This window comes from Vibrio sp. 10N.247.310.17 (assembly GCF_041466605.1).
GTDB lineage: Bacteria > Pseudomonadota > Gammaproteobacteria > Enterobacterales > Vibrionaceae > Vibrio > Vibrio tasmaniensis_A.
The window spans coordinates 54850-112520 of record NZ_JBFSTC010000004.1; the positions used below are offsets into that span (position 1 = coordinate 54850).

Annotated in this window: 56 protein-coding genes and 2 pseudogenes (2 of these 58 only partly in view); 13 read left to right on the plus strand and 45 right to left on the minus strand. The window is 43.8% G+C overall.

The genetic code is table 11. The annotated features are described in order from the left end of the window. Positions 1-976, minus strand: the 5' portion of a protein-coding gene (locus tag AB6D80_RS02425) for a cobyric acid synthase (RefSeq protein ID WP_372187667.1). Its footprint begins 491 nt before the window's first position; 976 of the gene's 1467 nt are visible here — the first part of the coding sequence; its start codon is at positions 974-976; the stop codon falls past the left edge of the window. Positions 977-1238: 262 nt separating this feature from the next. Here AB6D80_RS02425 and AB6D80_RS02430 point away from each other — a divergent pair, with 262 nt between their 5' ends. The 3 genes from AB6D80_RS02430 to AB6D80_RS02440 all read left to right on the plus strand — a co-directional run bounded on the left by AB6D80_RS02430 (position 1239) and on the right by AB6D80_RS02440 (position 4460). Beyond that, complete coding sequence (locus AB6D80_RS02430; RefSeq protein ID WP_102249595.1) at positions 1239-1646, plus strand: YgiW/YdeI family stress tolerance OB fold protein; 408 nt, start codon at positions 1239-1241, stop codon at positions 1644-1646. Positions 1647-1758: 112 nt separating this feature from the next. Beyond that, positions 1759-2283 (plus strand): hypothetical protein, encoded by a 525-nt coding sequence (locus AB6D80_RS02435; RefSeq protein ID WP_009845348.1) that lies wholly within the window; start codon positions 1759-1761, stop codon positions 2281-2283. A gap of 290 nt (positions 2284-2573) precedes the next feature. Next, a complete protein-coding gene (locus tag AB6D80_RS02440) occupies positions 2574-4460 on the plus strand; it encodes a methyl-accepting chemotaxis protein (protein WP_372187668.1) in 1887 nt (628 codons plus the stop codon). Positions 4461-4700: 240 nt separating this feature from the next. On the opposite strand, the gene AB6D80_RS02445 is transcribed toward AB6D80_RS02440, so the two are convergent. From AB6D80_RS02445 to AB6D80_RS02460, 4 genes are all read right to left on the minus strand, one after another. After that, entirely contained in the window at positions 4701-6308 is a 1608-nt protein-coding gene (locus AB6D80_RS02445) for an ABC-F family ATPase (RefSeq protein ID WP_372066665.1), read from the minus strand. 292 nt (positions 6309-6600) lie between these two features. After that, positions 6601-7287 carry a RimK/LysX family protein gene (locus tag AB6D80_RS02450; RefSeq protein WP_372066662.1) on the minus strand — a complete coding sequence of 229 codons (687 nt, stop codon included), beginning with the start codon at positions 7285-7287 and terminating at the stop codon, positions 6601-6603. An 11-nt stretch (positions 7288-7298) separates the two neighbouring features. Further along, the gene (locus AB6D80_RS02455; RefSeq protein ID WP_086050927.1) at positions 7299-8483 is read right to left on the minus strand and encodes an amino acid aminotransferase; all 1185 of its coding nucleotides are present in this window, start codon (positions 8481-8483) and stop codon (positions 7299-7301) included. Between the two features lie 252 nt (positions 8484-8735). Then, positions 8736-9575 carry an AraC family transcriptional regulator gene (locus tag AB6D80_RS02460; RefSeq protein WP_372066658.1) on the minus strand — a complete coding sequence of 280 codons (840 nt, stop codon included), beginning with the start codon at positions 9573-9575 and terminating at the stop codon, positions 8736-8738. Between the two features lie 90 nt (positions 9576-9665). Between AB6D80_RS02460 and AB6D80_RS02465 the strand changes: the two genes are divergently transcribed. Further along, complete coding sequence (locus AB6D80_RS02465) at positions 9666-11093, plus strand: MATE family efflux transporter (protein ID WP_372187670.1); 1428 nt, start codon at positions 9666-9668, stop codon at positions 11091-11093. Between the two features lie 114 nt (positions 11094-11207). Here AB6D80_RS02465 and nrdG read toward each other — a convergent pair whose 3' ends face one another. Both nrdG and nrdD read right to left on the minus strand, forming a co-directional pair. Further along, complete coding sequence (nrdG, locus tag AB6D80_RS02470; protein WP_012600613.1) at positions 11208-11678, minus strand: anaerobic ribonucleoside-triphosphate reductase-activating protein; 471 nt, start codon at positions 11676-11678, stop codon at positions 11208-11210. A gap of 155 nt (positions 11679-11833) precedes the next feature. After that, entirely contained in the window at positions 11834-13954 is a 2121-nt protein-coding gene (gene nrdD / locus AB6D80_RS02475) for an anaerobic ribonucleoside-triphosphate reductase (protein WP_009845338.1), read from the minus strand. Between the two features lie 301 nt (positions 13955-14255). On the opposite strand from nrdD, the pseudogene AB6D80_RS02480 reads away from it, so the two are divergent. Beyond that, positions 14256-15131 (plus strand): annotated as a pseudogene (locus AB6D80_RS02480) (endonuclease/exonuclease/phosphatase family protein). 144 nt (positions 15132-15275) lie between these two features. Here AB6D80_RS02480 and AB6D80_RS02485 read toward each other — a convergent pair. The 5 genes from AB6D80_RS02485 to AB6D80_RS02505 all read right to left on the minus strand — a co-directional run bounded on the left by AB6D80_RS02485 (position 15276) and on the right by AB6D80_RS02505 (position 19329). Beyond that, positions 15276-15707 (minus strand): YeeE/YedE family protein, encoded by a 432-nt coding sequence (locus AB6D80_RS02485; RefSeq protein WP_017101876.1) that lies wholly within the window; start codon positions 15705-15707, stop codon positions 15276-15278. Next, positions 15707-16183, minus strand: a complete 477-nt coding sequence (locus AB6D80_RS02490; RefSeq protein ID WP_017101877.1) for a YeeE/YedE family protein — start codon at positions 16181-16183, stop codon at positions 15707-15709. The genes AB6D80_RS02485 and AB6D80_RS02490 overlap by 1 nt, the downstream gene beginning before the upstream one ends. Before the next feature lie 200 nt (positions 16184-16383). Then, positions 16384-17616, minus strand: a complete 1233-nt coding sequence (locus AB6D80_RS02495) for a glycosyltransferase (protein ID WP_017097616.1) — start codon at positions 17614-17616, stop codon at positions 16384-16386. Positions 17617-17715: 99 nt separating this feature from the next. Continuing rightward, positions 17716-18180 (minus strand): GNAT family N-acetyltransferase, encoded by a 465-nt coding sequence (locus AB6D80_RS02500; RefSeq protein WP_372187672.1) that lies wholly within the window; start codon positions 18178-18180, stop codon positions 17716-17718. A gap of 51 nt (positions 18181-18231) precedes the next feature. Further along, positions 18232-19329 (minus strand): ketoacyl-ACP synthase III, encoded by a 1098-nt coding sequence (locus AB6D80_RS02505; protein WP_372187689.1) that lies wholly within the window; start codon positions 19327-19329, stop codon positions 18232-18234. A 122-nt stretch (positions 19330-19451) separates the two neighbouring features. On the opposite strand from AB6D80_RS02505, the gene trxC reads away from it, so the two are divergent. Continuing rightward, complete coding sequence (gene trxC, locus AB6D80_RS02510) at positions 19452-19886, plus strand: thioredoxin TrxC (RefSeq protein WP_135381437.1); 435 nt, start codon at positions 19452-19454, stop codon at positions 19884-19886. Positions 19887-20031: 145 nt separating this feature from the next. Here trxC and AB6D80_RS02515 read toward each other — a convergent pair whose 3' ends face one another. Both AB6D80_RS02515 and AB6D80_RS02520 read right to left on the minus strand, forming a co-directional pair. Then, entirely contained in the window at positions 20032-21681 is a 1650-nt protein-coding gene (locus tag AB6D80_RS02515; protein ID WP_372187673.1) for a GMC family oxidoreductase, read from the minus strand. A 240-nt stretch (positions 21682-21921) separates the two neighbouring features. After that, a pseudogene (locus tag AB6D80_RS02520) lies at positions 21922-22130 on the minus strand (hypothetical protein). On the opposite strand from AB6D80_RS02520, the gene AB6D80_RS02525 reads away from it, so the two are divergent. Further along, a complete protein-coding gene (locus AB6D80_RS02525; RefSeq protein WP_012600602.1) occupies positions 22130-23281 on the plus strand; it encodes an MFS transporter in 1152 nt (383 codons plus the stop codon). The pseudogene AB6D80_RS02520 and the gene AB6D80_RS02525 sit on opposite strands and share 1 nt — an antisense overlap. 153 nt (positions 23282-23434) lie before the next feature. On the opposite strand, the gene AB6D80_RS02530 is transcribed toward AB6D80_RS02525, so the two are convergent. The 3 genes from AB6D80_RS02530 to AB6D80_RS02540 form a co-directional block, all read right to left on the minus strand. Then, complete coding sequence (locus AB6D80_RS02530; protein ID WP_012600601.1) at positions 23435-23770, minus strand: winged helix-turn-helix domain-containing protein; 336 nt, start codon at positions 23768-23770, stop codon at positions 23435-23437. A 171-nt stretch (positions 23771-23941) separates the two neighbouring features. Next, the gene (locus AB6D80_RS02535) at positions 23942-24292 is read right to left on the minus strand and encodes a transcriptional regulator (protein ID WP_371726753.1); all 351 of its coding nucleotides are present in this window, start codon (positions 24290-24292) and stop codon (positions 23942-23944) included. Positions 24293-24436: 144 nt separating this feature from the next. After that, on the minus strand, positions 24437-25330 hold the full coding sequence (locus AB6D80_RS02540; protein ID WP_135384376.1) for a helix-turn-helix domain-containing protein: 894 nt from the start codon (positions 25328-25330) through the stop codon (positions 24437-24439). Between the two features lie 50 nt (positions 25331-25380). On the opposite strand from AB6D80_RS02540, the gene AB6D80_RS02545 reads away from it, so the two are divergent. Further along, positions 25381-26778, plus strand: a complete 1398-nt coding sequence (locus AB6D80_RS02545; protein ID WP_372066637.1) for an MATE family efflux transporter — start codon at positions 25381-25383, stop codon at positions 26776-26778. 119 nt (positions 26779-26897) lie between these two features. On the opposite strand, the gene AB6D80_RS02550 is transcribed toward AB6D80_RS02545, so the two are convergent. Further along, on the minus strand, positions 26898-27293 hold the full coding sequence (locus AB6D80_RS02550) for a nitrous oxide-stimulated promoter family protein (RefSeq protein ID WP_372187675.1): 396 nt from the start codon (positions 27291-27293) through the stop codon (positions 26898-26900). Between the two features lie 93 nt (positions 27294-27386). Here AB6D80_RS02550 and AB6D80_RS02555 point away from each other — a divergent pair, with 93 nt between their 5' ends. Then, a complete protein-coding gene (locus tag AB6D80_RS02555) occupies positions 27387-27596 on the plus strand; it encodes a DUF2986 domain-containing protein (protein WP_135384378.1) in 210 nt (69 codons plus the stop codon). A 129-nt stretch (positions 27597-27725) separates the two neighbouring features. Here AB6D80_RS02555 and AB6D80_RS02560 read toward each other — a convergent pair whose 3' ends face one another. The 9 genes from AB6D80_RS02560 to AB6D80_RS02600 form a co-directional block, all read right to left on the minus strand. After that, the gene (locus AB6D80_RS02560; RefSeq protein ID WP_372045833.1) at positions 27726-28649 is read right to left on the minus strand and encodes an ABC transporter substrate-binding protein; all 924 of its coding nucleotides are present in this window, start codon (positions 28647-28649) and stop codon (positions 27726-27728) included. 2 nt (positions 28650-28651) lie between these two features. Beyond that, positions 28652-29527, minus strand: coding sequence for a metal ABC transporter permease (locus tag AB6D80_RS02565; RefSeq protein ID WP_012600593.1), 876 nt, complete (start codon positions 29525-29527; stop codon positions 28652-28654). Continuing rightward, positions 29527-30261 (minus strand): metal ABC transporter ATP-binding protein, encoded by a 735-nt coding sequence (locus AB6D80_RS02570; RefSeq protein ID WP_372045834.1) that lies wholly within the window; start codon positions 30259-30261, stop codon positions 29527-29529. Before AB6D80_RS02570 ends, AB6D80_RS02565 begins: the two co-directional genes overlap by 1 nt. Further along, positions 30261-31196 carry a metal ABC transporter solute-binding protein, Zn/Mn family gene (locus AB6D80_RS02575; protein ID WP_029222760.1) on the minus strand — a complete coding sequence of 312 codons (936 nt, stop codon included), beginning with the start codon at positions 31194-31196 and terminating at the stop codon, positions 30261-30263. Before AB6D80_RS02575 ends, AB6D80_RS02570 begins: the two co-directional genes overlap by 1 nt. A 124-nt stretch (positions 31197-31320) precedes the next feature. Further along, positions 31321-31917, minus strand: coding sequence for a DUF6162 family protein (locus tag AB6D80_RS02580; protein WP_372045835.1), 597 nt, complete (start codon positions 31915-31917; stop codon positions 31321-31323). Continuing rightward, the gene (locus tag AB6D80_RS02585) at positions 31914-32249 is read right to left on the minus strand and encodes a hypothetical protein (RefSeq protein ID WP_017102109.1); all 336 of its coding nucleotides are present in this window, start codon (positions 32247-32249) and stop codon (positions 31914-31916) included. Before AB6D80_RS02585 ends, AB6D80_RS02580 begins: the two co-directional genes overlap by 4 nt. A gap of 115 nt (positions 32250-32364) precedes the next feature. Next, positions 32365-33201, minus strand: a complete 837-nt coding sequence (locus tag AB6D80_RS02590; RefSeq protein WP_017102108.1) for a DUF4198 domain-containing protein — start codon at positions 33199-33201, stop codon at positions 32365-32367. A 113-nt stretch (positions 33202-33314) separates the two neighbouring features. Beyond that, positions 33315-33833: a DUF2271 domain-containing protein gene (locus AB6D80_RS02595; protein ID WP_372045836.1), complete on the minus strand. Its 519-nt coding sequence runs from the start codon at positions 33831-33833 to the stop codon at positions 33315-33317. Positions 33834-33917: 84 nt separating this feature from the next. After that, the gene (locus tag AB6D80_RS02600; protein WP_017099919.1) at positions 33918-34547 is read right to left on the minus strand and encodes a PepSY-associated TM helix domain-containing protein; all 630 of its coding nucleotides are present in this window, start codon (positions 34545-34547) and stop codon (positions 33918-33920) included. A gap of 368 nt (positions 34548-34915) precedes the next feature. Between AB6D80_RS02600 and AB6D80_RS02605 the strand changes: the two genes are divergently transcribed. Beyond that, a complete protein-coding gene (locus AB6D80_RS02605; protein ID WP_012600585.1) occupies positions 34916-35233 on the plus strand; it encodes a hypothetical protein in 318 nt (105 codons plus the stop codon). Between the two features lie 160 nt (positions 35234-35393). Here the strand turns inward: AB6D80_RS02605 and AB6D80_RS02610 are convergent, their stop codons facing one another. The 7 genes from AB6D80_RS02610 to AB6D80_RS02640 all read right to left on the minus strand — a co-directional run bounded on the left by AB6D80_RS02610 (position 35394) and on the right by AB6D80_RS02640 (position 42621). Continuing rightward, entirely contained in the window at positions 35394-36572 is a 1179-nt protein-coding gene (locus AB6D80_RS02610; RefSeq protein WP_372045837.1) for a tetratricopeptide repeat protein, read from the minus strand. After that, on the minus strand, positions 36569-37189 hold the full coding sequence (locus tag AB6D80_RS02615) for an energy transducer TonB (protein ID WP_009845405.1): 621 nt from the start codon (positions 37187-37189) through the stop codon (positions 36569-36571). The genes AB6D80_RS02610 and AB6D80_RS02615 overlap by 4 nt, the downstream gene beginning before the upstream one ends. A 19-nt stretch (positions 37190-37208) precedes the next feature. Next, entirely contained in the window at positions 37209-37613 is a 405-nt protein-coding gene (locus AB6D80_RS02620) for an ExbD/TolR family protein (protein ID WP_372045838.1), read from the minus strand. Further along, positions 37610-38170 (minus strand): MotA/TolQ/ExbB proton channel family protein, encoded by a 561-nt coding sequence (locus AB6D80_RS02625; protein WP_372066994.1) that lies wholly within the window; start codon positions 38168-38170, stop codon positions 37610-37612. Before AB6D80_RS02625 ends, AB6D80_RS02620 begins: the two co-directional genes overlap by 4 nt. Then, positions 38170-39546 carry a MotA/TolQ/ExbB proton channel family protein gene (locus tag AB6D80_RS02630; protein ID WP_372045840.1) on the minus strand — a complete coding sequence of 459 codons (1377 nt, stop codon included), beginning with the start codon at positions 39544-39546 and terminating at the stop codon, positions 38170-38172. Before AB6D80_RS02630 ends, AB6D80_RS02625 begins: the two co-directional genes overlap by 1 nt. After that, positions 39546-40313: a DUF3450 domain-containing protein gene (locus AB6D80_RS02635; protein ID WP_017102102.1), complete on the minus strand. Its 768-nt coding sequence runs from the start codon at positions 40311-40313 to the stop codon at positions 39546-39548. The genes AB6D80_RS02630 and AB6D80_RS02635 overlap by 1 nt, the downstream gene beginning before the upstream one ends. 178 nt (positions 40314-40491) lie before the next feature. After that, the gene (locus AB6D80_RS02640; RefSeq protein ID WP_017102101.1) at positions 40492-42621 is read right to left on the minus strand and encodes a TonB-dependent siderophore receptor; all 2130 of its coding nucleotides are present in this window, start codon (positions 42619-42621) and stop codon (positions 40492-40494) included. Between the two features lie 559 nt (positions 42622-43180). Here AB6D80_RS02640 and AB6D80_RS02645 point away from each other — a divergent pair. Next, positions 43181-44485 (plus strand): dicarboxylate/amino acid:cation symporter, encoded by a 1305-nt coding sequence (locus AB6D80_RS02645; protein ID WP_009845411.1) that lies wholly within the window; start codon positions 43181-43183, stop codon positions 44483-44485. A gap of 201 nt (positions 44486-44686) precedes the next feature. Here the strand turns inward: AB6D80_RS02645 and AB6D80_RS02650 are convergent, their stop codons facing one another. The 4 genes from AB6D80_RS02650 to AB6D80_RS02665 all read right to left on the minus strand — a co-directional run bounded on the left by AB6D80_RS02650 (position 44687) and on the right by AB6D80_RS02665 (position 47601). Next, complete coding sequence (locus AB6D80_RS02650) at positions 44687-46072, minus strand: sensor histidine kinase (protein WP_017102100.1); 1386 nt, start codon at positions 46070-46072, stop codon at positions 44687-44689. Then, on the minus strand, positions 46069-46734 hold the full coding sequence (locus AB6D80_RS02655; protein ID WP_009845413.1) for a response regulator transcription factor: 666 nt from the start codon (positions 46732-46734) through the stop codon (positions 46069-46071). Before AB6D80_RS02655 ends, AB6D80_RS02650 begins: the two co-directional genes overlap by 4 nt. Positions 46735-46814: 80 nt before the next feature. After that, positions 46815-47288 (minus strand): NYN domain-containing protein, encoded by a 474-nt coding sequence (locus AB6D80_RS02660; protein ID WP_009845414.1) that lies wholly within the window; start codon positions 47286-47288, stop codon positions 46815-46817. A gap of 151 nt (positions 47289-47439) precedes the next feature. After that, positions 47440-47601, minus strand: coding sequence for a hypothetical protein (locus tag AB6D80_RS02665; RefSeq protein WP_241810804.1), 162 nt, complete (start codon positions 47599-47601; stop codon positions 47440-47442). Between AB6D80_RS02665 and AB6D80_RS02670 the strand changes: the two genes are divergently transcribed. Continuing rightward, the gene (locus tag AB6D80_RS02670) at positions 47567-48055 is read left to right on the plus strand and encodes a DUF4174 domain-containing protein (protein ID WP_242441561.1); all 489 of its coding nucleotides are present in this window, start codon (positions 47567-47569) and stop codon (positions 48053-48055) included. The two genes, AB6D80_RS02665 and AB6D80_RS02670, sit on opposite strands and share 35 nt — an antisense overlap. A gap of 32 nt (positions 48056-48087) precedes the next feature. Here the strand turns inward: AB6D80_RS02670 and cobA are convergent, their stop codons facing one another. From cobA to nirB, 4 genes are all read right to left on the minus strand, one after another. Further along, positions 48088-48864: a uroporphyrinogen-III C-methyltransferase gene (cobA, locus tag AB6D80_RS02675; protein ID WP_017102098.1), complete on the minus strand. Its 777-nt coding sequence runs from the start codon at positions 48862-48864 to the stop codon at positions 48088-48090. Positions 48865-49180: 316 nt separating this feature from the next. Beyond that, on the minus strand, positions 49181-49996 hold the full coding sequence (locus AB6D80_RS02680; protein WP_009845417.1) for a formate/nitrite transporter family protein: 816 nt from the start codon (positions 49994-49996) through the stop codon (positions 49181-49183). Between the two features lie 158 nt (positions 49997-50154). Further along, a complete protein-coding gene (gene nirD / locus AB6D80_RS02685) occupies positions 50155-50478 on the minus strand; it encodes a nitrite reductase small subunit NirD (protein ID WP_009845418.1) in 324 nt (107 codons plus the stop codon). Between the two features lie 15 nt (positions 50479-50493). Then, a complete protein-coding gene (gene nirB / locus AB6D80_RS02690) occupies positions 50494-53052 on the minus strand; it encodes a nitrite reductase large subunit NirB (protein WP_017098594.1) in 2559 nt (852 codons plus the stop codon). 566 nt (positions 53053-53618) lie between these two features. Between nirB and AB6D80_RS02695 the strand changes: the two genes are divergently transcribed. Next, the gene (locus AB6D80_RS02695; protein WP_372187677.1) at positions 53619-54074 is read left to right on the plus strand and encodes a plastocyanin/azurin family copper-binding protein; all 456 of its coding nucleotides are present in this window, start codon (positions 53619-53621) and stop codon (positions 54072-54074) included. A 188-nt stretch (positions 54075-54262) separates the two neighbouring features. Here the strand turns inward: AB6D80_RS02695 and AB6D80_RS02700 are convergent, their stop codons facing one another. The 3 genes in view from AB6D80_RS02700 to AB6D80_RS02710 are tightly spaced (at most 9 nt apart) and all read right to left on the minus strand, a layout consistent with a single transcriptional unit that may run on beyond the window. Further along, on the minus strand, positions 54263-54706 hold the full coding sequence (locus AB6D80_RS02700) for a CopD family protein (RefSeq protein ID WP_004731117.1): 444 nt from the start codon (positions 54704-54706) through the stop codon (positions 54263-54265). Between the two features lie 9 nt (positions 54707-54715). After that, a complete protein-coding gene (locus AB6D80_RS02705) occupies positions 54716-57460 on the minus strand; it encodes a molybdopterin-dependent oxidoreductase (RefSeq protein WP_372187679.1) in 2745 nt (914 codons plus the stop codon). Next, a protein-coding gene (locus tag AB6D80_RS02710; RefSeq protein WP_372187681.1) for an arsenate reductase (azurin) small subunit crosses the window boundary here: on the minus strand, positions 57461-57671 show its end. 374 nt of this gene lie beyond the right edge of the window; 211 of the gene's 585 nt are visible here — the last part of the coding sequence; its start codon lies beyond the right edge, outside the window; it ends in the stop codon at positions 57461-57463.

Sequence of the window (57671 nt, forward strand, 5' to 3'; positions counted from 1 at the left end):
CCAAGCGAAGATGACGCTGAATATCTTTATCCCAACCTTGCTGTTTTAGGTATTCCAAATCGGCTCTTACCGATTTTGTTCCCGGCAAGACAATCAAATCAGCGTTGTCCAGGCGCTCGCCTTTGCCTACGTAACGTAAATCAATCGACGGGTTAAGTCGCAGAGCGTCAAAGTCTGTATGGTTACTGATTCGAGTTAGTACTGGCACTACAACCTTAAGTTTAGCTTCTCCATCAGACTCTTGGGCTGAGGTAATGGCATCTTCCGCTTCTAAGTTAAAACCATGCAGATAAGGCAAAACCCCTATCACAGGCTTACCTGTTTTCTCTTCTAGCCAATCTAAACCAGATTGAAGTAACGCAATATCGCCTCTAAAACGGTTTATCACAAAGCCTTTTACGCGCGCTTGTTCAGATTCAGATAATAGAGCTAATGTGCCGTAGAGGTGTGCAAAAACGCCGCCACGATCAATATCAGCAACGATGATCACTGGGATGTCTGCCTTTTCAGCAAAGCCCATGTTCGCGATATCGTTTTCTCGAAGATTTATCTCTGCGGGACTGCCCGCACCTTCAATCATCACGCTTTGGTATTCTTCGGAAAGTCGATCAAACGAATCAATAACCGAATTCATCGCAACTTTCTTGTAGTCGTGATATCCGGTCGCTTCCATATTCGTCAGTGCTCTTCCTTGTAGAATCACTTGCGCACCCGTATCTGAATTGGGTTTTAGCAATACAGGGTTCATATGAACGGTAGGCTCAATATTACAAGCTTGTGCCTGAACCGCTTGAGCGCGACCAATTTCGCCACCATCTTTTGTCACTGCGCTATTTAGCGCCATATTTTGTGGCTTAAAAGGTGCCACTTTGATGCCTTTCCTTGCCAAAACACGGCATAAACCTGCCACCAAAACACTTTTTCCGGCATCTGACGTTGTCCCTTGAACCATAAGGGCGTTTAACGGTGATCGCATCTGTACTTAAATCCTTTATTTCTTAATTTTCAATTTATAGCTGTGGACAATATTTCTCTGCCCCCATCTTAACGTCATTGTCGTGTAGATGCTCAATAAAATGAATGGAAAATGAATGTGTTACTCACTCTGGATTCAACCCCAGTGTTGTTTAATAGCTCCATCGAAACGAAGCTTACAAACAAAATAAGCACACTAACGAAAAGAAACGTTTCAAATTCAGAAAAACGTTTCTACTAAAAACAACATTAAGGGATTCACCATGAAAAAAACTGTATTAGCTATCGCATCTACTATTATCCTCGCTCCTACTTTCGCAATGGCTAGTGACCATCACAGCGACAGTAATCACAACAATAGCGACAGTAACCACAAGCATCAGAGCGCTATTGCGTACACGGGACCGATTGAAACCGTTTCAGTTGCGACTCTACTAGCAGACACCAGCATGTTCGCAGAGCAAGAAGCAATCGTAGATGGCAAGATTGTTCGTCAACTAAAGAACGATACGTTCGTATTCTCTGATGGTCAGAGTGAAATTCAGATCGAACTGGATGACGATATCCTTCTAGCGCAACCGCTCACCGCAGATACAAAAGTTCGTATATTTGGCGAATACGAAGGTGGTAAAACGCCAGAGATCGAAGTAGATCATATTCAAGTTTTGTAAGATACGAACTCCGTACCGTCGACTTCAAAGACATGATTTATAACAAATGGCCTGCATATTGCAGGCTTTTTTGCATTATAATGCCGAAAAATATAATTAATATGGAGTCACCATGCTAGGTAGCGCAAACAAGACGGTCCTTTTGGGGTTGGTTACACTGTGTTCATTCTCTGCGTATGCAAACAACTTTAACTACAATACATTTGAGCTACGCACAGGTATTAGCCCTAGTACATTTGGTGGCGAAGTCACAACAATGTTCACTCAAAACTCACACTTTGTTGCTCGAATCGATTCTGAATTTGAAGGGGATTGGGATGCGGCTGTAGGTATGGGGTTCAACGGCCCTATTAATCAGTTGGCTGATATTACTGGACAGATGTTACTGCACAACATCGAACGTAATGATGGTAACCACATTAAAACTGAAATCAATATTGGTTTAAGAGCTTGGTTGCTGGCAAACATTGAAGTTAACGCCCGCCTTGGTCAACTCGTAGACAGCGACGACACGAGTTCAATTGTCGGTGTAGGGGCTCGCTTCCACTCAACAGAACAGCTTTCAGTAGGTATTGACCTTCGAAATAACGGTACTTACGGCCACCAATTCTTAATGTCAGCTCGATTTGGCTTTTAAGTCTATTCAGCACTTATGATCCATCAGTGAGCAAATGTTAAATTCGATTGTTTAAACGGTAACTTAAAGGCTAATAGTCTCGTGACCTATTGGCCTTAATGTCTGATTTTGCAACTAAAAACTAAACATTTAGCTTAAAATCCTCGAAAATCACCCTTTCTCGTCACTTCCGTTTATAACTCATTTTTATACTATTCATTTATTGATAAAAATCAGTAATAAAATATCTTTACGGTAATACGGCGTACTGCTACTCTCTTCCAAATTTCTAATAGAATGAAGCACCGTAAATGGGTGTTAGCAATATTTCAATCAAGAACAAATTAACATTGATGTTTGTTGTCATTATTTTCGCAATGACTATGATTCAGACTTATGTAACAGGTAAGCAACTTCTTAACGAAACCTATCGTTCCATTCAGCAATATTCAAATACACTAACTGATACAACGGTATCGGGTATAGAAAAATGGATTGAAGGCCGAATTAACGTTGTAAATGCAGCGAAAAATTCATTTACTTTTACCGATGACCCAACCAGCTATTTAACTCAAAGTACAAGTGCCGGTAAGTTTCAAATTGCCTACGCAGGGCTTTCTGACGGTCGCTTTCTTCTAGGTGGTGATTTGCCAGTACCGCAAGACTACGACCCACGTACTCGAGATTGGTACAAAGCGCCTATGGCGGCAGGTCAAACAGTCGTCACTGAACCCTATGTTGATGTAGCTACGAATGACCTAGTGGTAACAATTGCAAGCCCATTCCATACCAACGGTTTCTCTGGTGTTATTGGTGCAGACCTGAACTTAAACACCCTCATTAATGATATTGTAAGTATCGAGCAACCTGGTGTTTACGCTTTTCTTGTCGATGGTAAAGGTAACATTGTTGCCCATAGAGACCGTGGCCTAACGCTAAAGCCTGTTTCTAATATTTCAAACAACCTTTCTGCTCAGAAAATCAAATCACTTGCGCAAAATCCAGAATTTGAAGAGTTAACCATTAAAGGTACCGACTCCCTTCTTTCTGCTCAGAAAGTTCCTCATACAGACTGGTACTTCACTGTTGTTATAGATAAAGATCACTCTTTTGCTTCTTACTATTCATTAGTTCGTCAGTCGGTAATATTTGGTCTAATACAACTTGCTGTAATCGCATTTGTTGCGATGTTTATCATCAAGAAAGCACTGTCGCCATTAACGACACTAAGCTCGGCAATGGAAGCATTGTCCAAAGGTGACGGCGACTTAACACAGCGTATGACTGTTCATAGTAAAGACGAGATTGGGACTCTAGCGCATCACGTCAACGCATTCATAGCAAAACTTCAAGAGATAGTGCGTGATATTGCGGGCTCTTCAAGCCAGCTTAATCAGCAATCTGAAATTAGTACCAATGTCGCTCGTCAAACAAGTGAAGGTCTATCGGTCCAACTTCACGAAATTTCTCAGATTGCTACAGCCGTGCATGAAATGTCGGCAACAGCAGAAGAAGTAGCAAACAACGCGCAAATGACGGCTGACTCAGCGATCAGTTCAACATCGAATTGTGAACAAGGTAAGCAAGTCATCATTCGTAACCAAGATTCGATCACTAGTCTTGCTCAACAAGTTGAGAACGCTTCAGGAATCATTCAAGAAGTTGAGAAAAATGCGTTAGACATCAACACTATTCTATCAACCATTTCTGATATTGCAGAACAAACTAACCTACTTGCCTTAAACGCAGCGATTGAAGCGGCACGTGCGGGTGAGCAAGGTCGCGGTTTTGCGGTTGTGGCAGATGAAGTTCGTGTGCTTTCTCAACGTACTCACAGCTCTACAGACGAGATTCGCGAAATGATCGAGACTCTTCAGAAAAACAGCGTCAGTGCGGTTGAATCAATGCAACGTAGCCAAGACTTGGCGCAATCAAGTGTCGATGATGCAAACAATGCGACTATTGCACTGGAAGAGATCGCGACATCGATTCAACAGATCTCAGAGATGGCTTCACATATCTCGAATGCTGCTTCTGAGCAAAGATCGGTTACCGGTGAAGTCAGTAAGAATATTCAGTTGGTTAATGATGTATCAGAAAACATGTCTACTGAGGCTGATAACTCTCGTCACTTGTCTGAAGAGTTGCGCGGTATTGCTCAACAGTTGAATACTCAAGTTCAATTGTTTAAATACTAGACGTACGGATAATTCGTTCTAGCTCTTGAGCGCGGTTAAACAATGTTGTTTAACCGCGTTTAAAATTAGAACCAACATCAGAACGACAAAAAGCCCCCGACCACTATTGTGTTCGGGGGCTTTCTTATTTTCATTACTTTCTTATTATAGTTAGCAAATAAACAGTTAGCTGCTAGCCGTTTACCTAATTACTAATGCAACTATAGGTCAACCAATACGGTTATAGACCAACTAAGACTGTTATAAGCTAACCATCAGCATCTTTTTCTGATGATCCAAGTACTCTTCATAAGTACCTTGGAAGCTCACTAATTGTTGGTCTTTTACATCAATGATGTGTGTTGCTAGCGAAGAAACGAACTCACGGTCATGGCTTACAAAGATAAGCGTCCCCGTGTAAACCTTCAATGCGTCGTTCAGGGCTTGGATTGCTTCCATGTCCATGTGGTTCGTTGGTTCGTCCATCACAAGCACGTTGATATCTTGCATCATTAGCTTGCCGAATAACAGACGGTTCTTCTCTCCACCAGAACAGTTACGCGCTTTCTTGTTCGCATCATCAGCAGTAAACAATAGACGACCTAGAATACCACGTACCATAAGGTCATCGTGCTTCACTGTACGCCATTGTGAGATCCAATCGAAGATACTCAGATCGTTATCAAAGTCAGACGTGCTATCTTGTGGGCAGTAGCCTACTGATGCGTTTTCAGACCATTTAACGATACCTTCGTTTTGTTCTAGCTCTTGAACTAGGCATTTCAATAGTGTTGTTTTACCCACACCGTTCTCACCGATAACAGCAAGACGAGTACCCGCTTCAAGTAGCAAGTTACCACCAGCAAACAGTGTTTCGCCATCGAAGCCGTGACCAAGCTCTTGAAGTTCAAGCGCTTGACGGTGTAGTTTCTTGCCTTCACCAAAATCAATGGATGGGCTCATACGGCTCGATGACTTCACTTCATCAAGCGTGATTTTGTCCATTTTCTTAGCACGTGAACTTGCTTGCTTTGCTTTAGATGCGTTAGCACCAAAACGGTTTACGAAGTCTTGAAGCTCGCTGATCTCAGCCGCTTTCTTAGCATTGCTCGCTAGAAGTTGATCGCGAATCAAACCCGACGCTTCTAAGAAGTACTCGTAGTTACCTGGGTAAACACGTAGCTCGCCGTAGTCGATATCTGCCATATGTGTACATACAGAGTTAAGGAAGTGTCTATCGTGCGAAATGATGATCATTGTACATTTACGCTGGTTTAGCTCTTCAGCAAGCCAGTTAATCGTGTGGATGTCCAAGTTGTTGGTTGGTTCATCAAGAAGCAGGATATCTGGGTTTGCAAACAATGCCTGTGCCAATAGCACACGCAGTTTCCAACCCGGAGCAACTTGTTGCATCAGGCCGAAGTGAAACTCTTCTTCAATACCCGCTTGGATTAGGATATCACCAGCACGGCTTTCTGCCGTGTAGCCATCCATTTCCGCGAATTCACTTTCAAGCTCCGCGACTTTCATACCATCGTCTTCGCTCATTTCTGGCAAAGAGTAAATACGGTCACGTTCTTGTTTTACTTCCCACAGTTTTTTGTCACCCATGATTACTACATCGATAACGCTGTACTGTTCAAAAGCGAACTGATCTTGGCTTAGCACACCCAGTTTTTCTCCAGGAGTGATCGAAACGTTGCCCGAGCTTGGCGTCAATGCGCCACTTAGGATTTTCATGAACGTTGATTTTCCGCAACCATTGGCGCCGATCAAACCATAACGGTTTCCGTTACCAAATTTAGCAGAGATGTTTTCAAACAGCGGCTCTGCGCCAAATTGCATTGTGATGTTCGCGGTAGATATCAAAGAACTAATTCCTAAGCGTGTACTGACAGATAATTATTTGGCTATTTCAATTAGCCAAAATAAGAAGTACGAAAGTATGGATTAAACATAAAACGAAGCGCGGATTATATAGAGATCAGGATCACATTGTCGAGGTTAAACAGTGAACGAATGAAGAACAACGCACAATAAAGTGTATTTCGTCGGTTATTACATCATAAAAAGAAAAAATCCCCACTAATTCCATTAGTAGGGATTTCATTTCTCATCAATAAAAGCATCAGACTCTAATTCGAATGAATACCGATTGACGCTATTTAGTTACTTTTTTCTGAACGTATTTTTGACCAACATCGACAACGGCAACATCTCTAAAGAAGCTTCTCCCCAACAGAATTGGGAAAGAAAGATGCGTTCGATCTGCTAGCGTAAACTCAGTCTTATCTTTTAGATCGCCGATTTGAATTGAAGCGACAACAACAGCACGTCGTTGTGTACCTTCCGCGCTCGACTGCTTGATCTTAACCCAACGCTCTACCGGCAAGCTGATCTCTTCAGTTGTGATGCCGTCATGTTCAATTTTGAACTTAACCCAATCTTTACCGTCACGTTCGAAATCAACAATATCAACGGCACTGATTGATGATGTTGTTGCACCTGTATCAACTCGTGCTTTAAACGCTTCTTTAAGACCAGGAACAAACACCCACTCCTCTTCGCCAAGAATCAGTTTGCCATCGCTTGTCTTGGTTGGTTTTGCAGTCGGTTTTTGTTCAGGCTTTGGTTTCGCTTCTGGTTCCGTTGGTTTTACTTCTTCAGGCTTCTCTGTAGGTTCCGTTACTTTCTCGCCTTCCGTTGCGTCAGTCTTAGAAGAGTCATCGACAACCGGTTGTTCTACTTGAGGCTTTTGCTCAGGCTCGACAGGAACTTGAGTCGTCGTCGAACAAGCAAACAGGCCACCACTTAGCATTAAAACTACAATCGTTTTCCAATTATACATTCAGTCACCTTCTATTTTGAAACGTTGGCTATCGCTTTAGCCACATAAGGAATATGGGATTCAGAAAGGCCCGCGATATTGATGCGTCCATCACCAACACCATAGACTCCATATTCTTCACGTAGTTGATTCATTTGAGTTTCTTTAAAGCCTAGTACACTAAACATGCCTTTATGGCTTTCGATGAAGTCAAATTGTGACGTGTTGTAAGTATTTCGCAATTCATCACATAAACTTTTGCGCAGATTTAACAAACGTTGCTGCATTTCACTCAACTCTTGTTTCCAAATCGTCGTTAGTTCTTGATTCTGAAGAATTGTTTTAACCAACGCGGCACCATGATCTGGCGGCATTGTGTAAGTTGAACGAGCCAGCGTCAGTAGCTTACCTTTAGCATTGCCTACGTGTTCGCTGTTCTTACCGATAACGATCGCGGCACCCGTTCTTTCACGGTACAAACCGAAGTTTTTCGAACATGACGTCGTAATCAACATCTCTTCTACGTTGTTCGCCATATGTTGAAGACCTTTTGCGTCTTCTTCTAGGCCATCACCAAAGCCTTGGTAGGCAATATCAACAAACGGTAAGAAACCATTCTTTTGCGATAACTTAGTAATTTCCTGCCACGCTTCAAAATCAATGTCAGCACCCGTTGGGTTATGACAGCAACCGTGAAGAAGTACCACGTCTGATGGACCCGCTTTTGAAAGGTCGGCCAACATTTTAGCCGTATCAACTTGCTTCGTTTCAGGACTGAAGTAATTGTAGTATCTAACTTTTAAGCCCGCCGCTTCCATCACCGGTTTATGGTTAACGTAGCTTGGGTTTGAAATCCAAACCGTTGTGTCTGGTTGAGAGACTTTCATCAAGTCACCCAACATGCGAAGTGCACCACTTGCACCTGGTGTTTGAATCGCAGCAACGCGACCTATTGCAGAAGTCCCTTTAAGCAACAGATCAACCATGCTCTGGTTAAACTCTTCACAGCCTGCTAGGCCAACATAAGCTTTGGTTTTCTGTGTTTCAACAACGATATCTTGAGCCTTAGAGACGGCTTTCATGATCGGTGTTTCACCTTGGTCGTTTTTGTAAACGCCAATGCCTAAGTCGACTTTATCAGTGCGAGTATCGCCGCGGTAAGCGACAGACAGAGATAGAATTGGATCTAAAGTTGGTTTTGGTAGATGTGAAAACATGAAAGTCACAACCCTTTGAAATTCAAGTATGAGTTTCACGTTAACATTATCGTAGACAAATCAGAAACATTTTTTAATAGAAGCGCTTAGTTACCATTAGTAATTAGAAGTAATCAGAGATTGGTCATTTCAAACGTATAAATAGTGCAAATTTCAAACACCTAATAACCAATTGCACAATTCAAAGCGCTGTATGTCTAGGTATCTTATGCTTCTATGTGTCTTATGTTTCTATGCTCCCTATTAAGATCGCTATTGGGCACTCAGTTTGAATTGTCTTGGTGTCATTCCTGACCACGCCTTAAACCGAGTGCTAAAGTTAGCGGCATTTGGATATCCGACTATCTCACCAATGTGTTGAATCGACCAATCACTCGATCTAAGTAGCCGTGCAGCGTATTCCATTCTCATACGCATGATATGAGTCATAGGGCTGTGCGAGTAATAGCGCTGACACAAACGATGGAAGTGTGGCTCTGAGCACGGGAATAAGCTCGCGAGTTCATGAACGTTCCATTCTTTATGGAGCTGCTTTTGTACATTATCGAAAACGCGTCTTAATCGGATCAAATTGCGTGACTGTTGCTGAGGCACTGGCGCATTAATCATGAACTCTATTTGGGCTACACTGTGAATCGCAATCGCTCCGCCTAAATCAATGGGCAAGGCAATGCTTCTCAACAACGTATGAATACAGGACGAAACAACTTCTGCTGCTGGTGATAGCGTATAACTCACCTCATCATTGACGACATTTTCCCATAGCTTGTTGGGCGAGAGAAAGATCCATGCGATCTGCCATGTTTCCTCTTCAATACCAAAACCATTCTCTATTCCTGCTGGAACAGTAATGCACGAACCCGGTTCTAAAATGTAACGACACGCCCCACTTTCTAACCAACCTTTTCCTCTCACGGTATACAACAGCATGTGTTTCTGTTGGTTCTTACGATACACCGAAAAAAAATCGCGACACGACGCCGTCCCACATTGAACGATACCGAGCTCTTCAAATGCCAATACGTGGCTTTGATCGACAAACTCTTGATGCGTCTTTTCAGAGATCTCATACCTTTCTTGTTTATCACTCATATCACTGCTAACTCATTCAATTGGCCAACTTATCAAAGTGGATAGTTTGGCAAAAGTTTGTGATGAGTCTGAAGAATACAGCGAAAACAAATGCCGATAAACTTCTCGCATAATCACTACCGGGGAAATGCGATGCTCTCGACATATCGTCATTTAGACAAAGAATTTTGGCAAAAACTATTACACATCGGTTTACCAGTCTCGTTGCAAACCATGTTGTTTTCACTGCTTGGCGTGATCGATATTTTTATGGTCAATCAGCTTGGTGATTCTGCAACCGCCGCGGTTGGTGTTGGCAACCGTATCTTCTTCTTCAACTTGATCATGGTATCGGGGATTAGTGGAGCCGTGAGCGTGCTAGCTTCGCAATATTTTGGTGCCGGTGATTTCAACGGAATTCGACGTACACTAGCGCAATCATGGGCACTTTCGATCTTTGCCATCATGCCCTTTGTGTTCATCTATACATTGGCTCCTGAATCAGTCGTGTCTGTGGTGGCCTCAGACCCTGATTACGTCCGCTTGGCAACGGATTACCTTTGGATAACAGGAGCCAGCCTTATTGGTACCGCTGTAGTTGTGCCGCTAGAGAGTGCACTTCGTTCTGTGGGCGAAGCCAAGCTGCCCACCAAAATCAGTATCTGGGCAATTATCGTCAATGCAATTCTCAACGCCCTATTGATCTTCGGCTTGTTTGGGTTTCCAGAACTGGGTGTGGTTGGTGCGGCTATTGGCACCACGGTATCTCGATTCTGTCAAACCATTGCATTGCTTGTTATGGCAAAGAGACACTACGCCCACCTATTTCCTACATTAAGCAATTGGCGAGATGCGATATTAGCGAAGCATAGAAAGAAGTACTTCACGATAGCCATACCTCTGTTGGTTCATGACACAGCATGGGCGGGCGGGATTCTTATTTACAACGTTATTGTTGGCCAAATGGGGGTTGGAGAGCTTGCGATCATTTCCTTGCTATCGCCTGTTGAAAGCATTTTGATCTCTGCTTTTTTGGGTTTTGCGGTTGCGGCTTCCATCATTCTAGGTAACGAGATTGGTGCGAAGAACTATCAACGTGTCGAGAATACAGCTTGGGGTTATGTGTTAGTGAGTTGTGGGCTTGCTGCTTTACTGGCATTAATGTGCTTTATCGCCAAACCCGCGATCGTATACATGATCGGTCTTACTCACTTAGAGCTCAAAGATACGGCCGTTAACGTTACCTTAGTAATGGCACTCGGTATGGTACTAAGAGTCTTCAACATGGTTGGGATCGGAGGCGTGTTAAAAAGCGGTGGTGACATCAACTACAGCATCTTCATCGACCTGTTTGGCCAATGGGCAATCGGTATTCCCCTTGCCTACTTTACTGCGTTGGTGTTGGGTTGGCCGCTAGAATGGGTTTTGATGATTGTGCTGCTGGAAGAGTTAGCGAAGATAGCTTTAACTAGCCAGCGGATTCACTCTAAGAAATGGATCAACAACTTAATAGAAGAGCCAGATCAGGTCGTTGCTTGAATGGTAGTTTAAGCGAATAAACGAAAAGAACTCACACCCAAGGGCCGATTGGTTGCATTGCGCTAACCATGACGCCCTTTTTCGTGTTACGAATGTGCTAAGCCACGACAACTGTTATATGTCAGTAAATCGATGAATGATTTGGTTTGAGCTACCACGCCAATCCAACATCGGATCCGCTTTGTCTTGCTCGAAACGACCATCAATCAAAGTATCGACGTATTCCAGTACTTGCTTCTGCTTTTCATCGAGTTCATCGAGTTCGTAACCCGTCCACATCCAGATGTCTTTACCTTCACATTCTGCTTTTACACGCTGAACCAACTTAAGCACTTCAGACACGTTAGCAGGATGTAGAGGATCACCACCAGAAAGCGACAAACCACGGCGCTTGATTCGCGGATCGTTCAGATCAGCGATAATGTGGTCTTGCAGTTCTTGAGTGAACAAGTGCCCTGAGTCCAACCTTTGCGTCGATTGGTTATAACACCCGCGACACTGGTGCACACAGCCCGACACAAACAAAGTGCAGCGTGTTCCTGGGCCGTTTACAACGTCGATTGGGTGATATTGATGGTAGTTCATAAGGCAGTATTGAAAACTCGTTATTGCTTAATAGTTTGAAGCGAAATGCTGTAAGAGCTGCAATAAAAGAATTGGTATCGACATAGCGCCGATACCAATCTTGTTTCTTGAAACGTAGCTCTTCTTAGTAAGCTAGCTAATGATCTTAGAGCTTACTAAAGGTGCTTCACGCGGCGTTTAACTTCTTCTTGCTTACCGAAGTTAAATGGTCGTGCATCTGGGCTACCAAGGTAACCACAAACGCGGCGCGTTACAGACACTTTGGTTGAGTCATGGTTACCACACTTAGGACACGTAAAGCCTTTACTTGTACAGTCGAACTCACCGTTGTAGCCACATTCGTAGCACTCATCAATTGGCGTGTTGGTGCCGTAGTAAGGAACACGTGTGTAACTGTAGTCCCATACGTTTTCTAGCGCTTCGATGTTCTTCTGCATGTTCGGGAATTCGCCGTAACAGATGAAACCACCGCTAGAGATTTCTGGATAAGGCATCTCGAAATCGATCTTGTCGTATGGGTTCACTTTCTTCTGTACGTCTAAGTGGAAGCTGTTTGTGTAGTAGCCACGGTCAGTTACACCATCAATTACACCAAACTCTTTGGTATCTATGCTACAGAAACGGCTGCATAGGTTTTCACTTGGTGTACCGTATAAGCTGAACGCGTAACCTGTCTCTTTTGTCCAAGATTCCACTTCTCGCTTCATGTACTCCACCAGCTCAAGCGCTTTAGCACGCATTTCGCCGTCGTCATACAGGTGAACGTCTGTGCCGTAAAGTGCTGTCATTGCTTCATGGATGCCAATGTAACCAAGAGAAACAGACGCACGGCCATTCTTGAAGATATCGGCAATAGAATCGTCTGCTTTCAAACGAACGCCACAGGCACCTTCCATGTATAGGATTGGAGCAACACGCGCTTTCACGTTTTCTAGACGCGAAATACGAGTTTCTAGAGCGCGACGAGCTAGCTTCAATTTTTCATCAAGCAGTTCGTAGAACTTAGCCATATCTTGTTTTGCGTTAATAGCAATACGTGGCAAGTTCAAGCTAACAACACCTAAGTTGTTACGGCCTTCATGAATCAACTCACCGTTTTCTTCGTAAGTATTCAAGAAGCTACGGCAGCCCATAGGCGTTTTAAATGACCCTGTCACTTCTACCACTTTGTCGTAGTTAAGAATGTCTGGGTACATACGCTTAGATGCACACTCAAGCGCTAATTGCTTGATGTCGTAGTTTGGATCTTGCTTCTGGTGGTTCAAGCCATCTTTGATTGCAAATACCAGTTTAGGGAATACCGCTGTTTTGCGGTTCTTACCCAAACCGGCAATGCGGTTCTTCAAGATAGATTGCTGGATAAGTTTTGAACCCCAGCTTTCGCCTAGACCAAAACCAAACGTAACGAATGGTGTTTGCCCGTTAGCCGTGTGTAGCGTGTTTACTTCGTATTCCAAAGACTGGAAAGCGTCGTAACACTCTTTCTCTGTACGAGAGATAGCAAAAGCTTCTGGGCTGTGAATGTCCCATTCTTTCGCTAGTGATAGGTGTTTCTCGTAACTCGCCATTACGTAAGGTTCTAGAACCTCGTCGATACGGTTAATCGTTGTACCGCCGTATATGTGGCTTGCCACTTGCGCGATGATCTGTGCAGTTACCGCTGTCGCTGTAGAGATCGATTTAGGTGTGTCGATTTCCGCGTTACCCATCTTAAAGCCATGCGTTAACATGCCTTTAAGATCGATAAGCATACAGTTAAACATTGGGAAGAACGGTGCGTAGTCTAAATCGTGATAGTGAATGTCACCACACTCGTGAGCTTGTACGATATCACGCGGCAAAATGTGAGTTTTTGCATAATGCTTAGCCACGATACCCGCCAGCAAATCACGCTGAGTTGGGATAACTTTGCCATCTTTGTTGGCATTCTCATTGATCAGATCAACATTGCTTTCTTCGATCAGACCTTCGATCTCGCGAGTTAAAGCGCTTTGCTTTTCACGTGCGATGTCACGGTCATGACGATATTCAATGTAGGCACGAGCAAGAGACTTGTATGGTCCCTGCATTAGCTCGTTCTCGACCATGGTTTGAATTTCAGAGATATGAACTTCATCGTAGTCTTCGAGCTTCAACTCAACTGCTAATGCCACATTCAGAGCATAAATAGCAATTTCCTTATCGGTTTTGTCTGATGCTGCTTCCACTGCAGCTTGGATGCGATCTCTACTGAATGGAGCTCTTGAGCCATCACGCTTGATTACGATTGATTTCACCACTTCTCCTTACTCTTGAGGTATTCACAGACTTACCCACAAACACACTATAGAGCGATTTATCGTTTAACTAACACTAGATATTGTGGCGTATTTAACGAGAACCACCAACATTGAGTATTGATTTGGATCAATAAAATAGGCACGCCGAACAAGATAAATCCAATATTATTACGTGAGTTCTCAAGTCGAAAAGAAACAATGTAACAATAAAAAAACTGCTAAAAAGAGTTGAATTTTCGGTAAGTGTTGTAGGATAACGGCTCAACTATATTGCACACCAAAATTAGGGATATTTGGGATGAAACGACTTCAAAACTGGATAATGTTAGGTTGCTTACTAAGTAGCCAGACTTTTGCTGAACCTTTAACCATATCCAGTTGGAATATCGAATGGTTATCAACCAATGAGGCTGTGAATAAGTTTTCTGACCAACGTGATCAAGCGGATTTCGATAAGCTCGAACAGTATTTCCAATCCTTAAATTCGGATGTGGTGGCTTTCCAAGAAGTCGATGACATCAATGCCATTCAGCGCATCGCTGGCGATCAATACAAGATATTGATGTCTGACCGGGCATTATCAGAAAACAGTAACCATCAGTTCAAAGAAGTGAATCAATACACAGGGTTCGCGGTTCGTAAAGGAATCATACTCACCGACTACGCTGACTTTCCTCTCGAATCGAGCGCTAACAGCAAGCTTAGGTTTGCCAGTTATATGGTTGTGGAAACGGATACAAAACCAATTCACATGCTGTCTGTGCATTTAAAGGCAGGTTGCAGCGGCGCTTATAAGTCGAACCGTGACTGTTCAAGGCTCAAAGACCAAGCGCAACAACTTAATAAGTGGATATAGCAAAGAGAACGCCAAGGTCAGGATTACGCAATATTAGGCGATTTCAACCATAACCTTTCTTACTCAAGAGATTGGATGTGGAAAGACTTAACTCAAAATGCCGATGCTCAGTTGGCGACAAGAAAAACTCGAGCAGATTGTAAGGTACGCTCTAACCGCAATAACCATCGCACACACCAGTTCCGTTCTGTGATTGATCATATTGTAGTGAGCAAATCCTTAGATGCCTCTCCTGCTAAACAGAAGGTCTTTGAAACGCAAGATGTGCTTGATTACAAACTTAGCGACCATTGCCCAGTTTCAACGACTATTAAATAGTAGATTTTAGATAACGGCAGATCATAGCTAACTGTAGATATAGAAAGAGGCTGACTGGCTTTTTTGCTAAAAGCGAGTCAACCTCTCTGTTTGGTCAGATAAGATCGAATCCTCTCAGCCATGCAATAAATGGTAGGCGCACTGCTAGCAGCTTTTATTGGTTCGACCCGCCAGCCACATCCCCACCAGCATGCTTAAGACGAACAGCCATACCGTTGGGTTACCCCCACTAAGGCTGGTTACTGCAGGGCCCGGGCAAAAGCCTGCAATCCCCCAGCCTAAACCAAAAGCAGTTGAACCTAAGATCAACTTTCTATCTATTAGTGGATTATTACTGCTATCTAAAGGTTCGCCATTGACGGCTTGAGCGCGCTTTTTAATGACCAAGTGATAAAACGGAGCGAAGACCAATAACGCGCCACCCATGACGAATGCCAAGCTAATGTCCCAGTCGCCAGCAATATCTAAAAACCCAAGTACTTTGTTCGGGTCAACCATGCCTGAAATGATCATACCTGAGCCAAAAAGAATACCTGCGACCAAACCGATAACGATAGTAAGTGAAGAGTTTTTCATTACGCCCCCAAACCGATCAAGTTCTTAGCAAACACAGTTACGATTGCCACACCCATGAATACACAAGTAGCGATGATTGAGCGCTTGGACAAACGAGCCATCCCCACAATGCCATGGCCGCTAGTACAGCCATTCGCCATCTTGGTACCAAAGCCCACCAATAATCCGGCTATGATAACCACTGCGAAGTTGATCTCTTCTAATTGCGGAAGTTGGTAGCCTGTTGGAATCAATAACCAGCCGCTCACGACCATTCCGACAACAAAAGCAAGTCGCCAATGTTTTTCGGTTTTCTCAATGCTGGAGTCCGAGTTCGATTCGGATCCTGATTCTAATCTTTTGTTCTTTCTCGACGGTAACAAGCGGCCAACAATACCGCTAATTCCTGCTACTCGCCCTATTCCTAACATAAGAATAATTGCCGACGCGCCTAACAACATGCCACCGAACAATGCATCCCAAGGTATTAAACTCATCACTGACCTCTCTCATAACGTCGATTAACTCATCATCCTCAATTTAAATTAGAGTTTACTAATAAATATAAATTAGTCAATGCTAATGTATTGCTAGAATGTTTCGGTTTGTAAGTCTGGAATTAATAAGCGTCCTGCATGAAAAAAGCCCCTAGGCGTTAACCTAAGGGCTTATTATTTGATTCGGTTTATTGTGTCAGTTACTTAGTCTTGTTCTTTTCAGCTATCCACTGCGACATATACTTGGTGCTCGCCATGCTGTGGTGCTTAAGCATCGAACCAAAGAAGTTATCCAGTCGATGAGATTCAAGATCGGACTCTAACGCCGTTAATCGCTCAATCAATGTGTCGCCGAGTTGATTCTGCTCGTAGTGCGCTTCAAGGATTGAATGACATTGGCTTTGTGCTTTAAGCCACTTCTCTTCATCTTTGTATAAACCGACAGCTTGTTCAACAAACTCGTCGATGTCATCAGCCACTGCGCCCGGCCATTGCAATTCTCCTTGTGGTAACATGCCTTCGCTGCCGATTTCACTCGTCACGTTCGGAGTTTGTAACTTCATCGCATCAAGCAACTTGCCTTTAATGCCCGCGCCAAATCGGAGTGGTGCAACACACACACGAGCTTGCTCCATCACTTCTTGAGCGTCTTTAGCCCAACCTTTTATATGGAAACCGGTTTTAGGGTTGTGCAAAGCCGTTGCTTTCGGCGGCGGGTAAGATCCGTAAATATGAAGTTCGGATTCAGGTAACTGCTTGCGAATCTTCGGCCAAATCTTCTGTAACTGAAGCACAGCATCCCAGTTCGGTGCGTGTCTAAAGTTACCTATCGTCATGAAATGCTTACGTTCTTCAAAGCTTTTCGTGCTTTCAGGAAGTGTATTAAGATCAACCATGAACGGCAAGTGATGAAGCAGTTTTGGATCGATATTGAACTCAGATTTAAGCAGATCCATCTCGTAACTTGAAATGATCAACGAAAGATCACAGCGTAAGATTGCGGCAATTTCACGTTTAGCCAAGTCACTGTACAAATGCGCTTTGGTCAGTTCAGTCTCTTTCTTAACTGCTTCATGGCGCGCGTTACGTAGGAACTGTAAGTCTTCGGTATCCAGTAACTTAAAGGCATTCGGACATACTTTTTCCACGCGCCAACCAAACTGCTCTTCCATCATGAAACGGTCAAACATCACGACATCGGGTTGCAGCTCTTCAATGTACTGGTCAAAGCTATCGCAATTTAACTGTATAGATTGGCTCGTGATGCCCTCTTCAGAGAGATCGATCATGTGCTCGGTTTCTTGAGCTGGCGTTGCAAATTCAACGGACCAACCTTGTCTCTTGAACAGGCGTAAAAGAGACATCATATGGCTGCCAGCCGCCGATGAATTCGGTTCTGGCCAAACGTAGCCAATTGCTAAAACTTTCTTCAAAACACTTCCTAAGAAATAACAAAAGGGACTGTAGAAGTCCCTAATTAAACGTAAGTCGATTTATACCGCTGATTATAATTAGTTTTAAAAACTCAGCGATCAGATTCGCTCACCTACATTGCGAGCTATCATAAGCACTTCATCCGCAGAGTACAGGTTTGAAATCGTGGTTTCGACTTCGGCACCCAACGTAGATTGATAAAGCTTTTGTGCAAAGTTGTCTGCTCTGGTGGTAACCAGAACATGTTTGAGCGTCGAGCCTTGCTCCGCCAAATGCTGTTTTACCTGCGGCAGGGAATCTAGAATCAGCGTTTTACCCAATCCTTGCCCCTGCGCGCTTGGTAACACGGCAAGTTGCTCTAGTTCTAAAACAGCTTCAGGTCTAAATCCGCTTTTCTGAACCCAAATAATGTAGCCAACAATTTCACCTTCGCTTTCAGCAACAAAGTTAAGAAAGCGTGGTGAAGCGCTTAAGTTACATTGTAACCAATCTCGCGAATGTTGCTGTCGAACAAAGGCTGCTTGATGAACCAAAGCCGCCCCATCGAGGTCGGCTTTCTTCATAAGACGCACTTTACTCAAAACACTTTACCCATAACACGTCGCTCATTAGCGTTATTCAGTCGCTGAGTTTGGGTGCGTTTTACAGTGTAAAATGGCTCTTTCTAGAAGCTCTAAAGCAGATTTGTCGGCTTCTGGAAGCTTAGCATCTGATTGACCTAGCGGTTCAACACGGCTACCCCATTTAATATGACCAGCGCCCCAAGTTAAACCGGCTCCGAATGCCGCCACAAGGATGTTTGAGTTAGGTTTAACAAAACCTTGCTCTAACGATTCACATAATGCGATTGGCACAGTCGCAGCCGACGTGTTGCCGTAGTTTTGGATGTTAACAAACGCTTTCTCACGCTCAATACCCGCCATATCACACAAAGTTTGGATGATTCGAATGTTAGCTTGGTGCGGAATCACAACATCGATATTGTCGGTTGAGATGCCAGTACGGCTTAATACTGTGTGTGCCGCAGCGCCCATGCCTTTCACTGCACGCTTGAAGATCTCTTTACCTACGAAATCAAAGTCCCAGTAGCCATTATCTGCAGCAAAGCGATCCATAGAAGTACCGAATTTTGGTACCGCTAAAATGTCACGGCCTTCGGCGTCACAACCGATTTGCGCTTCTTGTAAGCCAATCTGCTCTTCAGTGCGAGATAGAACCACAGCACCTGCGCCGTCACCAAATAGAACCGCAGTATCACGCTTGGTCCAGTCGATGAAGAATGAAAGACGTTCTGCACCCACAACAATGGCATTGCGGTAGTTGCCCGCTTGAATCAATCGAGTTGCGGTTTCAACGCCATAGATGAAGCCAGTACACGCTGCGTTAAGGTCGAAAGCCGCTGCGCTCTTGATGCCTAGGTTCTGCTGAACTTTAGACGCAGTATTTGGAATAAGGGAGTCTGGGCTGCACGTCGCGATGATCACGAGGTCGATATCTTCGGCAGTAAGACCAGCACACGCCATGGCGTGTTGAGCAGCAACAGTCGCTAACTCAGAGGTATTTACATGACTGATACGACGGTTTTCGATACCAGTTCGAGTTCGAATCCACTCGTCAGACGTATCAATGAAAGTGCTTAGATCATCATTGGACAACACGGCTGGTGGCAGACACTTTCCCCAGCCCGTAATCTCGGCGTAAAATTTTGTCATCATTTACCTATTTATTGTTTGTTTTTATTTAAGTATCGTATTCTAGTTTTAAACAGTATAAGCGCTCCGTGCGTGATTCGTAAATCGCGTTAGACACGGAGTTACAATAAAAAGAGAAAGTTATGTCTACATTCAACACACGTTGCCCTTCTTGTAATGGCGTAAACCGAGTTCCTTCAGAAAGAATTTCAGAAAGCCCAACCTGCGGTAAATGCAAAACAGCATTACTCGATGGCGCTCCTATCGAAGGAACGTCACTTAATTTCCAATCTATTTTGAATAGTTCACAGCCAGTGGTTGTCGATTTTTGGGCGACATGGTGCAACCCATGTGTTGGCTTTGCGCCAGTGTTCAGTGACGTTGCTAAAGAGCGTTCAGGAGATGTTCGATTCGTTAAGATTGATACTGAAGCTCAGCAACAGCTTTCCGCGATGTACCAAATCAGAAGCATTCCAACCGTGATGGTGTTTAAAGATGGCAAACGTGTCGATACGATTAACGGTGCATTACCAAAAGGTCAATTTGATCAGTGGCTTAATCAAGCTCTAACTAAATAACACCATTGTTTAAGCTATTGGTTAAGCGATTGAATTAACTTTTGCTTTATTCTAAGTAAGCACACAAAAATAGGTTAGAGAGTCTTATCAAATCAAGACTATCTAACCTACTGTTTTATTTATGGTTATCATTTAACTTCTTGAATTAAACCACAGCTTCGCCTTTCGCTTGAATACTAGATGCTTGCTTACCAAACCCGTATTCCTCTTTGATTTGATCTGCGACTTTTTCAGCAATCATAATGGTTGGCGCGTTGGTGTTTGCCCCAATCAGTGTCGGCATCACAGAAGCATCAATGACTCTCAAGTTATTCAACCCATAGACTTTAAGATCGTTATCCACCACGGCTAATGAATCACTGTTAGGGCCCATTTTACAGGTCCCGACCGGGTGATACTGAGTGTCTGCACGGTTGCGAATATCTTGCTCAATCGCTTTATCATCACAGGCATCTACCGGATAGAAAGCATCACCACGGATGTCGTCAAACGCCGAACTCTCTAACATTTGATACTGCTTCTTCCAGCCCTTAATCATTATCTCCATATCTTCAGGATGACTGAAAAACGCAGGATCGATCTTAGGCGGGTCATAAGGATCATTACTATTGAGCGTTACGCTGCCATGGCTTTTTGGCCTCAGTAAGGTTACATGAGAGGTAAAGCCATGACTGGTATGAATTTTTCTCGCATGGTCATCGACTACTGCAACGACAAATACAAACTCTAAATCCGGCACGACGATATGATCTTCGGAACTGAGAAAGCCTATCCCTTCTGCAAAATTGCTGCTCATCTTACCGCGGCGTTCTTTGTGCCATAACGGCAAAGCTTTGGTCATTTCAGAGGCCATTTGCAACGAGATACCGAAGGTTTCACGCTTTTCGCTGCATTTGTACGAATGTACTAAGTCGATATGGTCTTGAAGGTTCTTGCCGACGCCTGGTAGCTCTTGAACCGGTTCGATGCCATGCATGTCTAGTTCAGCTTTCGCACCGATACCCGACAATAACAGCAGTTGAGGAGAACCAAATGCACCAGCAGATAGAATCACCTCTTTGTTACATTGGATCTGATAACGCTTGCCATTCGAGCCGTATTCAACACCTACCGCTTTCTTCTCCTCAAACAAGATCTTATGCGTGGTTGCCTTGGTCACGACCGTAAGATTTGGTCTCGAAAGGTTTGGCGTTAAGTAAGCCTTGGCAGCACTGCACCGTTCGCCATTCAACTGGGTTACCTGCGTCGGCATCGCCCCAAACTGAGCAGCACCGTTGATGTCTTCATTACGGGGAACCCCTATCGACTCACACGCCGTTAAGTAACGTTCCAACATCGGACTTGGCGATCGAAGGTTAGCCACGTTCAGAGGGCCACCTTGGCCGTGATACTCATCTTGGTGAACTTCGTTATTTTCGGCTTTCTTAAAGTAAGGCAGACACGATTCATAACTCCAACCTGCATTACCCAAACTTTCCCAAGTGTCGTAGTCGTAACGGTGCCCACGAGCGTACATCATGGCATTGATAGAACTGGACCCACCAAGTGTCTTACCTCTTGGTTGATAACCTTTACGACCATTCAAACCCGGCTGTTCAACGGTCTCAAAGGCCCAGTTGTTTAGCTTAGTTGGCATCATCGCGGCTATACCTACGGGTGTATGAATTAATGGGCTTGTGTCTTTACCACCTGCTTCCAATAGGCAAACCGTGACATTGGGATCTTCAGACAGCCTTGCAGCCATTACACATCCTGCCGAGCCCCCGCCAACAACAATAAAATCATAACTATCCATTTGCCTATCTCCATTGGGTGTAACTCTCGTTTACGCTATTGCCGTCATTGATAACACCATACGAATGAACATTTTACGCGGGTATTTGTAACATCAAGTTGAACACAACACCATTCCTCTCTGGCCTGTTCAATGACGTTGTGTATGTTCATAAAGCACCAATGAGCTTAACTTTCTTCGCTTGAATTATCGTGATGTTCAACAACCATCACGGATGACCTACGCGGATGATTGTATCGCTTACAAAACCATAATGAACATAATCCTAGTGGCTTTTTGACCGCATAAAATCTCGAAAAATCGTAAATTCCGCTATGGTATTTTAGCTCAAGATCTCGATAAATTTCTTTTATCTTAACGACTATTTTTATTCGTTTTACCCAATTCAGTTTCTCCCCCATAGTCGCGGAAAATTCATCGTTTCTTCCACTATTTAGAGGCTCCTGCATTGGACAACATCCAACCAACAACTCGCATAACTGTTCCGGTTATTGCATTGTCTTTTTACGCGATCGCTTCAGGCTATTTAATGAGTTCATTACCATTAATGTTGTCTGAGTATGGCTTAGACAAAAATCTATCGAGTTGGTTGGCGAGTGCATTCTATGCAGGGCTTTTAGCCGGTACGTTATTGATTGAACGTGCGATCGCACGTGTTGGTCACAGAGATGCGTTTGTTATCGCTCTGGCTATTTTTATCGCAACGATCCTCGTATTACCACTCATCCCACATCAAGCTGTATGGTTATTAGCCCGCTTTGTCGCTGGTGTAGCGGTTGCAGGTATCTTTGTGATTGTAGAGTCTTGGTTAATGAGCGGTGACGAATCTCAGCGCGCGAAACGTTTAGGCGTTTACATGTGTTCGCTATACGGCGGCTCTGCCGTTGGCCAACTCGGCATCGGTTACCTTGGTATTACAGGTGGCGTACCTTTCATTGCAATGTTCACCTTGTTGTTTGGTGCAATCATTGTGTTGATGTACGGACAAGCGACAGCACCACAAATTCACGATGCGCAGTCTTTGTCACTAAAGCAAATCAGCAAACTTAGCCACAGCGCTTTGATTGGCTGTATTGTATCTGGATTAACACTGGGTTCTATTTATGGCTTGATGCCTGTAGAGCTCGCTCAGCGCAACATCGCACACCAAGATATTGGTGGTTTGATGGCGTTGGTGATTATGGGTGGTATGGCTGTTCAGCCGATGGTGACATGGTTATCTCACCACATAGGACAAGTGTTATTAATGGCTCTGTTCTGCCTACTAGGGGTTGCAAGCATTGGTGTACTAACGATTAACCATGATTTTTATGTTCTTGGTATGAGCTTGTTTGTGTTAGGTATGGCGACTTTTGCACTTTACCCAATCGCGATTAACTTGGGTTGTCGTAACTTAGACCCAAGCTATCTAGTGTCAGTGACTCAGGTTATGCTGTTGTGTTACAGCATCGGTTCAGTCGCTGGCCCATTGGTCGCGGATAGCTTTATGGATTCACAAGCGGGATTATTCACTTACCTGTTCGCGTCTTTACTCGCTACAACGATCTACATGTTGATTGCTAGCTTAAAACGCTCTCCTCTACAGATTGCAGGCGAGTAAGCTCGAATGGCAACTATCCTCCTCAGGTAGGATAGTTGCCTCTAGAGCTCTTAGTTATGACTTTCCGTCTAACGAAGAGCTCTTTTTGTTTGATGACTTCTGAGCAAAAGTCGACAAAAAGCATCAATACTAGAAATAGAGGTGTTCTTCAGGTTAAGGCTGAAATATGTAGCCTTCACCAGTAATGGTAATGATTAGGCCATCCCCGAATAGTGATCTGATCTCAGATATCGCAACAATCACTGACGAGTTAGTGACTGACCCATTCTCCCAGCCAATCTTCTTCAATTGCCCGACACTGAACAATTTCCCTCGGTTTTGATTCATAAACAGAATGATCTTACGATACGCTAAAGGCATGGTAGCCAGAACATAGCCGTTTTCAACATTGCGAATAAGTTTGGTGTCGAGTTCAACTATTTTTCCGTTGAGTTCAAGTATTACGTTGTGTTCAGAGTGGTGAGTATCTATTACAGGATAGGCGTCCATTTTTATACAGTTCCCTTACGATATAGCCAGCAACAAAGTTAAATTCAGTCATTTTTGTATAACGTCGCTTATAAGTGGACGTTTAAAATCGAAGATAATGAAAGCAGCGTATACGGTAAAGAGATTAAATTTTTATTATTAATATATGAACAGGATATCAATAAAGGGTAATTAATCCTCCAGTACATAACCTTCGTTAGAAACCGTTTTTATACAACGACAGTCTAAGATCCTTCTTATCTCGTAGATAGCAACCAATACTGAAGCTGATGTCACGGCTTTCCCCGCCCAACCTACACGCTTCAAAACCCGCTTACTGATCACGTGCCCTTTATTTTGATATAAGTAAAAAAGAACCTTACGATGAGGTTCAGCAAGCGTCCCTATTATCGAGCCACACTCCTGATTTCGGACGATCCTCGTACCAGATTGAAACTCTTTTTTATTTAGAACCCACTTAGACGGAAGTTTAAAATCGTCTACGTGATCCGCTATTTTTGGTATGGATTCCTTACGTTTCATAAGCAGTCGTCTTTTAAGATATTTCCAATATTATCGAATGGTACAAAAATACTAAATTGATAGATCACTTAATACCGTACATTTACTGCAAAATTGATCTTGTGGAATTGTTCTAAGAAACGAATTTTTAGTGGACTACCAACTCTACCCGGGAAGTCGATGGCTTTTACGGTATTGGCTTGGAGATAAACCAAAATGCTTTTTAAAGCGATGTGAGAAGTTATAAGGATCTTTGTAACCCAAGCGGTTGGCAATCATCGACACCGACCAATCTTGGTATTTTAACAAACTGGTCGCTTTATCCATTCTTAGTTGAATCAACTTGCTGCGTGGTGATAGGTCGAAGAGCGTTTTGGTAACTCGATTAAGCTGCTCTTCGCTGATAAACACCCTTTGAGCCATACCAGCTACTGTCCATGGTTGATGCAGACTACTTTCAATCTCATTATAGAGCGCTTGAACACGAGCGGTGGTGCTTGTTGATTTGGGTTCAAACCCCGTCAACGTTCGGACTATTTCACTCAAGAGTAACTTACGGTAACTGGCTCGGCCCCCTATCTCAAAGTAAACCAAGTTCATTAATGACCAGATCTGCTCACACTCTCCAAAAGGCACAATCCCCTGACCTAAACTTGCTATGTGTTGCCACTGCTTAGTATCGGGAGTCAACATCCACGCCATTTTCCAATAGTTATATTGCGGATCGAGTTCAAAACGAAATGGGGTTCCGGCAGGAAGAACCACCAGCGTATACGGTGTAATCGCTTGTACTGATGTCGTGGTTGTTAGAATGCCGCCACCTTCCATAGTGAAAATCAACGTATGAACATTAACGGATTCTCGCTCAACCCAATAACCATCGTATAGTTTTGCCATACCGCCCATATAGACACCAAAGCTTTTCATCTCTGGGATATCTTCAACGGTCAAAAAACGTTCTTTGCAATGTTCCGCGAGAAAAACATCATCTTGCCACGTTGATTTAGGCTCCATGGTATCAATGACGGATTCGCACAGGTTTTGTTGTTTTTTAAACATGTTGTTACTTCGCTCAAATCACTATAGTTCTGCCATAAATCGGAGAGCTTATGACAACTAACATCAACCCTAACTCATCTATGAATAACAAGCCAGAGAGCATATTACCTCGTATAGTTAAACTTGGTTTGCCTGTTGCTTTGCAAAGTGCGCTGGTTGCTATTCTTGCCCTTGCTGACGTCTTGATGGTCAGTGATTTTGGTATGGAAGCAGCAGCCGCTGTGGGAATTGCATCAAAATGGCACTTCGTTGCTATTATGATTATGGCAGGGTTGGCCTCAGCAAACGGTACATTAGTCGCTCAATACTGGGGAAAGAATGACCGAAAAAGCGCACGAACAGTATCATCCATCGCGATGGTGTTTGGTTTAAAAGTTCTGCTGCCTGTTACAGCAATCATCACTCTTGGTTCTCAGATTTTAATGATGTTGCAAACTAGCGATCAAACCGTGATTGAGCTTGGAGCGACTTACCTATGGTATGGGTTCCCTGTTCTACTTCTAACTCACATTGTTGTAGTGGTAGAAGCAAGCATGCGCTCATCAGGTGACACCGTAATCCCACTATTGCTAGGTGGTGTTACCATTGCACTCAACATTGCACTTAACTTCATTCTAATTAAAGGGGCTTTCGGCATTCCAGCAATGGGCGTTGCGGGTGCTGCATTGGCGACAACCTTAGCGCGATTGATTCAAGTGGGCTTAATGTATAGCTACATGCGTGTTCGTAAACACTGGCTGCTAACCACCCCAAGCTCACCACACCGTCCATCACTGTGGCTTTCTTACCGTCGTATTGCGTTGCCGCTAACGATGAATGCCGTGTTGTGGGCAATGGGCACAATGGCATATCAAATGATCTTTGGTCACATGGGCACGACTGAACTTGCGGTGTTCTCGATGCTCGCACCGTTCGAATCGCTGTGTTACTCAATATTCTTTGGTATTTCGGTGGCGTGTTCAGTATTGCTTGGCCATTCGCTGGGCCGTGATGAATTTGATGATGCTATGAGCATGGGTCTAACATTCATTAAAGCCGTCGTTGGCTTTGGCGCTGTCGTTGGCTTGCTACTGTTTATGGGTAAAGAGCATGTACTATCATGGTTAAACCTTTCTACAGATGCATTGTACCCGCTTGCTTCGCCAGCAATGATGATCATGTGTTTTGCAGTGGTGATTCGTATGCTCAACATGGTGATCATTAACGGTATTATTCGTGCTGGTGGTGATAACGCTTTCTGCCTTCGCATGGATTTCATCGCGATGTGGATGGTGGGCATTCCAGTGTGTGTTTATGGCGCGTTTGTCGCAGGATGGGACTTCAAATACATCTATGGCCTGATGTTAGTAGAAGAAGTGGTGAAATTGGCAATATGCTCGCACCGTTACTTAAGCCGACGCTGGATCAACAATCTCACAGTGACCTACGACGAGCCTCAAGCGGTATAGCTTTATACATAAAGTATTCTTTCTACAAGACTGCCTTCTGATAAGGCAGTTAGCAGAAACACAAAAGGTCTGAGCAATCAGACCTTTTCGTTTCTTCTGCGACCACTTTAAAGCACCAGTTACTTCTTGTTCATTCGGATATGGCGATTAGACACATTCGGCAGTGGCTTCTCTGGCACTTTACGTTTCTCATGAATCAAATGTCGTATTGCTAAAATCGGATGCTTAAGTAGCATTCTTGGCCCTGCATAGCGCATCACTAAACGCATCTGCTCTTTAGGATCAGGCTTATAACAATGAATCGGACACTTGTTACAGGTCGGCTTTGCTTCGCCATAAGGGCATCTATCAAGTCGTGTCTCTGCATAACGCAACAGTTGCTCACACTCTTCACATAACGCGTTATTCTGACGAACCGCACCGTGGTGATCTTTGCAGTAGATGTGCACTATCGCAATAACGGTTTTGTACTCCGTCTCGAGTTCGCCTTGTAGAATGTTGTTATGTTGGAACATGATTAATTACCTAATGAGAGATCGTACAGGTTGAGTTCTAGATCTAAAATGATTATCCTCCACCGCATAAACTAAATACAAGGCTATGCAGCAATGAACCGTAAGAAAAAAATCAATCAAATTCTAAAGAAAAGACAGAAACAGGCGAATTCTAAACTGCATGGTAGCAACAAGCCTCGCTATATTTCTAAAGCTGATCGCGCAAAAATGGAAGCTGAAGAACAAGCGAAAGCCACTCTAGAACAAGCAGAAGGATCTGTAGAAGCTGGTATCGAAACTGAAGAGACAAAAGCTGCAGAGTAATCTTTTGACTCACTAGATACTCTTGCTCAGCGCTCAGATCAGAGCCTGTAGACAAGAACAAAAAAAGCAGCCTCTATTTGGGCTGCTTTTTTGATCCTACCGTATTAACCTAGCGACTTAGCTATTCAATTAACCTTTGAATGGTTTAACTTCCCAACGTGCGAACGGCACTTTTGCATTAATCCCTGCTCTTCCCCAGCGGTCTACCGAGTCAACTACAAGAATTCGCTCATTAGGCACCAGCGACTTAATCAAAGTCGTAGGCTTTTTCGCTGTAACTAACCATAGCGCGTCATCTTCAGAAAACATCGCTTTGAGTTTGGCCTTGTCTTGTTCTGTCCATTCCAGTTCAGCTTTGAACATACGTTCTTCAACAAACAGTTGGCTGCCAGAAGCAAAATCTTCCAAGCTTTCTGAAAGCAACAATACTGAATCTACATCGTTATCCAATAATACCGCTTGTTGCTTGTTAATCAGTTCACGAACATCAAGCATCACACGCTGCAAATGACGATCAATCGTCTCTGCTTGCGCTGGCCACAACAACTTAAAGTCGTCAGCCACGATGGCGGCCATGCGCGTTAGGTTAGTTGGATTTAACCAAGCATACTTAGACACTTCACCACTTGATAGCGTCAACGCGGCAACACCTTGTGCGCGCGGTGTAATAGCTTGAGCGGCATCCACCTCAACCAAGCGGATATTGCCTTGCCTTGCGTATACAAATGTAGGATCCGCTTGCCAAATAGATGACAGCGTTAACGCAACGGTCGCCTTCTCTCCTGACTTAAGCACCTTGCTTTCACCCTTAGTGCCAAACCAGTTAGGTAAGCGATCAATACCGTAACGTTTTGGTGGTAGGTATTCAGTGGTAATGTCAGTGCCTTTGGTTAACTCTGTTGCCAATGCATAAGTCACAGGTGTGCTCGTTAAGATATCTTCTGCGTTCACGTTTAGCGACACCACAGATCCAGCCATTAACACACTACCAAGTACACCCACTTGAGCCGCTGTTTTTACTGAGCTTGAAATACGATTCATCAAAGGAGTCATGGTTATGCCTTTCTTATAATTCGGTATAGCGTTGCCGCTAGGAAAAACGTTGCAGAAACGATGATTATTGAAGCGCCTGACGGCACAGGCAGTTTAAGTTCCATCGGTAATACCGTTCCGACTAAACACGCGATGGTTGCCAGCAACGCAGAAAGCAAAACAAAGCTCCCCATGCGTTTAGTCAACAATCGTGCCGTCGCACCCGGAATCAGTAATAACGCGCCAACCAAAACGGCACCCACGATCTTCACCGCGGCAATCGTCACCAAAGTAATCATCATCACAAACAGGTAGTCATAGAAGCTGGTGTTATAGCCGCGCACCTTGGCAATATCCGGGCTAATACAAGTGAGAAGAATACGGTTGAACGTCGGTATCAAGAGCAAAATGATGAGCGCGCAGCTGCCTGCGAGAATTGCTAAATCTTGGTCTGTTACCGTGAGAATCGAGCCAAATAACACGTTCTCAAGCATGTGGATATTGATCTTACGCGCCACGTACATCAGCAATGCCGCACCTACTGCCAATGCTAGCGCTAGAAAAACACCGACTAAGGTATCGTATGGCACATTGGTTCTGTTTCTTACAAAGTGAAGAAGCAAAGCGAAGATCATACAGAAGCTAAACAAGCCAATAATTGGGTTTTCTGGTGGCTCACCAAGCAAAACACCAATGGCAATACCGGTTAATGCTGCGTGACCTACCGCTTCAGAGAAGAATGCCAAGCGTTTAGCAATCACCAAAGTACCAAGGCCACCTAATAACGGGCCAAGTAACAATGCGGCAACCAGTGCATTCACCATAAACGCATACATGAAGCTGTCTGATAACCAACCCGCTTCAACGCCACTAATGGCAAGTTGTCGTAACCACTCCATTACGCAACCTCCTTCGATTTGGGGATGGCAGATCCACTGCTATAGTGCTGAAACAGACTCTCGATTTTAGTAGGGTGTAGTACTTGTTCATGTGGACCACTATCCACCAAGAATCGATTCACAACATGTACATTCGCTTCAAGACGACGTACTGCGGTTACATCATGGTGAACAGCAAGAATGGTACGCCCTTCATTAACGCATTCACGAACTAGCGATTCTAAATAACGAACGCCTTGTTCATCCATGCCGGTAGTGGGTTCGTCCAACACTAATAAACTTGGGTTATCCAATAAGGCTTGAGCAAACAACACACGTTGCTGCTCGCCACCCGACAATTGACCCATACGGCGGTCGCTACGAGTCGCCATTCCCACACGGTCGAGTTGCGCTAATGCAAGATCCAATTGCTTAGACTTACGACGCCAAAACAGCGGAATTCGAGTTTGGTTAAGCAGGACGAAATCCATTACCGTCAGAGGTAAGCTCGATTCGAAGGTCGCTTTTTGAGGAACGTAACCAATGCTTGGCTTTTCTGGCCAATGAATATTGATTTGACCAGAAAAAGGCGTCAAACCGAGAACTGAACGCAGCAATGAGGTTTTGCCACCGCCGTTTGGCCCCATGATCACATGGCACTCACCCGCTTTAAGCTCTAGCGTGATATCATCAAGAATCACGTTATTGTCGTATTGCAGACCGAGTTGGTTAATTGAAATCGATGGACCTTGCATTACGCCTTCCCACTTTTAGCCTGGTTAGCCGCAGCAAATTTCATGGCTTCGATTAACGTTTCTAAGTTCTTCTTCATCTCAACTTCTACCTTATCGTCTTGATACTCACCGTGCGTCATGTGAGAGAAACGGTAAAGCTGAACGCCTGTTTCTGCTTCAATCGTGTCAACAAAGCGGTTTGGCATGTTTAGCTCGTAGAACAGAACATCAATGCCTGATGCGCGGATTTTCTCGATCGTATCTTGCAGTTGGCTCGCACTTGGTTCAACACCGTGTGCAGGCTCAATCACCGCTGCAACATCCACACCAAACTCTTGAAGGATATAGCCATAAGCATTGTGCGTGGTCGCCACTTTCATACCTGATGTATCGAGTTCACCTAATGACAACATCGCATCACGCTTCATAAAGCGAAATTGCTTGGCGTACTTACGTGCATTCTTACGATAAAAAGCTGCATTGTCTGGATCGAGTTTAGAAACTTCACTCGCGATGGTGTACACCTTTTGGATTGTTGTAGAAAGTCCAACAAACGTATGTGGGTTCACCGCGCCTTGGCCAACAGACTGGCCTAATGCAGGAAGTAGAGGTACTTCTTTGTTCGCTTCAATAACCATTAAATCATCACGTTGCGCAGCTGAAATGACTTTTAGTGCGAAGTCATCGTGGCCAATACCGTTTACGACGATTGCGTCCATCTGGCTCAATCGCTTCAAGTCATTCGGTTGTGGTAAGTAGTTATGTGGGTTAAAGCCAGCATCAACCAAAGGAAGGATGTTCACTTTGTCACCTACCACAGCTTTTACGTAGCTATAGTAAGGCTGTAGGGTAATACCTATCGTCAACTTGTCGCTGTCGACTGTGTATTCTTTTGCCAATGCATTGGGTGTCGATAGCACCGCCATTAACGACATCAATAGAGTCATGAATCGCATAGTAAATCTCTTATTATTTGTGAACTTATGGTCAATGAGCTGATTAGTCCGTAAGCTTTTTGATTTTGTGAACATCTTCTTTTTGAACATATTGCTGATGAGAACCTAAGGTTTGAAACATTGCTTAATGAGAAGAAGCGTCATGTTGTTCAGATATTTCTGACTCGTTCACCACCAGTTTCCAGCCTGCAGATTCCAATGTGTTTTCATCAAATTGAGTAGGTTGGCTTGCGACACCACCAAAGAAAATCCAGATTTCCGGAGAAACACTGTTCGCGTTCAAAATAAAGGAGTCCGCGAAGCCATGAGTGTTTGGCGTAGCTTGTTCGCTTGGTGTAGCGTATTCACTTGGCGTAGAAAAGTAATAACCACGCTCGTCCAATAGCCAAGCATGAGAACCTTTGCGCTTCCAACTCCGGTCTTCAACAAATGGCGCAACCCATTCATCTTTAAGTGACACAACGCTTGGCCATTCGCCGTCTAAGTCCATGCGAAGATCTCGAATCTCTTCATGAGCCAAACGGAGTTCTGACAGCATCGCCAAGTTTTCTTGCTCAACATCAGTCACTAAGACTTGGTGATCAAGGGTCACTTCGATATGAGATTCTGCTTGATTAAACGGAATAGCAACCGTCGCAAAACAAAGGATGAATATAATGATTAGGCCAACCCACTTGCCCTCTCTTCCGCCTGTGTCAGCGCGTACACTTTGAATCATCATTTTTCTTTGATCTCTACAACGTCGACTTCAACAGGAAACTCGTGACCTGAATCAAACACGAGGTAAAACTCAGAATTTGGGTTTGGAAATTCGACAATAGAGCGTTTATCCGTCATCTCTTTCGCTATCAAGTTGTCTTCATAGTCGTACATCGCGACTGCGTAATCTATCGCTTTACTACCATCAGAGTAACCTGCCTCACAGGCAACCGTTTTGCCTTCAAACCAACAGCTCATCAATGGAAAGTGTGCTTGCGCAGGTAATGCCGCTAAACCAAGCCCCAGAGCTAAGCACGGAGCAATTATGGTGTTTGCTCTTATTGTTATTTTCATCGTTCGTACCCTCGCCACGTTACAAATTTTCAGTGGTATACTGACCGTTAAAGGGCTCTAATGAGCCCTTGTCTTTTTTATCTAATAATCAGGAGCTTTCTCCCGATAAAACCGACTATTGAAGCAATGCTTCGAATGTCAGGTGCACATTCGTACTTGCTTTGTCTGCCAGTGGGTTGTCAACCAACTCACCTTTGTAGTTCGCTTTCATTACGTAACGACCCGCTACGTCTGGAGTAAACGTGATTTCACCGTTTTCATCGCTCACTACATCAATCTGCTCTTGGTGATTGCGGTAAAGCGTACCTTCACGAGTAATTTCCGCTTTCACGTCTTTCTGGATTTCACCGTTGTAGAAGAATTGGAATGTCACCGGTTCGCCTTCAACGATGTCTGAAGGGTGTGTAACAGGCTTCATTTCAAGAAGCTTGCCTTCAATTTTGAAAACTGAATCCGTTGGCTTGCCTACTGTGATGTAACTTTCTGCGCGAGTGAAACCAACTTGAGTTACCACGTCACGTGATTTTTCAGGTAATAAGGCATCACGCTCAGCTTTAGTCGCTTTAATCCATTTTACTGTGTCACGACGACCCGCTTTGTACTGTGTCCAGTACGTTGGTTCGTTGTTGATTGCTACTTTGTGTGTACCTTCTTCCTCAAAATAGAAATCAAACATTGAGCGACGCTTGCCTTTTACAACGAAGTTAGGACGCTCATTACGACCATCAGGCATGATAACGAATGCTTTATCACTTCCTGCAGGCTTATCAAAAACAAACGTACCGTGGGATGCCGTCACATCAAATGTTAACCAGTCACCACCTTCTTTAGAAACGGTGAAATGAGAAGGCAAAACCCAACGAGGGTGAGCTTGCGCAGTCGTCGTTGCTGCTAGACCGAACGCCATTACACCTGCAAGAGCAAGCGCCTTTATTTTTGTCTGTTTCATCATGTTCAATTCCATTATTTGTAATCTTTAACCGTGTCGCTCAATGGCGCCTACGATTCCAATCTTTGATTTTTCTGTCGCTTGTAAAGCACAGCTTGTGTTATCCGACGTGTTAATTATTTTGCAATGTAGCTCAAGATAATTTTCCCCGTCTCTTCCGTTGCTTTTAATTCATAAGAGGCGTTTGAATCTGTCAGTGATACTTTTTGGCGCAGGTAGTTACGGCCACCGTGTTCACGAACGACTTCGACATGCACCGTGTACTCACCTTGTTCAAGGGTTTCACCGCTGTCACTCTTGCCATCCCAAACGAAACGATATTGACCAGCTGGGCGTGTTGCAGAAGTCACAGCATCGACAAGTTCACGATCGTAACGGCCAACTTTTCTCCACCAACTGCGTAAGTCTTTTAGCCATTCGTCTTTACCGACCCAAAGCTCAATGGTTTTCACTGACTTTCGGTCACTGTTCTCTACCCAAACCGCCACATAAGGACGCGCATACATAGAGGTGTCGATTTTTGGAAGCTCAAAACTAACATCAAGTTTTGCCGTATCAGGGATCGCTTGCGCCATACCGAGACCAGGCAAAAGAGATAGAGCGAGAAGAGCCTTACTCCAATTCATTTTTTTCATGTTTAACAACCTTTTAAATCCGTTTAACCTTTAGTTCGTTCTTCGAGCTGATTCATCAAGCAGACTCATCAATCTAATGGAGGGTTAAGGTACGGCGACAAAATAGATAGCAAGTGAGATTGCAGACCCAAATACCGTCCATTTAATGGAGGTATTGAGCGTTTTTTTCTTAGGTAACAGTAAGCACACGCCAGTCAGTACAAAGAAGATCATCAGTAGCGCAGTGATATCGATAAACCATTTCCACACTTCACCGCTATTACGGCCTTTGTGTAGGTCATTCAACAATGCGATAACGCCATAATTCGTTGTTTCGACTTCCACCATTTCAGAAGTCACATCGACAAACACAGAAGCGTTGTAGCCAGGTCCTTTGAAGTCCATAGACACTTCACCGATGAGTAACTCACCGTCTTCAATCTCTGCGTAGATGTCTAACCCCGAAGGAACGCCAGATAGGTTTGCTTCTTCAAATAAAAACGTTTCAAAAGCAGACTCGTCGGCTTTCAGTCGACCGTCTTGGACCGTGAACAAACTGGTTGGAAGCGTTAGCGTAGAGCGTTGGATATTGGGTTGGCTTGATTCGAACAGCTCAGGGCGATTAAGGGTAATACCTGTCACTGAAAAGAAGAGAACAACAAACAACAGTGCCATTGAAATATAAACATGAAGTCGACGAGCCCATGATTGAACCGCCCTACTTTTTAACGACATACAAACCAATACCTATAGATTTTATGGCGACAATTTAGTTGATAATCATTCGTATTGGCATTCAATTTACATTATTTACGTTTCTCGCGCGTCGCAAGGAAATTCACATAACATCTACAGAAGAACAATCGAACTGTATACGTATAAGAATCGCGGCAATATAAGTGGGAAACGTAGATATCCTGAGCTCTAGAGCTTATAAAAGGGCCCTGTTTAGTAGGAGTTCCGTGCATTTAAGAAAGGAGTGTTGTAGCTATTTAGAACAGAGATCACTATCAAGGGCATTAGCATGACGATTAGCTCAAGAGTGGTTTAAGCTTATTGACTATAAAACAGACATAACCATGCAAGTTTAAAAGGATTTAGAAATGCGTATTATTGTAGCTTTGGCTGTATTGGTAACGGCTTGTACTAGCCAGATTGTTAGTACTGACGAACATATCGAGAGTTACATCGGTTCCAATATTGCCGATGCTCAAGCTTTGTATTTAACGCCCCACTCTCAAGCCGTTACATTTTGGGAGTCACGGACATTTGCTTGGGTAGAAACTCAAACCTCTCTCGAGAATGGTAAAATACAATATTCTTTCAAAAACCCCTATCGTGACTGCACCATTAACTGGATTGTAGCCCAAAGCGGAGTGATCATTGCGGGATCACACAGTGGCGAGATGTGCAGCCCTTAACTTTGCCTTTGCTCATACCTCGATCAAACAGCAAGGCCTAATGAAGCACTAAGGCTCAATTTTATTCAATATATAAAAAAGGGTGTCATTTGAACATTCAAATGACACCCTTTCACTGTCTTATTTAGTACTCTGCTTTCTAGCTTCTAACTATATGTGATTAGGCGTTTCCACTTTCGCTTACCGTTCTCAGCTGGGTCAAATATTTGATCCACCCTTTAGCCTCAGGAGACGGTTCAATGTTGTTCGCCCGCTTAGCTTGAGCGAGAGCATTATCTAAGTTCTTCAGCTTATACCATGAACGTACTTTCGCTAATGCAACGTCAGCTTGCTTGTTCTTGTCTTTCACTTTGTCTAAAACAACCAGAGCTCGCTTGTAGTAACCTTGCTGAACCAATAATTGAGCAACATTCCAATGGTATCGAGTGTTCATGTTCGACGCTAACGTCCACACTTCAATAGCATTGTCCCACTCTTTTGCTAGCTGCCAGTAGGTTGCTTGCTCAGCCAGAAGTTGAACATCGCTGTTTGCGTCATCTAACTTGCTAATTTCTTGCGCAGCGCGCTCAGGGATGCCTCGTTTCGCGTACAGTTGAGCAAGTAGCCTACGGTCTGAATTATTCAGTTCAACACCTTGTAGCTCAGCAAGCGCTAAGGTATTCAACGCACCTCGGCTACGCTCTAGTCTTAACTGAATCCCGACCAGTTGACGCCACCAGTTGTCTTTTTCGGGTTGAAGTTCAACTAAACTTTCTAACGTAGGAATTGATTGCTTCCATTGTTTTAACTGTAGTTGAGCTCCCAGCTTTAACGAGAGAGGCGACAACTGTGGTTTTGAATTGAACTTGTCGCGATTACCAATGGCCACCAGTACTTTCGTCCAGTTTTCAATTTGGTATTCAGCTTGAGCAATTCGCATCCATAGCGTGTCTTTCTTTTCAGTTTCCGGTGCTGTTTTAACGAGCTCATAATAGTGTGGTAATGCCGCTTTAAAATGCTGCTCGCTAAGCAGTAAATCAGCTAACATACGTTTCGTTACCCAAGCTTGTTCATCGACCAATAAGCGACTATCCACTGCATAAGTAAGCTGCTTGATTGCCGTCTCTGTTTTACCATCTTGCCAGTAAAACACACCAAGCATGCGAGCGACATAGGCTTTGTCATAGCCTTTAGATAACTCTAAACTAGCCAAAACCTCAATCGCCTGTTTAACGTGCTCCTCTTGAGCAAGTTGATTCGCCTTTTGAACACGAATAACGGTGTATTGGGTTAGCTCTTTTGCCGGTACTGTAAGGGGCATTATCAACAAGCCCACTAATATCCATATCTGTTTCATCATTTTGCCAACTTAAACTCTAGTTTCACGGTTTGACCAACCTGAGCTACCGCTTTTCCATCGACGACTTTGGGTTGATACTTCCATTTTTTAAGTGCTCTTATCGCTTCACGTTCAAACATACGACGTGGATTTGCATCCGTAACTTGAATATCAACAGAACGTCCTGTTTCATCGATTGTAAAAGACAAAATGACATACCCTTCAGCGCCACGCTTGAGCGCTTTTGCTGGATAACGAGGTTCAACTCGATAAAGCGGCATTACCTGTTGATTTGACCCAAAATCAGAAAATGTTGGAGCGTTAATCGCTAGGCCTTCAATTGAAGTATTCAAATCCAGTGAAGACAGTGAAGACATTGAATTCAGAGGCGTTACTTCAGCTTGCGACTGAGACGTTTGCGCTTGCGGTGGCGGCTCTGGCATTTCGGGTTGTTCCGGGACTGCGCGTTGTCTTCTCTGTACTTCTTGTTCTTGTTCAACCATTACCATGTTGAAACTTAACGTCTCACTGTTGTCTGGCGAACGTTGGTGTCCATTATCGACCATCCAAGCCATGAAAGAAAATAGAGCTAAACCCAACGCTCCCGCTAAAGGTAATGCAAGAAATAGGCGAATCATTGATTAAGATCCTCCAAGATCATCGCTTTTCAGCTGCAAGCGCAATATTTTTAACACCCGCACCTTTGGCAGCGTCCATCACTTTAACAACCGTACCGTTATAAGCATGCTCGTCCGCCTGAATAACCAAAGAAGCATCAGGTTGTTCTAGCAACAAGTGTTCTAACGTCGCTTGAACACGTTCAACATCCACAACACGTTTATCTATGAAAATGTCATTCGCAGAAGTAATCGCGACAAAGATACCTGCATCTTTTTGGCTCACTACATTTGAAGCTTGCGGGCGATTGACTTCAACACCAGATTCACGAACAAATGAACTCGTCACAATGAAGAAAATAAGCATGATGAATACGATATCAAGCATCGAAGTAAGGTCTATTTGAGCCTCTTCGTTTTTAGAATAACGTCGACCGAGTCTCATCGTTGACTCCTTAAAGATTTTTCTAATTTCAATTCTAAGCGGTTACAGACTTTCGCTAAACGAGCATGAACAAACATGCCCGCTAATGCAGCAACCATACCCGCCATCGTTGGTAAAGTTGCCAACGAGATACCTGAGGCCATCAATTTAGGATCACTGCTTCCTTGAGTCGCCATGACATCAAAAACGGAGATCATACCGGTTACGGTACCGAGCAAACCCAACATTGGACAAATAGCAACTAACAGCTTAATAAAGTTCAAGTTTTGGTTAAGTAAAATACTCGCTTGCCCCAACCAACCTTCACGAATGGCTTTAGCATACCAAGAAGAGTGATCTTCTCTTTCATGCCACTTTGTAATCCAAGCTTGGCGTTGCTTTGGAAAATAGAACGCGAGATAAAGCACACGTTCTACCACAAGTACCCAAAAAACGAGGACGACAGCCGCTAGCCACCACAGGACGAAACCGCCCTGATCCATAAAGTTTGATAAAGACAGCAGCCAGTTACTCGTTAACCAACTCGCTGGTAATAGAGAACCCGACAAAATATCCATTACGCGGCAGTCCCAACTTGTGAAACAACAGCGCTTGGTTCAATAGACTTCTCTGCCTGCTCAGCAACAAGGCCAATGCCCTGTTTCTCCAAAATATTACGAATGTTCTCTGACTGAGTACTCAGAATGTTGTGTGCCAATAGCAGTGGCATTGCAGCAACAAGGCCAAGTACCGTTGTAACAAGTGCCATCGAAATGCCGCCCGCCATTACTTTAGGGTCACCATTACCAAACTGTGTGATCACTTGGAATGTTTCTATCATGCCGGTTACGGTACCTAACAAGCCAAGCATTGGTGCTAGAGCAGCTAGAAGCTTCAGCATTGATAAACCTTTCTCTAGGTGAGTTTGTTCATCCACTACCGCTTCTAAAAGTCGCAGTTCTAATGCTTCTACTGTTTGATTTTTCTCTTTGCTGTAAACCGCAAGAACACGACCCAGAGGGTTGTCTCCCGCTTGTTCAGGTTTTTTAAGTTGAGCGCGAATCTTCTGACGAGCGATAGCCAAAGAAATACCACGAACCAATGCGATGATTAAGCCGATTGCCAACAAGCCAAGAATAACTTTACCAACTAGGCCACCTGCTTGCAGACGATCAGCTAGGCTTGGTTCCAAAGCTAATTGTTCTAGCATGAATCCACGAGAGGGATCGACGACTACATTAGACACTTCGCCATTCGCTAAAGTAGAAAGCGACGCCAGTGTTGGGCCTTGTGAAGGCTGCTTCAAGTAAACTATTGCATCTTGATGTCTAGCATCCCACCATACGTAACCTGACTCAGCAACTAAGCCAATAGAACCCAGTCGATAAGCTTCTGCCTTTTCAGTAACCCCTTCACTATTAACTAGTGAAACTGTCGACTTGCTTATCTCTGAACTTGCTTGAATTTGCTCCATCATGCTCAACCAAAGACCTGTTAACTGGGGCATTGACGGTAATGATTTTGCGTCCACGATTTGATAAACAGTTTCTGTATACGCTGCGCGATCTACGTTAGTTACTGTATCCGTAAGTTCATGTTCAAGGTCTTTTGCATTTTGTCTTACAACGCCAAACAACTCACCTAAGCTACCTGTTTCTAAACGCAGTTTCTCTTCTAAACGAGCAAGCTTGTTTTCGTTATCACTGAATGTCTGAGTCAGAACATCGGTCGCACCTTGAATAGAGCTACGTTTAGCTTCAAGCTGTGCTTTGATCGCTTTGAGTTCTTGTTCTGTCTTTTTAAAGTCAGCTTCACGAATTACGTTATGAGACGCTTGCGTGCGACTCTCTGATTTTGCTTTGTTAACAAGCTGAGCTGTCGTGTCTGATGCAGAGAAAGCAGAAAATGAAATTGACGTAATGCAAAGCAATGCTGCTAATGGCTTTAAGTTCATTACTTAACCTCCGCAACAGTTAAAGAAACAGGTAAAGTAATTAAGCTTGGAGACGCTTGCTTATTAGCAATATCGTACGCTTTGTCCAACTCAGATTTCATCGAAGAATCCAACTCTTGCCATTGATCGCTATTTTGGTCCCAAGACCAATATTGGGTACCATTTAAGTTACGAGCGACCAGTGAAATGCGGCCAAGATGCAAAATATCAACTTCAAGCACTTTATCTTGACTTAACTCGACACGGCTTGAATAAGAACTTAGCTTAATACCGTAATCCACTTCAATTTGGTACGCCTCTAAAATACGGCGATATTTTTCAGCATCACTGACATCAGCACGAGTCATCATCGCTTTCAGCTTTTCAACGCGACGCAGACGGCTATTTGTCTTGAAAGGTAGATCGCTTTCAATAACTTCTTGGAGACCATCGATCATCTTGTACATCAAAGGCACTACACCTTGACGTGTTAGTTTGATTTCGTCGATCTGCCCTTCAATACTCTGCGCTTCTTGATCTTGGCTCTTAACCAATGCGGCAAGGTGATCGTGATAGATTTCTAAATTTTTCACTTCTTCTTGCAGACGCTCAACCTCAGCTTGCAGCAATAATGTTGCTTGTGAGCTTTTATCAATAACCTTCTGGCTTGAAGCCGACGCGTTATTGGTCTTGTTTTGAATTGATTGAGCTTGATCCAAGCTGTTTGCCATCGATGACGTTGCAACCAAACTGATGGCAAGTGCTAGGCTAGTTTTTAAAAGATTCATAATTGTAGTCATTTACTTTAGAAGAAGAACAAATGAGTTTTATTGATAAGCAGTCTCATTATCATTAAAAACCACTCGCATTGCTAGGGGTATTTTTACTAAATAGCAGAATCAAGAAAGGGGAAAGTCGAAACCTTCCCCTTAATATTTAAGCTACCAATAGTACCCTACTAACAAATTAGTATTTTACCTGTAACGTAGCCATGTAGTTACGACCTTCGCCAACAACAACGCCGCGAGTGCTGCCACCTTCTAGGTAATCTGTATCGAATAAGTTCTCTACATTAAAGCGTGCAACAAAGTCTAAGTTTTCATCGTACTTAATCGTATGTGCAACACCAGCATCTACACGAGTGTAAGCGTCTTTCTTAAACGTGTTAGCACTTTCAGTGTAACGCTCACCTACGTGATACACACCTAGGTTTACATCAGTACCGTTGTTGAATGCGTACGTAGACCAGATGCTTGCAGTAAATTCAGGAACGTCTGCTGGTGTTTTACCATTAAGAGCAGGGTCATTCTTATATTCAGCATCTAAGAACATTGTTGATGCACTTACAGAGAACGCATCCGTCACGTAGCCCGTCGCAGCTAGCTCCACACCAGTGTGAACTTGCTCACCCACCTGTGTAGTACGAGTATCTTTTGCATGAGATGCAGGAAGGTCTTCTGTAACTTGCATGTTCGTTTGTGTGATCTGGAATACTGCTCCTGATACGAATAAACGCTCATCAAACAGTTCCCACTTTGAGCCTAGCTCATAAAGTGTACCTTTCTTCGCATCTTGAGACTGGCCGAAGTTCACATCATCTTTATCAGAAATCTCACTTACAGGTTCAAAACTTTCAGAGTAAACCGCGTAAATAGAACCGTTTGGCGCCGGAGAGTAAATCGCACCGAACTTAGGTAGGATGTTATTGTAGCTCTCTTCTTTACCAGAACTGCTCGTTGTATCATCGTAAGCGAAACGAACACCAGCAAGTGCTTGCCACTGCTCATTGAACGTCACTAAATCTTGAAGATATAGACCGTAGTGTTGGCTCTTCGAGTGTGATACTGAATCATCGTTGTTATAGTGAATGTCTGCAGGCATATCAAAGCCTTTGCCACACTCTTTCATTGTGTCTGCTTCTGAAGCGTTAAAACAAGCGTAGTCTGATACGTACAGGCGCTTGTAATCGTAGTGCAACCCATTTGCACCCACCAACAGACGGTGATTCACACCAAATGCATCAACATCACCAGTAAAATCCACGTAAGCCGTATCAAACGTCCACTCATCATGACGGTCTGATACTTTGTAACCATAACCTAGTGTTTTCTTGGTTTTTCTGTCTTTCTTTGAATCAATAACGTTATCTGATTCAGTACGGCGACGTTCGTAAAACTGACGACTGATACCCGATTTAACTGCCCATGTATCGCTCAAGTTTGCTGTAACAGCCACACCGTAGTTTGCTACGTCGTTGTCTGTTTGTGCGAAGCGTTGGTCATTAACCGTATTTGGGGTAATCGCTTTACCTGTTTTCGTATCAATCTTTGAGCCGTTATCTAGATCACCTAACTCTTGAGTACGGTCGTAATGCGCAGATAGCATCACATCTTCGTTGATATCGTAATCAACAAATAGGCCACCAACAAAGCGGTCAGTCTCTACATCTGTGCCGTCAAAACGTGTGCGGTAAGAGTCTTGGTTTTCTTGTGAAACAATAAGACGAGCACGTAGAGTTTGATCATCGTTCAATGAACCGCTTACATCAGCGGTAGTACGTGTGTAGCTGTCAGAACCAATGTCTTGGCTTACGCTAACTTGAGTTTCATACGTAGGCTTCTTAGCAACCATGTTAACAAGGCCACCAGGTGCTGATTTACCGTAGAGCAAACCTGCAGGACCTTTTAGTACTTCAACACGTTCTAGTAGTTCTACCGGTTGACGGTAATGAGACCAGTGTTGAACGCCATCGCGCAAGTAACCAGAACTGCTTCCTAGAGAGAAACCACGTAGGTTGAAGCGCTCACGGTTTGTTGATTTAGAACCCGCTGAAATTGACGCATCATTTTTTAATACTTCGCCAAGCGTGCTTGCGCGTTGCTCATCAATGATTTGCTCACTGATAATCGTAACTTGTCCTGGAGTCTCTAATTGAGTCGCCTCCATGCGCATTGCTGTTGTATTCGTGTCGGCTTTATAACCGTAATCACGACCTTCAACAACCATATGCTCGTCAGTTTTTACTGCTTCTGCCAATACTGCTGGTGAAGCTAATACTGCGCCGATCACTAAAGCCAATGGCTTTTTTGAAAACATGTCCTTTTCTCCACTTTTATTCTTTTAGACGAACACTTTGTTATTTATTCGATGTGTCCGTTAGACCGTTTCCGGTACCACTGAATTATTTCGATGGGGAATATAAGTGATAACTATTACTATTTGCATTAAATTTACATTCTTTGCATTCGTAAAGTTTTGTAAAGACGAGCTGACGAGTCGTTAACCTGCAGTTAAAAGAAACCAATTCAATACAGTCATTTAACGAGCACTTGAATTAAAAATCGGCTCTCTGCGCCAAACTTTTTGAAACACCGCCATTTGCGCAGTCAATGTAATAAGCAAACATCTATAACAAAATCCTCTTATCTTATTTATTACCTTCAGAACGACGATTTCTTGTATAAAACACTCGATAAATGTAAAGGACTGGTGAATTATTTTGTTTTATTTTGTTTTATTTGAACAATTATCAGTGATTATGATCACATCTGTAATTCCAAACTCATTTTTTGTTTTTCGATTTAATCAACCGACTGCTAATCTCCTGCTCACTTTGGAAAGGTATCAAAGTTATAAATAATAAGGAGTGTTCTAAATGAATACCAAGAAACCTATGTCTCTGACTGGCCGAGTTATCCTCGGTATGGTCGTAGGTATATTAACGGGATTTGCCATTCAATCCCTTTTTGCAGACAGCGGATTTGTTAACAACTACATCGTTAACGGACTCTTTGAAGTAGGCGGACAGATCTTTGTCGCCAGTTTAAAAATGCTTGTTGTACCACTCGTCTTCGTTTCACTCGTGTGCGGTACAAGCTCTCTTAAAGACTTATCAACTCTTGGCCGTATGGGGGGCAAAACACTTGCACTTTATATCGGTACAACTGCTGTAGCTATCACTCTAGCACTGACTATCGGTAATTTGTTCCAACCTGGAGCGGGTGCGGATCTTACGGCTGCGAGCTCTTTCAAATCAGCTGATGCTCCTTCTTTGGGCCAAGTCATCATCGACATGTTCCCGACCAACCCTATTCAGGCGATGGCTGAGGGCAAAACGCTACAAGTTATCGTATTTGCTGTGTTGTTTGGTATTGCAATCAGTGCAGCGGGTAAACCAGGTGAGCGTATCGCTGCGGTTTTCTCTGATCTAAACGAAGTGATCATGAAGCTAGTTGCGCTACTAATGAACCTTGCGCCTTACGGCGTATTCTTCTTAATGGCGAAGCTGTTCTCTGGCCTTGGTTTAAGCGCAATTTGGAACCTAGCAGAATACTTCTTAGTGCTTGCGGGTACCCTACTTCTACACGGTTTGGTTACCTACAGCGCGATGCTTAAAGGATTCACAGGCCTAAGTCCGATTACGTTCTTACGTAAGATGGAAGATGCAATCATGTTTGCGTTTTCAACTGCCTCTTCGAACGCAACGATTCCAGTAACAATGGAAACGGCTAAAAACCGCATGGGCGTAGACAACAAAGTCGCTTCATTCACCGTACCACTAGGTGCAACAGTGAACATGGATGGCACAGCTATCATGCAAGGTGTTGCAACTGCGTTTATTGCACAAGCTTACAACATCGACCTGACTATGGGTGATTACCTAATGGTTATCCTAACAGCGACATTGGCGTCTGTTGGTACCGCAGGTGTTCCTGGTGTTGGTCTTGTTATGCTAGCGATGGTATTGAACCAAGTTGGTCTACCGCTTGAAGGTATTGCTCTAATCATGGGTGTTGACCGCCTTCTTGATATGATTCGTACCGCTGTAAACATCACAGGTGATAGTGCCGTAACTATCATCGTTGCTAAGTCTGAAGGTTCTCTTGATGAGTCTCGCTTCAATGACCCGGCAGCTGGTGAGAAAGAAGAAGAAGTTAAGCTAGCACGCCAACAGGCATAATCTAGCTTCTCTGTCGCTCTTATCTCCAAGCTAAGGCGTAATTAATGGCTATGCCTTAGCTGATCAATGAAAAGCGTATAAACAAAAACACCACTGCATCTGCAGTGGCGTTTTTTATTGGGTTCTCTTTGAGCCGAAACGATTCAACTCTCATCTATCTTCTCGTTACAGGGGCTGAGCGTTGAGTGCCGAGTCTAACGCTTAATCTACGATAGGAAACATAAGGTTCACTCTAAGTCCCCCACCTTCTCTGTTCTCAGCGGTAACATGCCCATTCATCACTCCCATGGCTTCCTTAACGATCGCGAGTCCAAGACCGTAACCACCAGACTGTTTATCTCTGGCTGACTCGATGCGGGTAAACGGGTCAAAGATATCTGCAATCTTGTTATCTGGGATACCTTCACCATCATCCTCCACAGAAATGACACTGTAACGCTTATCATTGACCTGCCCATAGGTCTTGACGACAATATCCGCATTGCCCCCTGCGTATTTGATCGCATTTCCTACAAGGTTACTGATCACCCTCAAAAGTAGCCTCTCGTCAACATTAACCATTGATGTTGCAGTTTCCAAATCACCAGTCAAAGTTTGATTAGGTTTCAAGTCATTTTGCATCTGTACAATTAGCATTGAGCAATACTGCTCAAGATGCATTGGAGTTAACTTAGAATCATAACGAGAGGTTTCTAGCCGGCTGAACTCAAGAATTTCACCCACCAGCTTATTCATCTCTTCCGTTTCGCTTTCCATCCGTTCGAGTAAACCCATACTTTTTTCATCGACCTTACTACGTAGTAAATGTAATGCGAGATTCTGCCTTGCTAACGGTGTCCTCAACTCATGTGATACATCACGAATCAAACGACGCTGCTTTTCAGCCAGAGACTTAATCTCAAAGGTCATATGGTCAAAATCATTGGCAAGCTCATTGAATTCACGTGTAGTTGAATCCAACTCAGACACAACACTCACTGAAAAATCTCCTTGTGCGAGCCTTCGACTGGCCTCCCTTAAACGATCGAGTGGCTGCTGCAGACTTTTCGCCATAATAATGGAAAACAGCGATAACACGATCAAAGCAATCACAACTTTCAGCGCGTAGGAATACGGTGCAAAGGATTTTGCTGGATGAAACTGGCCTGGCAGTTGGATCACGAGTGTATTGCCGTTATCAAGTGGCAAGCCGAAGATAGGCTTACTCACACGATCACTGAGTTGATGGTCTAATGTACGCAGGTACTTCAACTTAAATTCAAAATGCGGATGCATGTGTCGGTGGGTAATAGGTCGGTTGTTTTCATCGATAATGAATAAATAATAACGTTGGGCATTGCCCCAGTCGGCAAGCTCATCCATGTCCCCTTCTTCGATCAGTACATTAGCTTGATAAGCCAAATCCAACATTTCAGCTTTGACAGGTTCAGGTACCTTCAACAAGGCTTTCATCAGCGCTCGTTCTGCGACACCTTGAAGGATGAGGATACTGACTAAAATCACGGTCAGGCAACTGAACAGCTGAAACGTTAAGCCATCCTTACGCTTGATAACGAAATCAGGGCACCGTAGAAACCAGTTACTCATACTCCTACCGACTCTAGGTAGCTGTAGCCTTGACCGCGCACAGTTTTAATATGTTGCTTTGATAAGCCAGCCTGCACCAATTTTCGACGTATGTTGCTGATATGCATATCTAGATTACGGTCGAAGGGGCACAGCTCTTTCTTCAAGACATGTATTTGCAAGTCAGATTTTGATACAACGATGCCATTATTTTTGATCAGATAATCGAGCAACTCTTTTTCAGTGCCCGTTAAAGGTAAACGGGTAAGTTGCTCGCACAAACCTTGATTAGATGAAGCCATTGATTGTCTTTGTCGCTCAAACCCAACTCGGCGTAAGATCACCTTAATCCGGGTCAAAAGCTCAGGAACATTGAAAGGCTTAGCGATGTATTGATCTGCCCCGGCTTGATAGCCATCTAGCATGGAGGCATCATCATTAAGCGCAGTTAGCATAAGGATAGGAGTAGCAAAACGCTGACAAATACGTCTTGCGACTTGAATACCACTTAAATTGGGGAGCATCACATCGAGTAAGACTAAATCAACAGGATTTGATTGAATAAACTCTAGAGCTGATTCACCGCAATGAACGGTATCAACGTGATACCCTTCATTTTCCAACACTTCACCCAGTAACTCACACAACTGAATATCATCATCAACAACTAAAACACGAGACATTTCACACACCGATAAATAAGAACTGTTTGCATTCTAATTATCGTTATTATTGATTTCAATTATAAAGTGCGTGATTTCCTCTATAGAAGAAAATCTTTTTCAATCGGTACAAATTTTGAGGCAGAATCGATAAGATTTTGAGCTGTTAACCCAGGAACGCCATACACTTCAACAGGCTTTCCAAAACGCTCTTTGATTCGCTCTACCAAGATTTCAAAATCGCCATCACCCGATACCAAAACAATCGTATCAACCGTCTCCGCAAGCTCTATCGCGTCTAACGCGATACCGACATCCCAATCCCCTTTGGCGCTACCATCACGACGCTGAATAAACGGTTTTAGCTTCACATTAAAACCAACACCACGAAGGATATGGTGGAATTGGCGCTGTTTAGGATCTTGGCTTGAGATTGCGTAAGCATTGGCTTCGACAACGTTACGTCCTTCCGTGGCAACATACCAAAACTGGTTATAGTCGAAGTTAGAACGGTATTTATCGCGTGTTGTATAGTAAACGTTCTGAACGTCGACCAAAATTGCTATGTTTTCCATAAATTCATACCTTTAGATTTTCCGTATACCCTATTCTATTCACTTCTAAAATGCGAGTCGCTTTCTTTAATAAAAATGAACTCATTAGCTATGCTTAACGTAGTTGTTATTGGCTTAACGTAGTTGTTATTAACTTAGAGCTTGTTTGGGTTTATCGAGGAAGGTGGAACATGCAGTACCGACAAATAATCAGATCATGCCTCGGCAGCGACACCTTTGACTCAGTATTGAGACGTTGCTGCGCGGCAATAGCTAACGCAGCCATAACTAAGGCAGCGATAACTAAGGCATCGGTAACAAACGTAATTTCCAAAACACTGAACGCTTTAATAACAAGCACGGTTATGTTTATGATTCTGTCAGTCAACTCGTTACACGCCTACCCAGCCTACTCTCATTCCAAAGCTCTGCCACACCGCAGTGTTATTTATTTCGCTCCAACAGATGATTCGATCGTAAAAGAGTTTCTCAATGAAGTCTTGATTAACAATTGTCAATTGGACGAGCGAGATGTAGTTATCATGGTCATCGCCGAAAGCGGCTACACCGTTCCTGCATGGTTAGTTGAAGAGTTTAATTTGGATGCAGTGACTAACAGTTATGGAATACCCAAAGGTTCACACACTGCCGTGTTGATTGGCAAAGACGGGAAAGAGAAACACAGGTGGAGTGGTAAAACCGACTGGAGTTTAATCACCAATATTATTGACGAAATGCCCATGCGCCAACAAGAAATGCAGCGACAGAGTAGCCGCTGCAGTATTTGATTCTTAGTCAGCTAAGCTTGATCATCAATCACTTAAGCTGGCTTGTTAAACCAAGCCAGTTTTTCATGGAGCTGAGCAACACTTCCAACCACAATCAGTGCTGGGCTCTTTGCAACGCCAGCAAGATCAGCTAGGTCACGTAGCCCACCTCTAAACACTTTCTGTTCTTGGCGAGTGCCATTTTCGATAATCGCAACTGGCATGTCTTCTCGCATACCGTTATCGAGTAAATTCTTCTGAATATTCGGACTCTCTTTCAAGCCCATGTAAAACACGATCGTGTGATTGTGTTGAGCAAGAGAACGCCAGTCAATATCTTCGCCATCTTTCTTCAAATGACCCGTAATAAACTGTACGCTTTGCGCGTGGTCACGGTGAGTCAATGGAATTCCCGCATATGCGGTCGCTCCTGCGGCTGCAGTAATACCAGGAATCACTTCAAATCTCACGTCATTCTCAGCTAACGTTTCGCACTCTTCGCCACCACGGCCAAAGATAAACGAATCACCACCTTTTAGACGCACAACGTGCTTGTTTTCTTGTGCTTTGGTCACCAATAGTTGGTTGATCTGATCTTGTGGTACGCAGTGGTGATCGAGCTTCTTACCCACATACAACATTTCAGCTTCTGGATTAGCCATCGCTAAGATATCTTTTGATACCAAGCGGTCATAAACCAAAACGTCTGCTTGTTGAATCACTCGTGCGGCTTTTAGTGTAAGTAGGTCTGGGTCGCCCGGACCTGCACCTACCAATGAAACAAATCCATTGCTTACTTCTTTAACATTCGATGACGATACTTCTGACATTCTGCGCTCCGAAGGTTTGCTTGTTTTATCTCAAGCTTCAATCTATGTGATAAGTCACTGTATTCATGATGACTTATCAAAATCCTTACCTCTTAGACTATCAGGTGTTGAAATAAATATTCAGTCTAAATACTAACGAAGATAGAAATAATTATAACAAAACAATCTATTGCGGATGTTTTGCTCAATAGCAAACAACGCATCTATGATAACTAAGGTGTTGTCTGCCCGAGAATACACTGACAGCTTTCAAACTAAAAAAGCCCCAAACACGTTGTTGGGGCTTTCAATCTCATACTAACTTACGTTTACCGTATTACTTCGCGCCTAGAGAAGGAGCTGTTTTAACATGAGTCAGGTATAGGGGAACACACGTTAACAGTAGGCCACCAACGATGTTACCTAAGATTGTTGGGATAAGGTTGAAGTTCAACCATGTCGCGATACCGAAGTCAGCGCCAAGAATCATACCCAGTGGGAATAGAAACATGTTTACCACTGTGTGCTCAAATACAAGTGCGAAGAAGATGAAGATTGGGAACCACATCATTGCTACACGACCAGCAACTGTACGTGCAGTCATGTTACCAATCACACCTAGACAAACCATTAGGTTACAGAAGATGCCGCGCACGAAACATGTGATCCAGCCGTCCATGCCCATGTTTTCAAACCCTAGGCTACGACCTGTAGAAACAGCAATGAACTTTTGAGCAACTGCGTTTGGTTCTAAAGAGAAGTTACCTGTAAGTGAAATTGCCACTAACACTGCAACAATTAAAGAACCGATAAGGTTACCAAGACCAACAAGACCCCAACAACGTAAAATACGACCCCAAGTAATACCTGGACGGTTATCAAATTTCGCTAAAGGAGCAAGGCCAAATACACCGGTTACTAGGTCATAGCCCATTACACTTAGAATGACGAAGCCCACAGGGAACACAAGAGCGCCAACAATACCAATGCCTGTTTGCACGATAGTCGTGATTGCCACTACAACAGCAAGAGAAAGAATGATGCCTGCCATTGTGCTTCGAATCAGTAGATCACGAGTACTTGTTTTCGTTTTCGCTTCACCTACATCGATCATTGTTTGAACGAATTCTGCTGGTTTAAAATCAGTAGACATAAGATTGTCCTTAAAAAGTTAAAATTAAAAGTTGAAATCGGATAGGAAAAGGTTCTAGTTGCCGAATTAAGGCAATGTCGATAACTAGAACCCTTGATCTATCAAATCTTGCTAAGTAACTGTGTCGAAGTTTCGAACTAGCTATGGTTTCGAACTAACTATGCTGAAACTTCTACAGCACCTTTAGTAACGCGAGCTTTATACGCTTTTACACTGAAGCTCTCGTCTTCCATGCACACACCTGTTGCTAGGTTAAAGCGTTGCTTCTTAAGTGGGCTTGCCACCCAAAGCTCACCTTTGTGCTCAACCGTTAAACCGCGAGATAAAACGTTTGATTGAAAAAACGGGTCAGTGTTACTAATAGCGAACACTTCTTCGGCTTTAGTTGGGCGGAAAATAGCAACTTGCTCACCACCAACCAACGCACAAACACCGGTACCTGGAATAATGTCTTCGATCTTACAAACTTTGGTAAATGCCATGATGTCGTCTCCCAATTAAACCAGTTCAACGTGAAGGATATCGCCCTTCGCTTCTGGGTGTTTTTCTGTGAATGTTGCTGGGCGGTGTTGTTCTCGGCCATCGTCAACAAACACAACGTTTTCATCACGGTCGTCAGCATTGATGAAGTGTGAGAAGCGCTTAAGTTGAGCTTCGTCGTTGATAGTGTCAGTCCACTCACAAGCAAAGTTACCCACAAGGCCAGCTACGTCCGCTTCAAGTTGGTCATTGATGCCAAGCTTGTTGTCGACAATCACTTCACGTAGGTAGTCAACACCACCCTCTAGGTTGTCCATCCATACCGAAGTACGTTGTAGTGGCGCAGCCGTGCGGATGTAGAACATCATGAAACGGTCGATGTATTTGATCAGCGTTTCTTGGTCTAGGTCGCTTGCAAGTAAGTCTGCGTGACGAGGCTTCATACCACCGTTACCACATACGTACATGTTCCAACCTGCGTCAGTCGCGATAATACCTAAGTCTTTACCTTGAGCTTCAGCACACTCACGAGTACAGCCAGACACACCAAACTTCATCTTATGAGGAGTACGGATGCCTTTGTAACGGTTCTCGATCATCACACCTAGGCCAACTGAATCTTGAACGCCGTAACGACACCAAGTTGAACCGACACATGTCTTAGCCATACGTAGCGCCTTCGCGTACGCTTGACCTGTTTCGTAGCCCGCAGCAACTAACTTCTTCCAGATTGCTGGTAAGTCATCTTTTTGAGCACCGAATAGACCGATACGCTGTGCACCTGTGATCTTGGTGTACAGGTTGTATTCAGCCGCTACATCAGCAAGAACGCTTAGTGCTTGAGGCGTTACTTCACCACCTGCCATACGAGGGATAACAGAGTAAGTACCGTCTTTTTGGATGTTACCTAGGAAGTTATCGTTGGTATCATGCAGTTTCACTAGCTCAGGCTTAAGGATGTGCTCACCCCAGCAAGAAGCAAGAATAGAACCCGCTAGAGGCTTACATACTTCACAGCCGTAGCCTTTACCGTATTTCTCTAGTAACTCATCGAATGTTTTGATTTCTTCGATACGAATCAAGTGGAAAAGCTCTTGGCGAGAGTAAGCAAAGTGCTCACATACGTCGTTCTTCACTTCAACACCGGCTTTAGCAAGTTCAGCGTTCAGGACTGAAGTCACAAGTGGAATACAACCACCACAGCCAGTACCAGCACCAGTTACTGCTTTGATATCACCAATTGTATGGTGACCTTCAGCAACGGCTTGTGCAATCTTGCCTTTAGTTACATCGAAACAAGAACAGATAACGGCAGTTTCTGGTAAAGAATCCGCGCCAAGTGTTGGCTTTTCAGCACCCGCGTGAGCAGGAAGAATCAATGCATCTGGATGCTCTGGCAGGTCGATTTCATTCAGCATTAGCTGAAGAAGATCACCATAGTCAGACGTATCACCGACCATTACCGCACCAAGCAGCTTCTTGTTGTCTTCAGAAACGATTAGTCGCTTGTAAATTTCTTGTTCTTCGTTTTGGTAAACGTAGCTCTTACAACCTGGAGTGCGGCCGTTAGCATCACCGATAGAACCTACTTTCACGCCAAGAAGCTTAAGCTTCGCAGACATGTCTGCACCTTCAAATGTGCTTTCGTTACCAACAACGTGGTCAACCGCAACGGTCGCCATTTTGTAACCAGGAGCCACTAGACCGTAGAACGTTTGGTTCCAAGATGCACACTCACCGATAGCGTAGATATCTTTGTCTGTCGTTTGACAGTGATCGTTAATCTCGATACCACCGCGAGGCGCAATACCTAGGCCCATTTGACGAGCAAGTTTGTCTTGTGGGCGAATACCAGCAGAGAATACGATGAAATCAGTTTCTAGCTCTGTACCGTCTGCAAAACGCATTACGTTACGAGCTTCAGTGCCTTCAGGAGCAATTTCAAGCGTGTTCTTACTTGTATGAACGTTTACGCCCATACGTTCGATTTTTTGACGAAGTTGATTACCACCAGCAAGATCAAGCTGCTCTGCCATAAGCTTGGGAGCAAACTCTACAACGTGAGTCGTCACACCTAATGCCTTTAGTGCACCAGCCGCTTCAAGACCAAGTAGACCACCACCAACAACAACACCAGACTTTGAGTTCTTTGCCGTCGCTTCGATAGCTTTTAAGTCTTCGATAGTACGGTAAACAAAACAGTCTTTACCTTCGTGGCCTTTAATTGGCGGTACAAACGGGAAAGAACCAGTCGCAAGAACAAGTTTGTCGTATTGAATTTCACGACCAGTGCTTGAGTAAACTGTTTTCTTTTCACGGTTAACGTTGATAGCACGTTCACCGATCAGCATGTTGATGCCGTGTTTCTCGTAGAAGCCTTCTTTTACCAAAGAAAGTTCATCTGCAGTATGGTGTGAAAAGTAAGAAGAAAGGTGCACACGGTCATACGCAACACGTGGTTCTTCACAGAACACCGTGATGTCCATGTTTGCAACATCTGTCTTCTCGACTAAATCTTCGATATAGCGATGACCGACCATCCCGTTACCGATTACGACTAGCTTCATCTTGCTCATAAGAATTCCTGAAGGTTATATATTTCTTAACTGAGCGAATAATGAATTATGAAAGAAAATGAAAATATGATGTAAATCAATTACGAAAACAAACTACCCTAAAGGGGTAGAACAAAAGAGGTAGATATGCTTAATTAACAAGCAAAGCAAACGAATAACCATAGTTTATATGGGGTTTAGCGGGGTTTTATATACACTTCAGTGCATTAAGAGGAATGTTGTAAAGTTTCACAATAGGTTACCAACAACGTAAGTAAATGACAATCATTTTCATTTAGGTTCTTATAAATATATATAGAAGCCTATAAATACATGTAGAACACCGTTTGCGTGAAAAACTATGTGTAATTGTGAAAACCACTCCTACCTATTCGGAATGTAAACAAAGCTGTTCGCCCTTTAATGTCGTGATGAATTCAGTTTATAGCTTGGGTCATCGGTTTGTTTGCTTGATCTAACACAAGAACCCTTTTGATTCACATGTGTGATGTAAAAATCAACTTCCAACCAAACCCTGAATAAATTAGCATTGTTGAAAATAATTCTTATTTAATAGAGTGAATACGATGCGCCTAATTTTACTAATCCTATCTATTATTACAGCCCCTGCGTTTGCTGAAACAAAGGTCATCAAACAAGTGATGGACATGAATTCTGAAAACATCGACAAGATGTATCAATTCATTCCTGATTACGTAGAAATCGAACCTGGTGACAAGGTGCTTTTTAAAGGAACCGTTGGCTCTCATACTGCTCATAGCATTCAAGGGATGCTTCCTGACGGAGCTAAACCTCTTATGATATCCGGGTCAAACGCTCAGGAAGTCACTTTTGATAAGCCCGGAGTGTACGGAATCAAATGTAAAGTGCACCACAGACACGGAATGGTGGCGCTCGTGGTTGTTGGTGATCCAAGTGTTAACTTAGAAGAAGCTCGCACCGCGGCCAAAAAACGTGTGAGTCGCAGAGCTCAGAAAAAGATGCAAGGCTTGCTCGATCAAGCAGAGCAAAAAATTAAATAACCTTTGTCCCTGTCTTGAAGCATCAACTCTCTGTTGATGTGTGATAGGAATGCCAGCCTGAAGACAGGCTAAGGGGTCAGTAACAAGAAACAGCGCCGAATTGGCGCTGTTTCTTGTTACTTATCTAACTTATCTAACTTATCTAACTTAGACATTGTCAAATATTCCGCACTAAACGTAAAAACAGATCAAACTAGCCAACCCGTTCTAAATGACACTCCGACAACCACAAACAAAATTGAAATAATGGTCACCGGCACAATGTGCAGCGCCATATCAACCAAGTTGTCCTTCGATAGTTTTGGAATCACACGAAAGCGTGCGTCTAGGGCTAGCAATACCGTCAGAGACAGCAACGTCAATTTAGCGGCAATGCCATGAGCCAATGGAATCGACATATCAAACCATAAGCTAACGTCCGGCAACATGTGATAAGCGAGCATCAACCCGGTCACCACTTGAACTACCAAAGCAGGCATTCCCACCTTTTCGTACCCTTGCTCGAATTCCAATAACATTTCTGGAGAACGGTGTTTCAAGACTTTAGGAAGGATAACGACGCTGAGAATAATGTGCCCTCCCGTCCAAATGGTGGCAGCCAAGACATGCAAAACCAATAATACGCCAAACATAAACTTCCCTTACACAATGTTACGTGGTGCAAAGGAGAACCCTTCAAACTCACGCTTATATTTTGATTCGCCAATTTTCTTTATTTTGGCGACGCCCATTTTGTAGTTGTAGTTACCACTGATTTGGTCAACTACCCTTGTAGTTAAAGCATTCGCTGGGTTCTTCATGTCCATCATATTGCAATACAACACACCTTTTTTCGTGGCTGAGGTGACAATCACAACGGCTTTAATCTCCGCGTAATCCAGTTGAATGTGACCATTTTTCATTAGGTTACTAAACTGAAAATCGTCCGACTCGATACCCAGAATCGTATCTTTAAAATTGGCCACCCGCTCCGAGTACACAAGCACTTCATCTCCGGCTTCTATGCCCCGCTTTTCCGCATCTTCTGGGTGAACTTCAATCCAGTTTTCAGGCCAGCGATGAGTGATGTAAGGCCTGCGCTCGATATCATCAAACCCTGACTGCCAAATTTCGTTAATACGACCATTCGAGAACCACAACTCGTCCTTTTGGGGAGTAAGCCAAGCATGGAAATCACTAAACAGATCCCAAGGATGTTTTTGAAGATTGACCTTCCCCGTCTGACTATTAAATTGAGTAAGTTGTTTGCGCATAATATTGGCGCCTTGAGGGCCATCTTGCAGCCCTTTGTCGACCAAATCATCCCAACTCATTTCAGTGTCATGCAAGCGCTTAGTGCCAATCAGCTTCTTGGTGTCATAGTTATAAAAAACAGGCCCTTGGATCCCTTCGGTACCAAATTCAGCGAGCTTTTGATGAAGCGTTTTCCCTTCAGCATGTGCTGCAACTTTAATCATATTAAAATCTTTACGGCTACCACGGCTAAATCGTGATGACTCTTCAGCTACGTCATTTGAGTTTTGCCAATCAAACCCGTCGTACCCCATTCGCGAAGCCATTTGAGCAACAATCCACCAGTCTGGCTTAGCCTGACCCGGCGCATCAGCGAACTTTTGGTAAAGGCGTAGACGACGCTCACCATTAGCGCGCATGAAATCCTCTTCCCCCCAAGTCGCGGCCGGAAAGATGATATCAGCGAATTGTTTACCAATAGGATCACGTAAATAAATATCTTGATTGAGGACGACCATTCCACCGGAATCTGCACGCTTTTTGAGTGTATCTATAATGTGCTGCTTATCACGTCGCATCGCTTGGTGAGGGTTACGTGTTGTTAAGTCGGTGAATTTCTCTTTCAACCCATAACTACCACACATAGCTTGAATCCATGTTGTACCAATGACATGGGCCATACGGGTATGCCCGGAATAGAGATATCTATCGGTGTCTATTGAGCGCCTGCGCCTACCTGCGACTTTTTCAGGTGACTTATTCCTTGGTAGTTTCCCACCCGCTAGCCCACCTCGTTGATGCCCACCAAATCGACCAATCACACGCCCTTCTCGGCCACCAGTACCGATTATCGTTGCAAGGGAGGCGATGGCGTTGGTATTTCCGGTATTATTCGACCAATAAAAGCCCTTCTCGATACCAATTGAGGCTTTAACTCGTTGACCGTTGACTGGCATTGCCAACATCTCAGCAGCTTTATGGATCTTCTCAACATCGATACCCGCTATCGATGCGGCATACTCAGGTGCGTACTCTTTCTGATCCAAATTCCATTGCTTATAATCATCAAAGCCATTCGTTTGGAATTTGCCCCAAGTGGTTCTCCACTGCCATGGCGTATTACGAGTACCCTGACCAAAACCTGAGCTCGATTCCCATTTATTATTGACCCAATTTTCAATCCACTCATTGTCTTGCCAGCCTTGCTCTAAGATCACTCGAGCAATTGCACCAATCACAAGATTATCGCTACCGGGATTAATATCGAGGTGCAATCCACCTTGAGCTTTAAGCCACGCTATTCCAGCGGTTTCACGAGGGTTCAAAATCACGGTTTTCATCCCACGATGAACCGCAGGCATAATAAACTGTGTAAAGATGATGGTTTTTGTCTCATACGGGTCCGTCCCGCAGATCATTAAGGTGTCTGCCGCGCCCCAATCATCATAACTTGGAGCAAAATTATCAAAACCCGCATCTCGAAACCCTGGGGTTGCAGTGACATCTGACGGCGTGTCATGAAACGAAAAATTCGCGGTATTGACATGGCGCAATGCATACTTTGTTATTGCATAGGTGTTTTCAATATACTGATAGGAATAGGTTTTTACGCAGTAACTGTTTGAACCGTGCGTATCAATCACATGACGGCCGACTTGGGCTGCTATATCCAACGCAAAATCCCATTCTACCGGTTGTAACTGACCGTTAATTCGAACAAGTGGTTGCTTCAATCGATCTTTGGTTGGTGTTTCTGGGTTATAAAGCTTTCTTGCGAGCAGTCCACCACGAACCGAAGAATCACCGCCTTTATTGACGACCTGTATGTCTTTGTCTGCCACTACAACCACATGGTGTGGTTTGCCATCATGCGAAACAATATTATGTTGCTGTGGCGAAACCCAAGCTTGCAGAGCATGAACCGGGAAATCGACACCAAAGGCGTTTTCACTAGCAGCCGCGCCGCCTGAAGGGCTATTTACGGGCCAACGATAAACCTTATAACCACACGCAACAATACAATAGTCGCACGCTGTTGTGATGACTTCCGCACTAGCAGGTGGCAGTAATGTACTAGTCGGTTGCAGATACTGGCTGTTTAAAGCAGATTGATCGTTTAAAGCCAATTTATCGTTAAAAGAAAGTTGAGTCATCTAGCTAATCTCCACATCGATCAGGTTTTCCATTCGACCAAAGATCAACCCCATAACCCCGACCGCATAGATATCATCACCTTCTAGCTCCAGCAGTACTTGAGGTAAGCTCTCAAAGGCTTGACCAGAAACCATAATGCCATGACGTCGTAAATCAAATGTAGACAGGTGGAATGGACATTGCCCGACAATGCGATGCTCCCCTGTTGCT

Excerpts from the sequence above, each read along its gene's own strand:
- AB6D80_RS02430 (WP_102249595.1), top strand. The coding sequence starts at position 1,239 with ATGAAAAAAACTGTATTAGCTATCGCATCTACTATTATCCTCGCTCCT.
- AB6D80_RS02435 (WP_009845348.1), top strand. The coding sequence starts at position 1,759 with ATGCTAGGTAGCGCAAACAAGACGGTCCTTTTGGGGTTGGTTACACTG.
- AB6D80_RS02440 (WP_372187668.1), top strand. The coding sequence starts at position 2,574 with ATGGGTGTTAGCAATATTTCAATCAAGAACAAATTAACATTGATGTTT.
- AB6D80_RS02450 (WP_372066662.1), bottom strand. The coding sequence starts at position 7,287 with ATGTATAATTGGAAAACGATTGTAGTTTTAATGCTAAGTGGTGGCCTG.
- AB6D80_RS02455 (WP_086050927.1), bottom strand. The coding sequence starts at position 8,483 with ATGTTTTCACATCTACCAAAACCAACTTTAGATCCAATTCTATCTCTG.
- AB6D80_RS02460 (WP_372066658.1), bottom strand. The coding sequence starts at position 9,575 with ATGAGTGATAAACAAGAAAGGTATGAGATCTCTGAAAAGACGCATCAA.
- AB6D80_RS02465 (WP_372187670.1), top strand. The coding sequence starts at position 9,666 with ATGCCGATAAACTTCTCGCATAATCACTACCGGGGAAATGCGATGCTC.
- nrdG (WP_012600613.1), bottom strand. The coding sequence starts at position 11,678 with ATGAACTACCATCAATATCACCCAATCGACGTTGTAAACGGCCCAGGA.
- AB6D80_RS02485 (WP_017101876.1), bottom strand. The coding sequence starts at position 15,707 with ATGAAAAACTCTTCACTTACTATCGTTATCGGTTTGGTCGCAGGTATT.
- AB6D80_RS02490 (WP_017101877.1), bottom strand. The coding sequence starts at position 16,183 with ATGAGTTTAATACCTTGGGATGCATTGTTCGGTGGCATGTTGTTAGGC.
- AB6D80_RS02500 (WP_372187672.1), bottom strand. The coding sequence starts at position 18,180 with ATGAAGAAAGCCGACCTCGATGGGGCGGCTTTGGTTCATCAAGCAGCC.
- AB6D80_RS02505 (WP_372187689.1), bottom strand. The coding sequence starts at position 19,329 with ATGACAAAATTTTACGCCGAGATTACGGGCTGGGGAAAGTGTCTGCCA.
- trxC (WP_135381437.1), top strand. The coding sequence starts at position 19,452 with ATGTCTACATTCAACACACGTTGCCCTTCTTGTAATGGCGTAAACCGA.
- AB6D80_RS02515 (WP_372187673.1), bottom strand. The coding sequence starts at position 21,681 with ATGGATAGTTATGATTTTATTGTTGTTGGCGGGGGCTCGGCAGGATGT.
- AB6D80_RS02530 (WP_012600601.1), bottom strand. The coding sequence starts at position 23,770 with ATGGACGCCTATCCTGTAATAGATACTCACCACTCTGAACACAACGTA.
- AB6D80_RS02535 (WP_371726753.1), bottom strand. The coding sequence starts at position 24,292 with ATGAAACGTAAGGAATCCATACCAAAAATAGCGGATCACGTAGACGAT.
- AB6D80_RS02540 (WP_135384376.1), bottom strand. The coding sequence starts at position 25,330 with ATGTTTAAAAAACAACAAAACCTGTGCGAATCCGTCATTGATACCATG.
- AB6D80_RS02545 (WP_372066637.1), top strand. The coding sequence starts at position 25,381 with ATGACAACTAACATCAACCCTAACTCATCTATGAATAACAAGCCAGAG.
- AB6D80_RS02550 (WP_372187675.1), bottom strand. The coding sequence starts at position 27,293 with ATGTTCCAACATAACAACATTCTACAAGGCGAACTCGAGACGGAGTAC.
- AB6D80_RS02555 (WP_135384378.1), top strand. The coding sequence starts at position 27,387 with ATGAACCGTAAGAAAAAAATCAATCAAATTCTAAAGAAAAGACAGAAA.
- AB6D80_RS02560 (WP_372045833.1), bottom strand. The coding sequence starts at position 28,649 with ATGACTCCTTTGATGAATCGTATTTCAAGCTCAGTAAAAACAGCGGCT.
- AB6D80_RS02565 (WP_012600593.1), bottom strand. The coding sequence starts at position 29,527 with ATGGAGTGGTTACGACAACTTGCCATTAGTGGCGTTGAAGCGGGTTGG.
- AB6D80_RS02570 (WP_372045834.1), bottom strand. The coding sequence starts at position 30,261 with ATGCAAGGTCCATCGATTTCAATTAACCAACTCGGTCTGCAATACGAC.
- AB6D80_RS02575 (WP_029222760.1), bottom strand. The coding sequence starts at position 31,196 with ATGCGATTCATGACTCTATTGATGTCGTTAATGGCGGTGCTATCGACA.
- AB6D80_RS02580 (WP_372045835.1), bottom strand. The coding sequence starts at position 31,917 with ATGATGATTCAAAGTGTACGCGCTGACACAGGCGGAAGAGAGGGCAAG.
- AB6D80_RS02585 (WP_017102109.1), bottom strand. The coding sequence starts at position 32,249 with ATGAAAATAACAATAAGAGCAAACACCATAATTGCTCCGTGCTTAGCT.
- AB6D80_RS02590 (WP_017102108.1), bottom strand. The coding sequence starts at position 33,201 with ATGATGAAACAGACAAAAATAAAGGCGCTTGCTCTTGCAGGTGTAATG.
- AB6D80_RS02595 (WP_372045836.1), bottom strand. The coding sequence starts at position 33,833 with ATGAAAAAAATGAATTGGAGTAAGGCTCTTCTCGCTCTATCTCTTTTG.
- AB6D80_RS02600 (WP_017099919.1), bottom strand. The coding sequence starts at position 34,547 with ATGTCGTTAAAAAGTAGGGCGGTTCAATCATGGGCTCGTCGACTTCAT.
- AB6D80_RS02605 (WP_012600585.1), top strand. The coding sequence starts at position 34,916 with ATGCGTATTATTGTAGCTTTGGCTGTATTGGTAACGGCTTGTACTAGC.
- AB6D80_RS02610 (WP_372045837.1), bottom strand. The coding sequence starts at position 36,572 with ATGATGAAACAGATATGGATATTAGTGGGCTTGTTGATAATGCCCCTT.
- AB6D80_RS02615 (WP_009845405.1), bottom strand. The coding sequence starts at position 37,189 with ATGATTCGCCTATTTCTTGCATTACCTTTAGCGGGAGCGTTGGGTTTA.
- AB6D80_RS02620 (WP_372045838.1), bottom strand. The coding sequence starts at position 37,613 with ATGAGACTCGGTCGACGTTATTCTAAAAACGAAGAGGCTCAAATAGAC.
- AB6D80_RS02625 (WP_372066994.1), bottom strand. The coding sequence starts at position 38,170 with ATGGATATTTTGTCGGGTTCTCTATTACCAGCGAGTTGGTTAACGAGT.
- AB6D80_RS02630 (WP_372045840.1), bottom strand. The coding sequence starts at position 39,546 with ATGAACTTAAAGCCATTAGCAGCATTGCTTTGCATTACGTCAATTTCA.
- AB6D80_RS02635 (WP_017102102.1), bottom strand. The coding sequence starts at position 40,313 with ATGAATCTTTTAAAAACTAGCCTAGCACTTGCCATCAGTTTGGTTGCA.
- AB6D80_RS02640 (WP_017102101.1), bottom strand. The coding sequence starts at position 42,621 with ATGTTTTCAAAAAAGCCATTGGCTTTAGTGATCGGCGCAGTATTAGCT.
- AB6D80_RS02645 (WP_009845411.1), top strand. The coding sequence starts at position 43,181 with ATGAATACCAAGAAACCTATGTCTCTGACTGGCCGAGTTATCCTCGGT.
- AB6D80_RS02650 (WP_017102100.1), bottom strand. The coding sequence starts at position 46,072 with ATGAGTAACTGGTTTCTACGGTGCCCTGATTTCGTTATCAAGCGTAAG.
- AB6D80_RS02655 (WP_009845413.1), bottom strand. The coding sequence starts at position 46,734 with ATGTCTCGTGTTTTAGTTGTTGATGATGATATTCAGTTGTGTGAGTTA.
- AB6D80_RS02660 (WP_009845414.1), bottom strand. The coding sequence starts at position 47,288 with ATGGAAAACATAGCAATTTTGGTCGACGTTCAGAACGTTTACTATACA.
- cobA (WP_017102098.1), bottom strand. The coding sequence starts at position 48,864 with ATGTCAGAAGTATCGTCATCGAATGTTAAAGAAGTAAGCAATGGATTT.
- AB6D80_RS02680 (WP_009845417.1), bottom strand. The coding sequence starts at position 49,996 with ATGTCTACTGATTTTAAACCAGCAGAATTCGTTCAAACAATGATCGAT.
- nirD (WP_009845418.1), bottom strand. The coding sequence starts at position 50,478 with ATGGCATTTACCAAAGTTTGTAAGATCGAAGACATTATTCCAGGTACC.
- nirB (WP_017098594.1), bottom strand. The coding sequence starts at position 53,052 with ATGAGCAAGATGAAGCTAGTCGTAATCGGTAACGGGATGGTCGGTCAT.
- AB6D80_RS02695 (WP_372187677.1), top strand. The coding sequence starts at position 53,619 with ATGCGCCTAATTTTACTAATCCTATCTATTATTACAGCCCCTGCGTTT.
- AB6D80_RS02700 (WP_004731117.1), bottom strand. The coding sequence starts at position 54,706 with ATGTTTGGCGTATTATTGGTTTTGCATGTCTTGGCTGCCACCATTTGG.
- AB6D80_RS02705 (WP_372187679.1), bottom strand. The coding sequence starts at position 57,460 with ATGACTCAACTTTCTTTTAACGATAAATTGGCTTTAAACGATCAATCT.